Annotated in this window: 48 protein-coding genes and 1 tRNA gene; 23 read left to right on the top strand and 26 right to left on the bottom strand. The window is 73.0% G+C overall.

The annotated features are described in order from the left end of the window. Nucleotides 1-218: 218 nt before the first annotated feature. Both AB0G32_RS21485 and AB0G32_RS21480 read right to left on the bottom strand, forming a co-directional pair. A complete protein-coding gene (locus tag AB0G32_RS21485) occupies nucleotides 219-998 on the bottom strand; it encodes a PepSY domain-containing protein (protein ID WP_361165348.1) in 780 nt (259 codons plus the stop codon). 90 nt (nucleotides 999-1088) lie between these two features. Further along, entirely contained in the window at nucleotides 1089-1463 is a 375-nt protein-coding gene (locus AB0G32_RS21480; RefSeq protein WP_361165345.1) for a transglycosylase family protein, read from the bottom strand. A 102-nt stretch (nucleotides 1464-1565) separates the two neighbouring features. On the opposite strand from AB0G32_RS21480, the gene AB0G32_RS21475 reads away from it, so the two are divergent. Both AB0G32_RS21475 and AB0G32_RS21470 read left to right on the top strand, forming a co-directional pair. Next, nucleotides 1566-2102 (top strand): isochorismatase family cysteine hydrolase, encoded by a 537-nt coding sequence (locus AB0G32_RS21475; RefSeq protein ID WP_361165342.1) that lies wholly within the window; start codon nucleotides 1566-1568, stop codon nucleotides 2100-2102. 110 nt (nucleotides 2103-2212) lie between these two features. Next, a complete protein-coding gene (locus tag AB0G32_RS21470) occupies nucleotides 2213-2965 on the top strand; it encodes a sulfite exporter TauE/SafE family protein (RefSeq protein WP_361165339.1) in 753 nt (250 codons plus the stop codon). Between the two features lie 9 nt (nucleotides 2966-2974). On the opposite strand, the gene AB0G32_RS21465 is transcribed toward AB0G32_RS21470, so the two are convergent. Beyond that, entirely contained in the window at nucleotides 2975-3280 is a 306-nt protein-coding gene (locus tag AB0G32_RS21465; RefSeq protein ID WP_361165557.1) for an alkyl sulfatase C-terminal domain-containing protein, read from the bottom strand. Nucleotides 3281-3328: 48 nt separating this feature from the next. Between AB0G32_RS21465 and AB0G32_RS21460 the strand changes: the two genes are divergently transcribed. Further along, on the top strand, nucleotides 3329-4534 hold the full coding sequence (locus tag AB0G32_RS21460) for a cytochrome P450 (RefSeq protein ID WP_361165336.1): 1206 nt from the start codon (nucleotides 3329-3331) through the stop codon (nucleotides 4532-4534). A gap of 12 nt (nucleotides 4535-4546) precedes the next feature. On the opposite strand, the gene AB0G32_RS21455 is transcribed toward AB0G32_RS21460, so the two are convergent. After that, a tRNA-Gly gene (locus AB0G32_RS21455) sits at nucleotides 4547-4620 on the bottom strand. Between the two features lie 108 nt (nucleotides 4621-4728). Between AB0G32_RS21455 and AB0G32_RS21450 the strand changes: the two genes are divergently transcribed. Further along, entirely contained in the window at nucleotides 4729-6129 is a 1401-nt protein-coding gene (locus tag AB0G32_RS21450) for an FAD-linked oxidase C-terminal domain-containing protein (protein WP_361165332.1), read from the top strand. Nucleotides 6130-6254: 125 nt separating this feature from the next. On the opposite strand, the gene AB0G32_RS21445 is transcribed toward AB0G32_RS21450, so the two are convergent. The 4 genes from AB0G32_RS21445 to pgm all read right to left on the bottom strand — a co-directional run bounded on the left by AB0G32_RS21445 (nucleotide 6255) and on the right by pgm (nucleotide 17325). Next, nucleotides 6255-9482 (bottom strand): family 78 glycoside hydrolase catalytic domain, encoded by a 3228-nt coding sequence (locus AB0G32_RS21445; RefSeq protein WP_361165328.1) that lies wholly within the window; start codon nucleotides 9480-9482, stop codon nucleotides 6255-6257. A 28-nt stretch (nucleotides 9483-9510) separates the two neighbouring features. Next, complete coding sequence (locus AB0G32_RS21440) at nucleotides 9511-12861, bottom strand: glycosylhydrolase-like jelly roll fold domain-containing protein (RefSeq protein ID WP_361165325.1); 3351 nt, start codon at nucleotides 12859-12861, stop codon at nucleotides 9511-9513. Between the two features lie 29 nt (nucleotides 12862-12890). Then, nucleotides 12891-15467 carry a beta-L-arabinofuranosidase domain-containing protein gene (locus AB0G32_RS21435; RefSeq protein WP_361165322.1) on the bottom strand — a complete coding sequence of 859 codons (2577 nt, stop codon included), beginning with the start codon at nucleotides 15465-15467 and terminating at the stop codon, nucleotides 12891-12893. A 217-nt stretch (nucleotides 15468-15684) separates the two neighbouring features. Further along, nucleotides 15685-17325, bottom strand: coding sequence for a phosphoglucomutase (alpha-D-glucose-1,6-bisphosphate-dependent) (pgm, locus tag AB0G32_RS21430; RefSeq protein WP_361165319.1), 1641 nt, complete (start codon nucleotides 17323-17325; stop codon nucleotides 15685-15687). 166 nt (nucleotides 17326-17491) lie between these two features. Between pgm and AB0G32_RS21425 the strand changes: the two genes are divergently transcribed. After that, a complete protein-coding gene (locus tag AB0G32_RS21425) occupies nucleotides 17492-17818 on the top strand; it encodes a hypothetical protein (protein WP_361165316.1) in 327 nt (108 codons plus the stop codon). Nucleotides 17819-17988: 170 nt separating this feature from the next. Here AB0G32_RS21425 and AB0G32_RS21420 read toward each other — a convergent pair whose 3' ends face one another. Further along, the gene (locus AB0G32_RS21420; protein ID WP_361165313.1) at nucleotides 17989-18471 is read right to left on the bottom strand and encodes a hypothetical protein; all 483 of its coding nucleotides are present in this window, start codon (nucleotides 18469-18471) and stop codon (nucleotides 17989-17991) included. A 159-nt stretch (nucleotides 18472-18630) separates the two neighbouring features. Between AB0G32_RS21420 and AB0G32_RS21415 the strand changes: the two genes are divergently transcribed. After that, nucleotides 18631-19305: a hypothetical protein gene (locus AB0G32_RS21415; RefSeq protein ID WP_361165310.1), complete on the top strand. Its 675-nt coding sequence runs from the start codon at nucleotides 18631-18633 to the stop codon at nucleotides 19303-19305. On the opposite strand, the gene AB0G32_RS21410 is transcribed toward AB0G32_RS21415, so the two are convergent. From AB0G32_RS21410 to AB0G32_RS21385, 6 genes are all read right to left on the bottom strand, one after another. After that, complete coding sequence (locus tag AB0G32_RS21410) at nucleotides 19235-20167, bottom strand: STM4011 family radical SAM protein (protein WP_361165307.1); 933 nt, start codon at nucleotides 20165-20167, stop codon at nucleotides 19235-19237. The genes AB0G32_RS21415 and AB0G32_RS21410 overlap by 71 nt on opposite strands. A gap of 9 nt (nucleotides 20168-20176) precedes the next feature. Then, the gene (locus tag AB0G32_RS21405; protein ID WP_361165304.1) at nucleotides 20177-21583 is read right to left on the bottom strand and encodes an STM4012 family radical SAM protein; all 1407 of its coding nucleotides are present in this window, start codon (nucleotides 21581-21583) and stop codon (nucleotides 20177-20179) included. Further along, complete coding sequence (locus AB0G32_RS21400) at nucleotides 21580-22428, bottom strand: STM4013/SEN3800 family hydrolase (RefSeq protein WP_361165554.1); 849 nt, start codon at nucleotides 22426-22428, stop codon at nucleotides 21580-21582. Before AB0G32_RS21400 ends, AB0G32_RS21405 begins: the two co-directional genes overlap by 4 nt. Before the next feature lie 52 nt (nucleotides 22429-22480). Further along, a complete protein-coding gene (locus tag AB0G32_RS21395) occupies nucleotides 22481-23848 on the bottom strand; it encodes an STM4014 family protein (RefSeq protein WP_361165301.1) in 1368 nt (455 codons plus the stop codon). Between the two features lie 87 nt (nucleotides 23849-23935). Further along, nucleotides 23936-24652 carry an adenosylcobinamide amidohydrolase gene (locus tag AB0G32_RS21390; RefSeq protein ID WP_361165298.1) on the bottom strand — a complete coding sequence of 239 codons (717 nt, stop codon included), beginning with the start codon at nucleotides 24650-24652 and terminating at the stop codon, nucleotides 23936-23938. Nucleotides 24653-24812: 160 nt separating this feature from the next. Beyond that, on the bottom strand, nucleotides 24813-25871 hold the full coding sequence (locus tag AB0G32_RS21385) for a hypothetical protein (protein ID WP_361165295.1): 1059 nt from the start codon (nucleotides 25869-25871) through the stop codon (nucleotides 24813-24815). A gap of 162 nt (nucleotides 25872-26033) precedes the next feature. Between AB0G32_RS21385 and AB0G32_RS21380 the strand changes: the two genes are divergently transcribed. Continuing rightward, nucleotides 26034-26876, top strand: coding sequence for an ATP-binding cassette domain-containing protein (locus tag AB0G32_RS21380; protein ID WP_361165292.1), 843 nt, complete (start codon nucleotides 26034-26036; stop codon nucleotides 26874-26876). Between the two features lie 36 nt (nucleotides 26877-26912). Here AB0G32_RS21380 and AB0G32_RS21375 read toward each other — a convergent pair whose 3' ends face one another. Together AB0G32_RS21375 and nsrR are read right to left on the bottom strand one after the other, a co-directional pair. Then, on the bottom strand, nucleotides 26913-28130 hold the full coding sequence (locus tag AB0G32_RS21375) for a globin domain-containing protein (RefSeq protein WP_361165289.1): 1218 nt from the start codon (nucleotides 28128-28130) through the stop codon (nucleotides 26913-26915). An 83-nt stretch (nucleotides 28131-28213) separates the two neighbouring features. Next, on the bottom strand, nucleotides 28214-28660 hold the full coding sequence (nsrR, locus tag AB0G32_RS21370) for a nitric oxide-sensing transcriptional repressor NsrR (RefSeq protein ID WP_361165286.1): 447 nt from the start codon (nucleotides 28658-28660) through the stop codon (nucleotides 28214-28216). Between the two features lie 122 nt (nucleotides 28661-28782). Between nsrR and AB0G32_RS21365 the strand changes: the two genes are divergently transcribed. The 9 genes from AB0G32_RS21365 (at nucleotide 28783) to AB0G32_RS21325 (ending at nucleotide 39347) form a co-directional block, all read left to right on the top strand. Next, the gene (locus AB0G32_RS21365) at nucleotides 28783-29256 is read left to right on the top strand and encodes a hypothetical protein (protein WP_361165283.1); all 474 of its coding nucleotides are present in this window, start codon (nucleotides 28783-28785) and stop codon (nucleotides 29254-29256) included. 201 nt (nucleotides 29257-29457) lie between these two features. After that, nucleotides 29458-30297 carry a formylglycine-generating enzyme family protein gene (locus AB0G32_RS21360; protein ID WP_361165280.1) on the top strand — a complete coding sequence of 280 codons (840 nt, stop codon included), beginning with the start codon at nucleotides 29458-29460 and terminating at the stop codon, nucleotides 30295-30297. Between the two features lie 154 nt (nucleotides 30298-30451). Further along, a complete protein-coding gene (locus tag AB0G32_RS21355) occupies nucleotides 30452-31654 on the top strand; it encodes an ROK family protein (protein ID WP_361165277.1) in 1203 nt (400 codons plus the stop codon). A gap of 40 nt (nucleotides 31655-31694) precedes the next feature. Continuing rightward, the gene (locus AB0G32_RS21350; RefSeq protein WP_361165274.1) at nucleotides 31695-32501 is read left to right on the top strand and encodes an ABC transporter permease; all 807 of its coding nucleotides are present in this window, start codon (nucleotides 31695-31697) and stop codon (nucleotides 32499-32501) included. Next, nucleotides 32498-33313 (top strand): ABC transporter ATP-binding protein, encoded by an 816-nt coding sequence (locus AB0G32_RS21345; protein ID WP_361165271.1) that lies wholly within the window; start codon nucleotides 32498-32500, stop codon nucleotides 33311-33313. The genes AB0G32_RS21350 and AB0G32_RS21345 overlap by 4 nt, the downstream gene beginning before the upstream one ends. 51 nt (nucleotides 33314-33364) lie before the next feature. Then, nucleotides 33365-34345, top strand: a complete 981-nt coding sequence (locus AB0G32_RS21340; RefSeq protein WP_361165268.1) for an aliphatic sulfonate ABC transporter substrate-binding protein — start codon at nucleotides 33365-33367, stop codon at nucleotides 34343-34345. Continuing rightward, nucleotides 34342-35793, top strand: coding sequence for a sulfatase-like hydrolase/transferase (locus AB0G32_RS21335; RefSeq protein ID WP_361165265.1), 1452 nt, complete (start codon nucleotides 34342-34344; stop codon nucleotides 35791-35793). Before AB0G32_RS21340 ends, AB0G32_RS21335 begins: the two co-directional genes overlap by 4 nt. 18 nt (nucleotides 35794-35811) lie before the next feature. Next, the gene (locus AB0G32_RS21330; protein WP_361165262.1) at nucleotides 35812-38115 is read left to right on the top strand and encodes a family 43 glycosylhydrolase; all 2304 of its coding nucleotides are present in this window, start codon (nucleotides 35812-35814) and stop codon (nucleotides 38113-38115) included. Between the two features lie 161 nt (nucleotides 38116-38276). Further along, nucleotides 38277-39347 (top strand): acyltransferase family protein, encoded by a 1071-nt coding sequence (locus AB0G32_RS21325; protein ID WP_361165552.1) that lies wholly within the window; start codon nucleotides 38277-38279, stop codon nucleotides 39345-39347. Nucleotides 39348-39407: 60 nt separating this feature from the next. Here AB0G32_RS21325 and AB0G32_RS21320 read toward each other — a convergent pair whose 3' ends face one another. The 6 genes from AB0G32_RS21320 to AB0G32_RS21295 are packed head-to-tail and all read right to left on the bottom strand — an operon-like array spanning nucleotide 39408 to nucleotide 45441. Further along, on the bottom strand, nucleotides 39408-40277 hold the full coding sequence (locus AB0G32_RS21320; RefSeq protein ID WP_361165259.1) for a phosphogluconate dehydrogenase C-terminal domain-containing protein: 870 nt from the start codon (nucleotides 40275-40277) through the stop codon (nucleotides 39408-39410). Next, nucleotides 40277-41083 (bottom strand): TIM barrel protein, encoded by an 807-nt coding sequence (locus tag AB0G32_RS21315; RefSeq protein WP_361165256.1) that lies wholly within the window; start codon nucleotides 41081-41083, stop codon nucleotides 40277-40279. Before AB0G32_RS21315 ends, AB0G32_RS21320 begins: the two co-directional genes overlap by 1 nt. After that, nucleotides 41083-41856 carry a triose-phosphate isomerase family protein gene (locus AB0G32_RS21310; RefSeq protein WP_361165253.1) on the bottom strand — a complete coding sequence of 258 codons (774 nt, stop codon included), beginning with the start codon at nucleotides 41854-41856 and terminating at the stop codon, nucleotides 41083-41085. Before AB0G32_RS21310 ends, AB0G32_RS21315 begins: the two co-directional genes overlap by 1 nt. Beyond that, nucleotides 41856-42332, bottom strand: coding sequence for a ribose-5-phosphate isomerase (locus tag AB0G32_RS21305; protein WP_361165250.1), 477 nt, complete (start codon nucleotides 42330-42332; stop codon nucleotides 41856-41858). The genes AB0G32_RS21310 and AB0G32_RS21305 overlap by 1 nt, the downstream gene beginning before the upstream one ends. Nucleotides 42333-42343: 11 nt before the next feature. Then, the gene (locus AB0G32_RS21300; protein WP_361165247.1) at nucleotides 42344-44077 is read right to left on the bottom strand and encodes a dihydroxyacetone kinase family protein; all 1734 of its coding nucleotides are present in this window, start codon (nucleotides 44075-44077) and stop codon (nucleotides 42344-42346) included. Continuing rightward, nucleotides 44074-45441, bottom strand: a complete 1368-nt coding sequence (locus tag AB0G32_RS21295) for an MFS transporter (protein ID WP_361165244.1) — start codon at nucleotides 45439-45441, stop codon at nucleotides 44074-44076. The genes AB0G32_RS21300 and AB0G32_RS21295 overlap by 4 nt, the downstream gene beginning before the upstream one ends. Nucleotides 45442-45674: 233 nt before the next feature. Between AB0G32_RS21295 and AB0G32_RS21290 the strand changes: the two genes are divergently transcribed. Beyond that, nucleotides 45675-46436, top strand: a complete 762-nt coding sequence (locus AB0G32_RS21290) for a FadR/GntR family transcriptional regulator (protein ID WP_361165241.1) — start codon at nucleotides 45675-45677, stop codon at nucleotides 46434-46436. Nucleotides 46437-46531: 95 nt separating this feature from the next. Beyond that, the gene (locus AB0G32_RS21285; protein WP_361165238.1) at nucleotides 46532-47221 is read left to right on the top strand and encodes a GAF and ANTAR domain-containing protein; all 690 of its coding nucleotides are present in this window, start codon (nucleotides 46532-46534) and stop codon (nucleotides 47219-47221) included. Between the two features lie 10 nt (nucleotides 47222-47231). Here AB0G32_RS21285 and AB0G32_RS21280 read toward each other — a convergent pair whose 3' ends face one another. Further along, nucleotides 47232-48395: an enolase C-terminal domain-like protein gene (locus tag AB0G32_RS21280; RefSeq protein ID WP_361165235.1), complete on the bottom strand. Its 1164-nt coding sequence runs from the start codon at nucleotides 48393-48395 to the stop codon at nucleotides 47232-47234. A gap of 144 nt (nucleotides 48396-48539) precedes the next feature. Between AB0G32_RS21280 and AB0G32_RS21275 the strand changes: the two genes are divergently transcribed. Next, on the top strand, nucleotides 48540-49349 hold the full coding sequence (locus tag AB0G32_RS21275; RefSeq protein ID WP_361165549.1) for a ribonuclease BN: 810 nt from the start codon (nucleotides 48540-48542) through the stop codon (nucleotides 49347-49349). A 15-nt stretch (nucleotides 49350-49364) separates the two neighbouring features. On the opposite strand, the gene AB0G32_RS21270 is transcribed toward AB0G32_RS21275, so the two are convergent. Both AB0G32_RS21270 and AB0G32_RS21265 read right to left on the bottom strand, forming a co-directional pair. Continuing rightward, nucleotides 49365-50411, bottom strand: a complete 1047-nt coding sequence (locus AB0G32_RS21270) for an SDR family oxidoreductase (RefSeq protein WP_361165232.1) — start codon at nucleotides 50409-50411, stop codon at nucleotides 49365-49367. Between the two features lie 73 nt (nucleotides 50412-50484). Then, nucleotides 50485-51474: a LacI family DNA-binding transcriptional regulator gene (locus AB0G32_RS21265; RefSeq protein WP_361165229.1), complete on the bottom strand. Its 990-nt coding sequence runs from the start codon at nucleotides 51472-51474 to the stop codon at nucleotides 50485-50487. Between the two features lie 305 nt (nucleotides 51475-51779). Between AB0G32_RS21265 and AB0G32_RS21260 the strand changes: the two genes are divergently transcribed. The 4 genes from AB0G32_RS21260 to AB0G32_RS21245 form a co-directional block, all read left to right on the top strand. Continuing rightward, a complete protein-coding gene (locus AB0G32_RS21260) occupies nucleotides 51780-52706 on the top strand; it encodes a sugar ABC transporter permease (RefSeq protein WP_361165226.1) in 927 nt (308 codons plus the stop codon). Nucleotides 52707-52713: 7 nt separating this feature from the next. Then, nucleotides 52714-53670, top strand: a complete 957-nt coding sequence (locus AB0G32_RS21255; RefSeq protein ID WP_361165223.1) for a carbohydrate ABC transporter permease — start codon at nucleotides 52714-52716, stop codon at nucleotides 53668-53670. A gap of 99 nt (nucleotides 53671-53769) precedes the next feature. After that, entirely contained in the window at nucleotides 53770-55113 is a 1344-nt protein-coding gene (locus AB0G32_RS21250; RefSeq protein WP_361165220.1) for a sugar ABC transporter substrate-binding protein, read from the top strand. Between the two features lie 73 nt (nucleotides 55114-55186). Next, a partial coding sequence (locus AB0G32_RS21245; protein WP_361165216.1) for a beta-galactosidase occupies nucleotides 55187-57017 on the top strand: 1831 nt, incomplete at its 3' end.

The following is a 57017-nucleotide window of genomic DNA, read 5'->3' as shown; positions in this document are numbered from 1 at the left end:
GGAGTCGGGTGCCGAGTACAAGCGTGCCGGGTGCCGGGTACCGGGTGCCCCGGGAGGATCTCGCCGGCGGAAGCATCGGTGTCGGCGGCGCGGTGGCCGATCGCCGCGATGAGCGAGGAGCGGGAAGCGGGGAGCGGGAAGCGGGGAGCGGGGCTCGCACGTCAGAGGCCCGTCCGGCCCGCTGGAGCGCGGGGGGACGGGCCTGGCGGTGCCGGTGTTCAGTCCTCGTCGACGTGCTCGCGCAGGATCTCCCCGTTGCTCGCGTCGACGTCGTAGGTCGTCTTGTTCCAGTTGTCGGTGGTGACGACGTCGACGGACCAGATGAGCTTCTGGTCGTCGTTCTCGTCCAGTTTCACGGCGGTGACGGTGCCGTCGGTCTTGTCGGTGGCCACCTTCGCCGCCTGCTCCGCACTCTGGTCGGCCTGGCTCAGCCAGTCGGCGATCTCGCTCTTGTCGTCCGCGTCCTGGTCGGCGTCGGCCTGGGAGTGGAACACCTTGCCGGTGACGGCGTCGATGTCGACCTCGCGCACGGTGCCGTCGGACGCGGCCACCTTGGCCGCCCAGACCGGGGAGCCGGCCGAAGGCATGGCCGCGGGGCTGCTCGCACCGGGCGAGGCGGAGCCGGAAGGGCTCGCGCTCTCGTCCGATGCCTTGGTCAGTTCGATCTCGGTGAGCTTGCCGCCGGAGACCTCCTTGACCGCGGTGTCGGCCGCCTTGTCCCAGGTCACCTTGGCCTTGGGCACCAGCGCCCGGCGCTCGGCCTGGTCGTCGGTGAGGGACGAGGAGGTGGATGACGGGCTGGTCGCGGAACCCGACGGCGAGGTGGTGGCACCGGAGGGACTGCCGGTGCCGGCGGACGGGCTGGTCGGGGCCGCGGCGGCCACGTCGGCACGCGTCGTTTCCGCGCCGGCGCAGGCGGTCAGCAACAGGGCGGACGTTCCCAGGGCACAGAACGCGGCCGCCGTACGGGGGGAGAGAAGACGTCGCACAGAACTCATGTGATTTTCGGTATCACCGGCGGCCTCCCGTCACGCCGAGCGACACCGGAAACCACCTCAACGGCCGATGACGTCACCCTCGGTGCGCGTCTACCCGGCCCAGGAGCAGGCCCAGGCGGACATGCCCTGGATCGCGGCCAGCCGCTCGGCGACGGCGATCTGCTCGGCCCGGCTGGCGAGGTCGGCCCGCGGCGCGTACTTGAGCCCGCCGGCCGCCGCCCAGCTGGACTGCTTGAACTGGAGCCCGCCGTAGTGGCCGTTTCCGGTGTTGGCCTTCCAGTCGCCGCTGGACTCGCACCGCGCGATGCCGTCCCAGTCGGTGCCGTAGGAGCCGAGGGAGCCGGCCGCGGCGGCGGTCGGGGCGGCCAGCGCGGCGGCGGTCGTCAGCGTGACCAGAACGCACCGGACACCGCGAAGGGCGGCGGGACCGCGCTGTGTCTTCTCATCGTTTCGTGACCACATCATGGACGGACTGTTACACGATGTGACGGAGAGTGCCGGGCGACGCTCGGTCGCCGTACGCCGGCCGGGTCGCTGGAACGCCGACTCGGGGGAACCCTGGTGCGCATGAGCAAGACAGCACTGGTCGTCATCGACATGATCAACACCTATGACCACAAGGACGCCGAGCAACTGATCCCCTCGGCCGCCTCCGTGGTGCCGGTCCTGACCGGTCTGCTGCGGCGGGCCCGGGCCGCCGGGGCGCCCGTGATCTACGTCAACGACAACTTCGGCGAGTGGCGCTCGCACCACGGCGAGCTGCTCGACAAGGCCCTCGCCGGACCGCACGCCGACCTCGTCGAACCACTGCGCCCCGACGACGCCTCGCTCTTCGTGATCAAGGCCCGGCACTCGATCTTCTTCGAGACCCCGCTGACCTACCTGACGCACCAGCTGGGCATCGGGGAGCTGGTGCTGTGCGGGCAGGTCACCGAGCAGTGCGTCCTGTACTCCGCCCTCGACGCGCACATCCGCCACCTGGACGTCGTCGTCCCCCGGGACGCCGTGGCGCACATCCACCGGGACCTGGCGGACGCCGCCCTGCGGATGATGGAACGCAACATGGGGGCCCGGGTGTGCGACAGCCGGGAGCTGTGGTCCTGAACGGCCGCGCGGGACAGGACCGTTCGGCCGGCACCGAAACGTCCGCCGGTTAATGTACATGCCATGTACGTCACCTCGGGCGATGCCTCGGCCGACCGCGCGGCCGCCGCGTGACGCCGGTCGAGATGGCCGCCGTGCTCCTCTCCGGCATGCTGGCCGGCGCGCTGAACGCCGTCGTCGGCTCGGGCACGCTGGTCACCTTCCCGGTGCTGCTCGCCGTCGGCCTGCCGCCGGTCACCGCCACGGTGTCCAACGCGCTCGGACTGGTCCCCGGGTCGGTCGGCGCCTCGGTCGGCTACCGGCGCGAGCTGGCCGGGCAGCGCCGACGGGTCCTGCGGCTGCTGGCCGCCGCGCTGCCGGGCGGGCTGGTCGGCGCCACGCTGCTGCTGGTCCTGCCGTCGGCGGCGTTCGACGCGATCGTGCCCGTCCTGGTGGGCCTGGCCCTGCTGCTGGTCGCGCTCCAGCCGCTGACCAGCAGGTGGGTGCGGGGACAGGCGGGGAGCCGCCGCGCCGCCGGACCCGCGCTGCACACCGGCCTGGCCCTGAGCAGCGTCTACGGCGGCTACTTCTCCGCCGCGCAGGGCACCCTCTACCTGTCGCTGATGGGGCTGTGTCTGGACGAGCGGCTGCAACGCCTCAACGCGTTCAAGAACGTGCTGGTGGCCGGCGTCAACACGGTCGCCGCGCTGTTCTTCCTGTTCGCCGCGGACTTCGACTGGACGGCGGTCGGGCTGGTCGCGGTAGGCTCGGCGGTCGGCGGGCGGTTCGGCGCCGGGGTGGGGCACCGGCTGCGTCCCGGGGTGCTGCGTGCCGTCATCCTGGTCTGGGGTGCCGTCGCCCTGGCCCACCTGCTGCTGCGCTGACCCGGGCGGTCACGGTGTGCCGATCGCGAACCGGGGGCCGGGCCGCTCCATGAGCCCGCCGAACGTGATCAGTGCCGCCACCTCGCCCGTCACGGCGATCCGCCCCGCCCCGATCGCGTCGGCGAAGGTGGTCCGGTGACCGACCACCTCGTCCAGGACGGGCCGCGCCGGCCGCAGGGTGACGTCCGGGGCCTCGCCCCGGGATGACGTTCTCGCCGGCCGCGTGCTCCAGGAACCCGGCGGGCGCGAGGACCGGCAGACGGCCGGGTCAACGGTCGGGACGGGGTCTGGTGGTTCCGCCCGGCCGTACCGGATGCTGTTTCCGGATGCCGGTGGGCACGCGACGAGGCACGGGAGGTGCCGGTGAGCGAGGGCCAGCAGAGCGCGCGGGAGTCAGCGCGAAAGGTCGACCGGGGGCGGGAGCGGCCGGGGTGCCCGGTCAGCCGGGCGGCCGACGGGACCTGGCAGGTGCACGATTACCAGGTGGCCCGGGAGGTGCTGCGCGGGCCGGGCACCGTGCAGGCCGGGCTCGGCATCGAGACGGTGGAGAAGCTGCCGCCCCGCGTCCGCCGGCCGGTGCTCTACCGGGACGGTCCCGAGCACCGCGAGCACCGCCGGCAGACCGCGCGCTTCTTCACCCCGCGCCGGGTGGACGAGCACTACCGGGAGCTCATGGTGCGGATCGCCGAGCAGCAGGTGGCCAAGGTGCGCGCGGCGGCTCCCGGCGAGGTCCCGCTCAGCGATCTGGCGTTCGAGCTGGCCATCGGGGTGGTCAGCGAGGTGATCGGGCTGCGCTACGGCCGGCCCGGGGTCCGCCGGCGGCTGGAGCGCTTCTTCCCCGCGGAGTTCGGCGAGCCCGGCCTGACCAGTGTCCGGGGCCTGTACTGGCTGGTGCGGCAGAACGTCAACTGGCTGCGCGTGCACCTCGCCGACGTGCGCCCGGCGATCCGCGCGCACCGCCGGCGCCGGCACGACGACCTGATCTCCCACCTGCTGGACGAGGGCTGCTCGGACGCGGAGATCCTCGGCGAGTGCCTGACCTTCGCGGCGGCCGGGATGGTCACCACCCGGGAGTTCATCTGCCTGGCCGCCTGGCACCTGTTCACCGACGACGCGCTGCTGGCCCGCTACCGGGCGGCGGACGAGGCCGGACGGCTGACCGTCCTGGAGGAACTGCTGCGGCTGGAACCGGTGGTGGCGCGGCTGCGCCGGCGGGCCACCACCGCCCTGGAACTGCGCACCCCGCGCGGACCGGCCGCCGTACGGGCCGGGGAGTACGTGGAACTGTTCCTGGACGACGCCAACACCGACCCGGGCGCGGTGGGCGCCGACCCGCTGCTGGTGCGGCCGGAGCGGGAGCCGGTCTTCGGGCCGGGCCGGTCCGGCCTGACCTTCGGCGACGGGCCGCACCGGTGTCCGGGCGCGCACATCGCCGTGCTGGAGAGCGACGTCTTCCTGAGCCGGCTGACCGCCCTGGACGGCGTCCGGATGGCCACCGCGCCGCGCGTCGCCTTCCGGGACGCCATCGGCGGTTACGAGATCCGGGGGCTGACCGTCGCGGTGCGCTGAGCGGACGGCCGGTGGAGCGTCGGGCAGGGCTCGCACCTGCATCTCCCCGCGGGAAGCGGGGCGTCTTGGCCTTGGACCACCAACGCGCGGAGCGGACACCCGGTGCTGCGGCGCCCTGTTCCGGGAACGACACTAACCCGGCGCCGGCCACCCCGCACTTCCGTGCCCGCCGGCGGCTCTTTAGCGTGAACCCCATGCACAACGAAACGAACCCCGGCGGCCCGGCCGGCCGGCTGCTGGGCGAGCTGCCGCCCGGCCGGGTGCTGACCGACCCGGACGCCACCGCCCGCTACGCCCACGACGAGGCCGAATGGGCGCCGCACGGCACACCGCTGGCCGTGGTCCGTCCGCACACCGCCGAGGAGGTCCAGCGGGCGGTCCGGATCTGCCGGGACCACCGGGTGCCGGTGGTGACCCGCGGCGCGGGCACCGGTCTGTCGGGCGGCGCCAACGCGGTGGACGGCTGTGTGGTGCTGACCACCGAGGCGATGACCGCCATCAAGGAACTCGACCCGGTCGAGCGGCTCGCCGTGGTCGAACCCGGCGTGGTCAACGAGACGCTGCGCACCGCCTGTGCCGAACAGGGCCTGTGGTACCCGCCGGACCCGGCCAGCGCGCCCTGGTCGACGATCGGCGGCAACGTCGCCACCAACGCGGGCGGCCTGTGCTGTGTGAAGTACGGGGTGACCCGCGACTACGTGCTGGGGCTCCAGTTCGTCACGGCCGCCGGCGACCTGGTCCGGGTCGGCCGGCGCACCGCCAAGGGCGTCGCCGGGTACGACCTGACCGGCCTGCTGGTGGGCTCGGAGGGCACCCTCGGGGTGATCACGGAGGTGACGGTACGGCTGCGCCCACTGCGGCAGCCCGAGCACACCGTCGCCGGGTACTTCTCCTCGATCGTGGACGCCGGCCGGGCGGTCGCCGCCGTGGCCGCCGCCGGGCTGACCCCGTCCGCCCTGGAACTGGTCGACCGGCACTGCCTCGAAGCCGTCGACGCCTGGAAGCACATGGGCCTGTCCACCGAGGCGGAGGTGGTGCTGCTGGGCCGGACCGACGCGCCGGGCGCGGCCGGTGAGCAGGAGGCCGAGGAGATGCGGCGCTGCTTCGAGGCGGGCGGGGCCACCTACGCCGTCCGCTCCACCGACCAGACCGAGGCGGACGCCCTGTTCGACGCGCGGCGGCTGGCCTACCCGGCGCTGGAGCGGCTCGGCCCGGTGCTCACCGAGGACATCTGCGTGCCCAAGGCGGCGGTGCCCGAGATGCTGGGCCGCATCCACGCGATCGCCGAGCGGCACGACACCCTGATCGCCAACATCGCGCACGCCGGCGACGGCAATCTGCACCCGCTGCTGATCACCCCGCCCGGCGACGAGGCGGCCCGCGCCCGGGCCCAGGCCGCCTTCCACGAGATCATCGCCGAGGCCCTGGAGCTGGGCGGCACGGTCACCGGCGAACACGGGGTGGGGCTGCTGAAGCGGGAGGGGCTGAGCGCCGAGCTGGGCCCGGAGGTGCTGGCCCTGAACCGGGCCGTCAAGGACGCGCTGGACCCGCTCCACCTGTTCAACCCGGGGAAGGTCGTCGCGTACACCGCGTGAGGCGCAGGTGGCGGCGCGGCCGTCCCTTGCCGCGCCGCCACGCCCCTGCACCTTCCCGCGGGATGCGGGTGCCCGCCGGGTGCGGCCGCACACCACCCTTTCTCAGAGCGCGGAGCACCTTTTCTTCAGAGCGCGGAGCGGAAGGTCCAGTGTCCTGAGCCCACCTCGTAGACCGCCGCCCCGTCCGCGATCCGCGGCGGCTTCGCCCCCGGGGTCGCGGTGGGCCGGGTGCCGTCCGTCGGGACGTGCACCTCGGCCGTGCTGCCCGCCGGGACGTCGACGGTCAGCCGGAAGTGTCCGTCCACCCGCTCCCAGGAGGTGCGGGCGGTGCCGTACGGGGTGCGGTAGGAGCCGGACGCCGAGGTCAGGGCGCCCGCCACCGCCGGGTCGATGAGCAGCCGCGAGTAGCCGACGGAGTCCGCGGTCTGGTCGATGCCCGCGACCCGGGTGGTGAACCAGGAGTCGATGGCGCCGAGCATGAAGTGGTTCTGCGACTGGCCCGGACCGCCGTCCCAGGACTCGCCGAGCGTGGTGTTGCCGGCCAGCACCTGGTAGCCGTAGCTGGGGCTGGTGGTCTGGGTGGCGATCTTGTGCACGAGGTCGTCGCGTCCGGCGCCGGACAGCACCCGGAAGGCGCTGGGCAGGGAGATCTCGCCGAGCAGCAGGTGGTAGCCGGCCGCCTCGACGGAGGAGGTGAGGTGGCCGAGCAGCCGCGCCCGCTCCCCCGCCGGGTAGGCGCCCATGTCCAGCGCGAGGGCCTCCGCGCCCTGGCCGCCGCCGCCGAAGGTGCCGGTGGCGGTGTCGTAGTACTTGGCGGCCAGCGCCTCGGCCGAGGCGTCGGCCTTCGCCCGGTAGGCGGTGGCGGCGTCCTGGTCGCCGAGGACGGCCGAGATCCGGCTCAGCGCGTCGACGACCCGCCAGTAGCCGTAGGTGCCGGCCACCGCGCGCGGGAAGGTGCGGTCCGGGGTGAACCAGTCACCGAGCCCGTAGTCCAGGATGCCGCCGCTGACCTGGGTCTCCAGGAACGCCGCGTACTCCCGCATCTTCGGGTAGTAGGTCTCCAGCGTCTGCTTGTCGCCGTAGGTGGTGTACAGCTGCCAGGGGACCAGGACGAAGGCGCCGCCCCAGTTGGCGTCGTTGCGGTAGGCCCCGGGGAGGCTGGTGTACTCCGGGACGGTGCTCGGGATCAGGCCCTCGGCGGTCTGCGCGTCGGCCATGTCACGGACGATCTTGCGCAGGTAGGACCGCATGTCGTAGTTGCCGGCCAGCGCCGGGAAGACCAGCTGGTTCTGTTCCAGCCAGCCCAGTTTCTCGCGGCTGGGGCAGTCGGTCAGGACGCTCATCATGTTGCCCTGGATCGCGCCGCGGATCAGCGAGTGGATGCCGTCGATGAGGGGGTCGGAGCTGTCGAAGGTGCCGGCGGAGGCGTTGTCGGTGCGCAGCACCTTGCCGCGTACGGTGATCCGCGCGCCGTCCGGCACTCCCTTCAGTTCCAGGTAGCGGAAGCCGTGGTAGCTGAAGTCCGGGTGCCAGGTCTCGTCCCGGCCGCCGCCGGCGGTGTAGCTGTCCCACAGCGGGGCGCCGACGTTGGAGATGGACTGGAAGGCGTGGCCGTCCTTCAGGGACTCCGCCGGGTAGGCGCGGATCGTGGTGCCCGCGGGGGCGGTGACGGTGATCTCGGGCCAGCCGGCGATGTTGCGGCCGAGGTCGAAGACGCGGCTGCCGTCGGCGCCGTCGACCTCCTTGCCGGTGAGGGTCTCGACGACCCGGACCGGTTCGGTCTCGCGGGCGCTCAGCTCGGCCGGCTGCGCGGCGGAGCCGGGGGCGCCGACGGAGACGGCGTGCCGCCACTCGCGCCGGTCACCGCTCGGCTCGTCCCAGTGCGGGATCTCGCGGCGGGCGTCGTAGTCCTCGCCGCCGTACCAGTTGGAGGAGGTGGTGGGGCCGAGCGCGGTGCGCCAGTCCGTGCCGCTGGTGACGGTGCGGATGGAACCGTCGGCCAGCGTCACCTCCAGACGGGCGATCAGCTTGGGGTCGCTGAGGTTGCCGTACAGCTTGCGGTAGCGGTCGGCCGTGCTGACCACGTTGGACATGCCGTTGCCGAGGGCGACACCGACGGTGTTGGCGCCCTTCTTCAGCCGGTCGGTGACGTCGTAGGTGGCGTACTGGACGCGCTCGCCGTAGGTGGTGTTGGCGGGTTCGAGCACGGCGTCGCCGACCGGCTGGCCGTTGACGGTCGCGTCGTAGACGCCGAGCCCGGCGATGTAGAGGCGGGCGCTGCGGACCTTCTTCGGGAGGGCGAAGTCGTCGGTGAGGAGGGGCAGTCCGGACGGCAGGTAGGGCTCGGGCGGCCGCTGGCCGGTGACGCGGGTGAGTTCGGTGAACGGTCCGGTCGCGGCGTCGGCGCTGGACAGGGCGTAGTCGACCGGGAAGTGCGGGACGCGGCCGTCGTCGGTGAGGACGTCGGCGCGGGGGTAGAGCGCCACCTCGTCGAAGGTCTTCGCGGACTTCAGGTCGAGGGTGAGGGTGACGGGCGCGGCGGAGACGTCGGGACCGGTGTGGGCGGCGCTGGAGAAGCCGGCCGCCGTCTGCAGGGCGCTGTTGGGCAGGCCGTCCACGGCGAGGGCGGGCTCCCACGTCTTGCGGATCGTGTTGGTCTCGGAGGCGGTGACGGTGGCGCCCTCGGCGAGGCCGGTGGCGGCACTCGCGGTGTCCCGGACGTCGATCTCGCCGAGCTGCACCCGCCAGGTCCGGTCCGGGAAGTTCTCGGCGAGGGGCAGGCCGAGCCTGGTGACGTCCAGGCGGACGTAACGGGCGGTGGTGCGCGGCACCTTGACGACGACCGGGGTGATGGCGCGCTTGCTGAGCCGCCAGTCGGGGTTGGTGATCCAGTCGGCGTCCCAGTCGGACTGTTCCGTCAGGCCGGTCTCGAAGACGGCGGTGTCGCTCCAGCCGGAGGCGGCGTCGCCGCGCTGCGACCACAGCATGACCCGCCAGTAGACCCGGGTGCGGGAGCCGATCCTCTGGCCCGCGTAGGTGGTGCCGGGCACCGCCGAGCGCACCTTGCCGGAGTCCCACAGGTCGGGCCTGCCGGCGCGCAGCCGCTCGGGTGAGGTGGCGGCCTGGACCCGGTAGGCGGACTGGAGGACGCCGGTGGCGCGGGCGGTGGTCTCCCAGCTGAGGTCGGGGGTGGTGTCGTCGATGCCCAGGGCCTGCTGGAGGTACTGGGTGCGCGGGTGGACGGGGGTGATGGCGGCGGAGGTGGCGGCGCCGGCGCCGGTCGCGCCGGCCAGCACGGTGACCAGGGCGGTCGCGGCGGCGGTCACGGTGAGCGCGGGGCGGGGTCTGGGCATGGGGCTCCTGTCGGTGTGCGGCGCGGGGTCAGACGCGGGTGAGTTCGGCGGTGGCGCGGCGGTGGAAGCGGAGAGTCACTGGGCCGAGCAGGCCGGACGGCAGTGGTTTGTTGCGCTCGTTGGAGAGGGTGTTGGCGACCCGGACCGCCAGCCGGTTGGCGCCGGGCACGAGCAGCCGGGTGACGTCGGTGACGAACGGCGCCCAGAGCAGCGGCGCCAGTTCGGTGCCGTTGACGGTGACGGCGGCGATGTCGCGCACGTCGCCGAGGTCGAGCAGGACACGGCGGCCGTCGAGCCGGGCGCGGTCGAGGTCGACGGTGGTGGTGTAGGTGGCGCTGCCGGAGAAGAGGGGGGCGGTGTCGGTCCAGCTGCCGAGCGGGCCGGTGACCTGGGTGGCGCCGTCCTGTTCCAGGGTGCGGGTCCAGTCGCCGGTGACGGGCAGCGGATCGAGGGGGTCGGTGACGCGGACGGTGCCCTGGTAGGTGTGGCCGCCGTCGGTGCCGGTGAGCCGGTGGGTGCCGGGGGCGGCGGCCTCGACGGTGGCGCGCAGGGTGCGTCCGGACCGCGCCACGCCGACCACCGGCAGCGGGGCGGAGGTGAGGTGCGGCTGGGTGCGTCCGTCGTGGCGGACGACGACGATCCGGGTCTGGTACGGCTCGAAGGTCAGCGGGAGGTGCAGGCCGCGCTTGGAGGTGCGGTAGACGGGGGCCGGTGCGGTGTCGCCGGTGGCCGGGTCCCACAGCTGAGGGGCGCCGGTGGCGGGGAGGGCGGCGGTGGTGCTGACGTCGGCGCCGCTCTCGTTGTTCAGCAGGAACGCGGTGTCCGCGCCCCGGGTGACCCGCAGCACCCGGATCGCGTCCCGCGGCGGGTCGAGTACGGCGGCGGCCGCGCCGGCGTCCTGGGCGGCACCGCCCAGCGCGGAGACGTCGGCGACACGCACCGCCCGCCCGGCGCCCAGCTCGCGGCTGCCCGGTACGGCGTCCCCGAACAGGTCGGAAAGGGCGCGGGTCAGCGAGCGGTCGTTGCCGTCGGCGTCGTCGGCGGGCAGGGCGCCGACCGCGACGACGGTGCCGCCGGCCCGGACGAAGGCGCCGAGGGCGCGGACGCCGGCCGCGTCCAGGGTGGGGGTGGCGGGCAGGACGACCAGGTCGTAGCGGGCCGCGCCGACGACGAGCCGGCCGCCGCGCGGCTCGGCGTGGGCGAGCAGGTCCGGGTCGCCGGTGAGGGCGCCCTCGTGCAGCAGGTCGAAGTCGACCTGGGCGCGTTCCAGGGCGTAGGCGGCGTCGGTGATCGCGCCGTCCACCTCGCCCTGCCGGTCGGTGCCGGTGAACTGCTCGGCGGCCCGCTGCGGCTGGAGCAGCGCGGTGCGCGCGGCGGAGGTGCCGCGCCCGGCCTCCATCACCCGGCCGATCCACTCGGCGAGGGGTTTCATGCCCCACCACCAGGGGGCGCGGGGCCCGAACGGCGGCGGGAAGTAGACGACCTTCTCGTCGGTCCACAGGGCGTGCAGCACCGTCAGGTTGACGCCGCGGGCGGCCTGCGCGCCGACCGTGGCGTGCACGAAGCCGGGGGTCACCTGCCAGCCCATGTTGCCGAACATCTCCATCAACGCCCGGTCCCGGCCCATCTGGTGGGCGACGGAGACCGGGTTGCGGGGCAGCATGGTCTGCTCGCCCGCGACGTACTCGGCGGTGATGATGTCGCCGCCGGGCACCTGCGCCCACTGGTTGACCTTGTGCAGGTCGCCGGTGGTGGGGATGCGTTTGGCCGGGGAGGTCTCGTCGTAGAGCGGGTTGGTGATGAGGGCGACGTGGCGCTTCTCGTACCAGCGGGCCTGCTTCTCGAAGTACTGGGCGAAGCGGCCCGAGACGGCCTGCCAGTAGCGGCCCCGCGCGATCCGGCCGGGGCGGCCGAGGTCGTCGAAGGCGGCGGCGTAGGCCACACCGGGTGCCACGTCCACGGCGCGCAGTGCCCGGTCCAGCGTGGGTGACCAGGGCAGGCGCTTGAAGTGCGCCTCGGCGGAGGCGAAGAACGGCTCGTCGTCCCAGAAGCCGGGGATGACGTTGCCGAAGTAGCGCTTGAAGCGGCGGTGGTACTCGCCGGGGACGATGTCGAGGAACAGCTCCACCGGTTCGTCGTCCAGGAGGTCGACGTAGCTGCGGCTGTAGCCCTGGGTGTCGTCGATGAGCGGGGTGCCGCCGAACAGGTCGATCCCCCAGCGTCCGGCGGGGACCTGCCAGGTGCCGCCCACCTGCTCGGTGAGGTCCGTGACGTCGGTGCTGCCGACGGGCCGGGCCGCGGCGGCGACGGCCGTCACCGGGAGGGCGTCGCGGTCGGGGAAGTCCCCGGCGGCGGCGGGGTCGTCGAAGGCGGCGGTGTACAGCGCCGTGCCGTCCGCGGCGGTGACGGTGAGGCTGTCCCACAGGCCGCGTTCGTCGCCGACCGCGCGTACGCCCGCGCCGCCGGTGGCGTACCGGTCGTCGGTGACGGTGCCCTTGTCCTTGCCGTCCAGGGTGACGGTCAGCCGGCCGCCGGTGACCGTGACGGCCACCGTGTGGAACTTGGTCTTGTTGAAGCCGTCGGTGCGGGTGCTGCGCAGCAGTTCCACCGGGTCGGCGTCCCGGCTGAGGCGGAGCACGGTGGTGACGCCGGTCTGGTCGAAGGTGACCGCGTAGCCGTCCAGGCCGTCGGCCGAGGCGCGGACCACGAGGCCGGCGGCGGTGTGGTCGGCCTTGGCGCTGCCGGTGACGGTGTAGTCGGTCCAGCCGGCGCTGCCGCGCAGGGCGGTGGCACCGCCGAGCACCGCCGCGTCGGCGATCAGGGCGCCCGCCTGCACGCCCAGGCCGGTGGAGCGGCGCAGGTCGACGCGGGCCGGGCCCTCGACGACGGTGGTGGAGCGCCACAGCGCCTTCAGCCGGAGGTCGGGGCGCGGCTCGTAGGTCAGGGTCCCGACCGTGCCGCCCTTGACGATGTACTCGCCGGCCCGGCCGCTGGGGAAGTGGTCGTCGTTGAACAGCCACACCCGCATGCCGGTCCGCTCGGCGGTGGCCAGCACGTGCCCGACGATGTCGAACCAGCCCTCGGTGAAGAAGGCGGGCTGCATCGCGTCGTTGTCGAAGGAGAAGAGGATGACCTCGTACATGCCCTTGGCGCGCAGGTCGGCCAGTTGCCGGTCGGCGAGTTCCGGGGTGACGGGGCCGTTCCAGTACCAGTAGACGGTGGGGCGGCTGTCCTTCGGCGGGTCGGTGAAACTCCGCTCGGCGAAGCCGGCTGTGCGGGTGGGGGCGGTGGCGAACGCGGGCAGGCCGGTGGCGAGGACGGTGCCGGCGGCGCCGGCCGCGGCCACGAAGTGGCGTCTGGACAGGGGGAATTCGGGCATGGGTGTTCCCTGGGAAGGTGCGGCGGGTTTCAGCCGGCGGCCAGGCGGGCCACGTCGGCGGCGGACAGTGCGCGGTTGTGCAGACGGAAGTCGCGTACCGCGCCGTGCAGATAGGGGTGGGTGGTGTTCTGGGAGCGGCCGAGGTAGTTGCGGGCGGTCGCGCCGAGCAGCAGCGGGCCGGAGACCATCGCGGGGTTGCGGCCGGCCTCGGCGCCGTCGACGTACAGCACGCCGGTGCCACCGCCGAGGGTGAGCGCCACGTGGGTCCAGCGGCCCACCGGCAGCGGTCCGGCGGCGTCGATGAAGTCCTCCCCCTCCATACCGGCGATGCGCAGCGCGGCGCGGGCCCGCTGGGCGCCGGTGGTGGCGGTGAGGAAGAGGTACGTCTCCTTGTGGTAGCCGAGGTCGAAGACCCGGGCCGAGGCGGCGAGTGCGTCGACGCGCACCCGTACGCTGATGGTCAGCTCGGTCAGACCGCTCAGCAGGCCGGCCGGGAGGGCGACATGGCCGTCCGTGCCGTCCAGTTCGACGGCCGGTCCGGCGGCGTCCCGCGTCCAGGTGGCCCCGCCGGTCAGGACGGCGGCACCGAACGCGCCGGTGGCGTCGCCGGCCGTGGTGCCGGTGCCCTCGTCCAGCGGGTAGCGGACGACGTCCCGTGCGCGGCCCTGGCGCGGGGTCACCGCCCAGTAGACGTTGTAGCGCTGGTGCTGCACCTCGTGGAACGGCCGCAGCGTCACCGTGCGGCCGTCGGCGACTGCGGTGAATCCGGTGGGCCGGTCCCCGGCCGCCCGCAGGGTGCGCGGGCGGATGGTGGGCAGGGTGGCCGGAGCGTCGTCGCCGTACTCCCCCGCCAGCACCAACGGACCGTAGGACAACGATGTCACCTGCGGGTTGTCCGGCGCCGGGGTCCAGACCGGCTCGCGCGGCAGGATCAGGTCGACGGTGTCGCCGGCGCGCCAGTGCCGGTCCAGCGAGACATACGTGCCCGGACGCGGCCGGGTGCCGACTTGACGCCCGTTGACCTTCAGCACGGGTGCGGTGCCGGCGTCGGCGACCCACCCGGGTATCCGCAGCCGCAGCGCGAAACGGGCCCGCCCGGCGGTGACGGTCAGCCGGGTCCGCCCGGTGGTGGGATGATCCGTCTCCTGACGGACCGTCACATTCTGCTCCACCCAGTGCACTTCGGACGGGATGAACAGGTTGACGTAGAGCGCGGCGGGGCGTCCGGCGCGGGAGCGGAAGTAGACGGTGTCGGCGAACTTGGTGTGCGTCTCCAGGCCGGTGCCGTGGTCACAGGAGAAGTTGTCGTAGTCCCCGCTGTAGCTGCCCGGGGCCGCGCCGAGGCCGTCCTTGGGCTCGCGCCGCGAACCGGCCCACAGCCCGGTGTAGTACGTGACGAAACCGTGCGCGGAGTCGGGATCCTGCTCGCCGAGCATCTGGTTGTACAGCGTCCACTCGTAGTGGTCCAGGTACTCGGCGCGCTCCGGGCGGTGCAGGAACAGCTCCCGGCCCAGCTTCAGCATGTTGTAGCTGTTGCAGTTCTCGCAGGTGACCTCGGAGAGCCGGCTGACGATCTCGCCGGGCGGACCGAAGAGCTCCTTGTCCGAGTTGCCGCCGATGGCGTACGAGTGGTGGCGCACGACGGTGGTCCAGAAGGTGTCGGCGATGGTCAGGTAGCGCTGCTCCCCCGTCGCCTCGTAACTGGGCACCGCGCCGACGATCTTGGCGATCTCGGTGTTGGCGTGCCGGCCGGCGAGTTCGTCACGGCCGGCGGCCAGCGGCGTGTACAACTCCTCGTGGTCGAAGCGGCGCGCGGTGCGCAGATGGGCGGGGTCGCCGGTCTCCAGGTACAGCCGGGCGAGCACGTCGTTCATGCCGCCGAACTCGACCTTCAGCACGCTCTGCATCCGCTCGTACGACAGCGGCGCGGTGCGGGCGTCGGCCCAGCCGGCCATCTCCAGCAGGACGGTCAGCGCCTGCTTGTTGCCGCTCAGCCGGTACTGGTCGAGCAGCCCCGCCATGATCTTGTGCAGGGTGTAGTACGGCGCCCAGGGCTTGCCGCCGGCCTCCAGCTGGTCGAAGACCGACTCCGGGAAGGCGGAGAGGTACCCCCGGTGGAAACCGGCGGCCGGCGCGGCCCGCTGGCAGTCCGCCAGCGCCGCCACCAGGGCGCGGCCCTTGTCGCCGTAGGCGGTGTCACCGGTGGCCGCGTGCGCCTGGGCGAGGCCGCTGAGCAGGTGGCCGGTGGTGTGGCCGCGCAGTTGGACATCGGGGGCCTCCCAGCCGCCGCAGGGCTCCGCCGTGGACGGCAGGCCGACGTTGCGGCGGAAGGTGTGCAGCAGCCGGTCGAGGTCGACGAAGAGCAGGTACGCGCAGGTGCGGCGCATGTTGGCGAGGAACGGGCTGTCGAGGAGCCGTACTTCGGACAGCGCGAAGGGGGCGAGCGCGGGCCCTTGGGCGGGGTCCTGGGCGGGGGATCGCGAGGGCGCCTCGGAGGCCGGCGCCGCCATGGCGGGGACCGGGAGGGCGGTGCCGGCCGCGGCGGCCGAGGCGGCGGCGATCACGCCACGGCGGGACGGTCTGGGAAACGCGCGGTGTGCGGACAATGTGCCGTGCTCCTTCGAACGGACAGCGCAACCTTTGAAACGTTTAAGTTCGTCGCCCGAGACGGTAAGTGGGAGCACAACGAGCGTCAAGACTTCACACAGGAAGAGATCAAGGGGCCCAGACGGCACGGGAATTGAATCGTTCAATGAACGGGAATGAAAAGCGCCGCCGACGGCGTCCTGGCTGCCGTCGGCGGCGCTCCCCGGCCGCGCGGGGTCAGCCGCTCAGTGCGGCGAGGACGACCTCCTTGGCCTCGTCCTGGACCTGCTTCAGGTGATCCGGGCCGCGGAAGGACTCCCCGTAGATCTTGTAGACGTCCTCGGTGCCCGAGGGACGGGCCGCGAACCAGGCGTTCTCGGTGGACACCTTGATGCCGCCGATGGCCGCGCCGTTGCCGGGCGCCTCGGTGAGCACCGAGGTCACCGGCTCGCCGGCCAGCATGTCGGCGGTGACCTGCGCCGGGGACAGCTTGGCCAGGCGGGCCTTCTCCTCGCGGGTGGCCGGGGCGTCGATCCGGGCGTAGGCGGGCTCGCCGAACCGCTCGGTGAGCGCGGCGTAGTGCTGGGACGGCGTCTTGCCGGTGACCGCGGTGATCTCGGAGGCGAGCAGCGCCAGGATGATGCCGTCCTTGTCGGTGGTCCACACCGAGCCGTCCCGGCGCAGGAACGACGCCCCCGCCGACTCCTCGCCGCCGAACCCGAGCGAACCGTCGACCAGCCCGTCCACGAACCACTTGAAACCGACCGGTACTTCGACCAGCCGCCGGCCGAGATCGGCGGCGACCCGGTCGATCATGCCGGAGGAGACCAGCGTCTTGCCGACGCCCGCGGCGGCGGGCCACCGGTCGCGGTGGGCGTAGAGGTAGGAGATGGCGGTGGCGAGATAGTGGTTGGGGTTCATCAGGCCGGCGTCCGGGGTGACGATGCCGTGCCGGTCGGCGTCGGCGTCGTTGCCGGTGGCGATGTCGAACCGGTCGCGCCGCTCGATCAGCGAGGCCATCGCGTGCGGCGACGAGCAGTCCATGCGGATCTTGCCGTCCCAGTCCAGCGTCATGAACCGCCAGGTCGGATCGGCCAGCGGATTGACCACGGTCAGGTCCAGGCGGTGCTGCTCGGCGATCCGGCCCCAGTACGCGACGGACGCCCCGCCCAGCGGGTCGGCGCCGATCCGCACCCCGGCGGACCGGATCGCGTCCAGGTCGAGGACGGAGGGCAGGTCGGCGACGTACGTGCCGAGGAAGTCGTAGCGGCCGGTGCCGGGCGCGGCGAGCGCCTTGGCGTACGGCACCCGGCGTACGTCCTTCAGGCCGGCCGCGATGATGTCGTTGGCCCGGTCCTGGATCCAGGAGGTCGCGTCCGAACCGGCGGGGCCGCCACTGGGCGGGTTGTACTTGAAGCCGCCGTCGGCCGGCGGGTTGTGCGACGGGGTCACCACCACGCCGTCGGCCAGGGCCGAGGTGCGGCCCCGGTTGTGGGTGAGGATCGCGTGCGAGACGGCCGGGGTGGGGGTGTAGCCGTCCGCCTCGTCGATCAGCACGGTGACGCCGGCGGCGGCGAACACCTCCAGGGCGGTCACCCGGGCCGGCTCGGACAGGGCGTGGGTGTCGGCGCCGAGGAAGAGCGGCCCGGTGGTGCCCTGCGCCTTGCGGTACTCGCAGATGGCCTGGCTGGTCGCGGCGATGTGGTCCTCGTTGAACGCCGCGTTCAGCGACGATCCGCGGTGTCCGGACGTGCCGAACGCCACCCGCTGGCCCGGCTCGGCCGGGTCCGGGTGCAGCGCGTAGTACGCCGTCACCAGCCGGGCGACGTCGATCAGGTCCTCGGGTCCGGCCGGCTGACCGGCTCGGTCATGTGGCATGCGCCCACTCCTCCGCATCGAATCGGGCGACCGAATCGGGCATTCGCTCGCCGCCCCATCTTCCCCCGCCGTCCTCCCGGACCGGCCCCGACCTGCCCTTCACGGCCTGTGCTTCGAGCCGTGCTCCGACTCCTCGGACTCTCAAGCTCGGGATTAGGGTGAGGGTGTGATCGAGGTGGAGGTGCGGCAACCGCTGGTGTCACCCGCGCACCGGTTCGCCGGGCGCCCCGCGGACGGGCCGGCGCCCGGCCCGTCCGACGAACGCGTGCGGCGGATCGGCTCCCTCGTCGGTGCCGCCGTCGCCCTGGACCGCGGTACCGGATCCGTGCCGTTCGCCGGGCGCCGTCCGGCCCGGCCCTGCGCCTGGCTGGACGTCACCGTCGCACCCGGCGCCCAGCGCGCGCGGCGCGGCGGGGGCGGGGTGCGGTGCGCGCCGCTGGGCGACGGGACGCTCACGGTGGGGCCGGCCAGGTTGTGGATGGGCGACGGGTGAGCGGCGGTGACCGGTGGAACGGTTGACGGAACGGCCGGTCGAGCGGCCGAGCGGCCGGTGGGACGACCGGTCGAACGGTCGGTGGGACGACCGGTCGAACGGTCGGTGGGGTGACCGGTGGGGTCGGCGACGTCGCTCCGTCGGGAGTGGCGGTGCCGCCGGCCCGGGGGTCAGATCCGCCCGCCGGTGAGCCGGGTGACGGGACCGTGGGCGTGGTGCGCCGAGCGGCGGCCGACCGCGTAGGAAGCGGCGGTCAGCGCCGTCAGGCCCGCACCCACGCCGGCGGCGATCACCTTGCGGTGGGCGATGACCGTCCAGGCCGTCTTGGCGACCCCGGCGACCTGGCCGGTGGTCGCTATGACCGCCTGCCGGCCCGCCTCGACGCCCTTGGCCGCGCTCTGGGCGGCGGCCGTGGCCGCACCGGCCGCGCGCTCCGCACCGGAACTCGCGGCTGACGCTGCGTCACCGGCCTTGCCGGCGGTCTTGTCGGCGGCGTCCTTCGCGGTCCGTGCGGCGGGCGCGGTCGCCTTGTCCGCGCCATGCCGCGCCTTGGCCGCGGCGGCGGTCGCCTTCGCGCTGTCCGGCTTGTTGCCGGACCGGGCGTCGGATGTGGTGTCGGGCTTCTGATTCGTGTCGTTGTTCGGTTCAGTCATGGACTCCGGTTTGCCCCTCGCTCCGCGCGCAAACGCCCGCCCCCGCGACTGTTTCGGCCGAAACCTGACCGAAACCGGGCCCAGCCGAGGACCATCCGTCCCGGACGGGTATGCCTGGCTCGTATGTCCGCGCGGGCGGGGAGCAAGGGGGCGGCTCCGATGGCGATGTGGCGCAGCACGACCGGCCGGCGCGACTCCCGCCGGGCCCGACGGCGGGAAACGGTACGGGTGTTGCGGGCCCAGGGGCGGCACGGGCCGGAGTTGCGGGAGGTGCTGCCGGCGCTGACCGGACTGGTCCTGGTGCTGTGCGCCGGGGTCGCGGGGATCGCGGCGGGCTACCGTTCCCTCGGCCTGGTGGTGCCATTGGCGGCCCTGGCGCTCCTGGCGGTCGCCGTACCGGTCGTCGTCGGACGGCTGCGCCCGCCGGCCCGGCGCCGGCGCGGCCGCTACACGGCGGAGGAGATCGCCGCCCTGGACGCGGAGGGCCTGGCGCTGGCGGTGTCCCGCATGCTGCGCCGGGACGGCTGGTCGGTCCGGCCGCCGTCCGGTGAGCGGGTCCGGCCCCGGGTGCGGGCCCGCCATCCCCGGGGCCACCGGCTGGAGGTGGCGTTCCGTCCGGTCGCCGAGCCGCTGCCCGACGAGGACCCGCCGCTCGCCCGGTCCCGCCGCGCGGACGCCGAGCCGCCGGTCCTGCTGATCGTGCACCGCGGCAGCTTCAGCGGCCGGGACGTGCGCTGGGCCCGGCAGCGGACCGGCGTCCGGCTCATGGACGGGGCGCTGCTGCGCCGTTGGGCGGACGACACGTCCCTGGACCGGCTGATCGACCTGTGGTGAGGGCGAGGGTGTGCGGGCGGGGCACGGCCGGTACGCGTTCCAGCACGCCGCCCGCGAAGACGTCGTAGAGGGGCAGCGTCTCCAGGTGGACGTAGCCGATGTGGCAGTCGCAGACGGCGAGCGGGCAGGGCCGGGGACGCAGGGCCGTCCGGTAGGAACCGTCGTACAGGTTGCCCAGTTCGGCGCGGACGAAGTGGCAGCGGCGGACCGTGCCGTCGCCGTCGGCCGAGATCACCGACTCCCCCGTGCGGCAGGGCAGCCCGGCGCTGGTGTGGGGGTGCCGGCTGTAGGGGAAGAGCGGGTCCAGCGCGGTCCAGGTCGCCGCCTGGGCGTCGTCGTAGCCGTGGCCCTCGGCGGCGTTGATCCACAGGTAGACGTGGTCGGGCAGCTCGGCGCGCAGCCGGCGGGCCGCGTCGAGGTGCTCGGGAAGACCGACCACTCCGACGCTGTACCGCACCCCGCGGGCGGCCAGCTCCCGGCACTTGGCGAGGAACCGGTCGTACGGCGTCTGGCCGGGATGGTACGTGCACCACAGGGCGAGGGTGGCGGGGTCGGCGTCGGCGAGCCAGTCGGTGCGGCAGCTGAGGTTGGTCTGGATCGCCACCCGGCGGATGTGCGGCAGGTGCGACAGCTCGGTCAGCGCCCGGCGGTACCAGGAGCGGACCAGTCCCTCGCCCCAGGGGGTGAACAGGAGGGAGAGCCGGTCGTCGGTGGCGGCCGCCGCCCATCCGGCGAACCGCGCCAGGGCGGCCCGGTCGGCGCGGAGCTGCTCGCGGCTGTCGCGCCGCTTGGCGAACGGGCAGTACGGGCAGTCGTAGTCGCAGGAGGCGAGCGGCCCGCGGTAGAGCACGGTCAGGTCCATGGGGTGCGGTCACTTCCGCGCGTAGGCGGCCATGGCGGCCCGTACCGCCGGGGAGAACAGCTCGGGCCCGATCGCGTCGGAGTGCGCGAGGCCCTCCGGGGTCAGCCGCAGGACGGTGCCGGGGGCGGCGTCGTCCGTCAGCCAGCCGCGGTCCGCGAACCGCTCCAGCTCGGCGGCGAAGTCGTCCTCGGGCCGGCGGCCGAAGCGGGCCCGGTAGTCGGTGACGTCGAGGCCGTCGGCCTGGAGCAGCGACTGGAGCAGGTGCCGGCGACGGGACTCGGCGGCGTCGATCCGGCGGCCGTACTCGGCGTGCCCGAAGTCGGCGGCGGGGCGGGAGACGTAGTCGTCGATGATCGCGCGGATCTCGTGCATACCGACCGCGTAGTCGAAGGAGTAGTGCAGCCCGGCGGTGTAGGAGCGGGCGCCGCAGCCGAGGCCGATCATGCCGTCGGTCTGGCAGGCGTAGTCGTCGGCGCCCTGCGGCGGGGCGTCCGCGCGGCGGAACATCCGCATGGACTGCTGGACGTAGCCGTGCGCGAGGAGGTGGTCGCGGCCGGCCCGGTACAGCCGCAGGCGCTGCGTGTCCCAGGCCGGGTCGGTGCCGTCGGCGCGGCGGCCGAGGCCGGTCAGGGGGCGGATGTAGAGGGGGTAGAGGTACAGCTCCTCGGGCCGCCAGGCCAGCGCCGCGGCCAGCGAGCGCAGCCAGGTCGTCTCGGTCTGGCCGTCGATGCCGTAGATCAGGTCGATGTTGAGGACCGGTGTGCGGACGTCCCGGACCCGGCCGAGGGCCGCCTCGACGTCCGCGCGGCGCTGGGGGCGTACGGCGGCCCGGGCCTCGGTGTCGTCGAAGCTCTGCACGCCGAGGCTGAGCCGGGTGGTGCCGCGCGCGACGAGGACTTCGAGCCGGTCGGCGGTGGCGGTGGCGGGCGACGCCTCGACCGACAGCGGGACGGCGGTGAGGTCGGCGCCCATGCGGTGTTCGGCGATGTCGCAGAGGCGCTCGAGCTCGGTGGCGGTGAGGAAGGTGGGGGTGCCGCCGCCGAAGGCCGCGGTGGCGAAGCGGACGCCGGTCGCGCCGAGGGCGTCCCGTACGGCGCCGGCCTGGCGCTCCAGCGCGTCCAGGTAGGCGGTCGTCAGACCGTCCGAGGCGCCGATGCGGGTGAAGAGGTTGCAGAAGCCGCAGCGTATCTCGCAGAACGGGATGTGCAGGTAGAGGGAGAGGGCGTCCTTGGGTTCGGCCGCCCACAGGGAGCGCAGCTCCGGGCGGTCGGCCAGGCGCCGGTAGGCGGTTTTGTGGGGGTAGGCGTAGACGTAGTGCTGGTAGGGGCTCTGGTCGGGGCTCGCGCCTTGGCCGGTGGCGGGGGCGGATGCGGGCGCGGGGGTGGGCGTGGGCGTGGGCGTGGGGGCGATGGTCATCGGGCGGCTCCGGCGGGGGCGGGGGTCTCGGGGGTCTGTCGGGCCTGGGAGTCGAGGACGAACTGGGCGTAGGGGACGGTCCATACGGACTCGTGGCCGAGGCGGTGGCCGGTGTAGCCGTCGTCGCCGTACGCCGTGCCGTGGTCGGAGCAGACGATGGCGAAGCACCGGCGTCTGCTGCTCGCGGCGGCGAACAGGCGGCCGATGTGCCGGTCCACGTACTCCAGGGCGGCGGCGTGCGTCTCGCGGGTGTCACCGCTCTCGCGGCCGGCGCCCGGCAGGTGGAACCAGTTGGGCTGGTGCAGGGCGGAGACGTTGACGAAGAGGAACAGCCGTCGCTCGCGCGGCAGTGCGCGCACCACCTGCTCGGCGCACGCGATCTGGTGCTCGAAGGAGGTGGGGGAGGTGACGCCGAACTCCGGTTCCCAGTGCGACTCGTGGAACATGCCCGGCAGCACCGAGCCCAGCGGGCCGCGCTTGTTGAAGAAGCCCACTCCCCCGACGCACACCGTGTGGTAACCGGCCGCGGCCAGGCCGGAGACGAGGTCGGGGGTGTCGTAGACCCAGGTGCGGTCGGCGGTGGTCTCGCTGCCGGCGAAGCTCGCCGCGAAGAGACGCGGGTGCGGGCCGGGGGCGGCCGGGGTGGGCAGGAAGCCGGCGAAGATCGCCTGGTGGGAGGCGTAGGTGAAGCTGCCGGGGGCGTGCCGCCTCTCCCAGCGTCCGCCGGGCAGATGGCGGGCGAGGTGCGGGATGCGGCCCGCCGCGGCGAGTTCGGCGGCGACGTCGTGGCGCAGGGTGTCGAGGGTGACGAGGAGCAGGTCGTGGCTGCCGACGATGTCGCGCATGTCGGGTTCGGCCGGGGCGGGGTGGGGCCGGCGGGGTGACTGGGGCATCGGGTCAGGCGCTGGCATGGTGCTGGTCCGTTCCGTGCGGGTGCCGCGGGGCGGTCGCCCGCGTGGGAGGAGGCGCGAGACGTCCCGCGGGGTGGGCGGCGATCCGCGGTGCGGCGCCGGGACCGCCGTACCGGACGGCGGCCACCTGGGCCGCGTAGGTGTCCAGGCCCTCGGCGCCGCTGCCGGGCAGGCCGGTCAGGCGGGGCAGCAGATCACCGAAGGCGTTGACCTCGCAGACCACGAACCGCCGCCAGCCGCTGACCGGCAGCAGGTCGACGCCGACGCAGAGGGTGCCGGGGAAGCAGGCCGCGGCCCGTTCGCACACGTCGAGTGCCTCGGCCCAGGACCCGCCCGCCGCCTCGATCGCCGCGCGGGCCGCGTCGAGGTCGCCGCGGGCGCCGCCGAGGTGCAGGTTCGTCATGGGCGAGGTGCTGGTGCGGACCACCGCGTGGGTGGCCCGCCCGGCGATCACGACGACCCGCAGGTCGGCCGCCCGGCCGCCCTGCGACGCCTTCGGCACCCACTGCTCCAGGTGCAGTCCGTCGGGGGCCAGGGTGTCGACGACGGCGGCGATGTCGGCCTCCCGTTCGTACCGTCGCACCTTGAGGGAGTTGAACAGCCTGCCGTCCGGGGCGAGTTCGACCGAGGTGGTGGCGCGGACCCGGCCCCGCGCCGATGCCTCCACGGCCAGGACGCCGGACGCGGACGAGCCGTGCGCGAGCTTCACGAACAGCCGCGGCATCCGGTGCGCACGCATCAGCCGCCGTACGTCGTCCCAGCCGTGCACGGCGGGGGGCTCCGGTGCGGGTGTCGCGGAGGCGGGTGTCGCGGAAGCGGGTGTCGCGGAAGCGGGTGTCGCTGGTGCGGGTGTTGCCGAGGTGGGTGTTGCCGAGGTGGGTGTTGCCGAGGTGGGTGTTGCCGAGGTGGGTGTTGCCGAGGTGGGTGAGAACGGCACCGGTACGCCGGCCGCGTCGAGGACGGCGTGGCAGCGGCGTTTGTCGAACAGGACGGCCAGTTCGTCCGGGTCGTCGAGGCGCTGTCCCCCCGCCAGGCCGCGCACGGCGGCCAGGAAGCGCGGGTACCAGCGGGCGGTGCCCTCGACCCGGGTGGGATCGTCGACGCCGCGCAACTCGCGGTCCACGCCGGGATGTTCGCCGGGCGAGTCGAGCCGGACGATCTCGTCCTGCGCGAACTGGGCCCCGCCCGCGCGCAGCACCTCCGTCCAGGACACGACGCGCGGGGCGGGCAGCTCGGCCTCGGCCACCGCCGCGGCGAACAGCGTCACCCGCCGGTTCTCCGGATTGCCGACGACCGCGAGCCGGGGGAGATGGTCGGGTGGCAGACGGTCGGGTGGAAGACGCCAGGAGAACATGTCCGCAGTTCTACCAACAGGCACTGACAATGAACTGGCCGGCCGCTCCGAGCGGGTGGCGTGGTCCGCGGCGCGGCGGCGCGGGACTCAGGGCAGGCGGGACGACGTGGGGCGGGACGTCTCCGGGCCGGCGCGCAGAGCGGCCCGGACCGCGTAGTGGGCGGCCCGGGCCAGCCGGGCGCCCCATTCGGAGCGGGGGCCGGCGAAGGCGTGCGCCGGGGCACCGGAGTGCGGCGTGCGCGCCGCGACGCAGACGGCGTCGGTCGGGGTGCCGGAACAGTCGAGTCCCGCGTCCAGCAGTGCCTGGACCTTGGCCTCGGTGACCGTCATCACCGCGTTGACCAGCGCCGCGTCGGTCAACGGGACCGGCACGGCGGCGACGATGTTGATCGTCCCCGGCGGGGCGGCTCCGGCACTCCCCCGCGCGGGGGACGCCGCCCAGCCGCGCACCGAGACACCCGCCGTCGCCACGGCCTCCGCTCCCTCGTCGTGGGCGTGCCCCGGGTCGCCGACCTCGGCGGCCGTCATCAGGCCGACGCCCGGTCCGGTGACCCCGGCCTCGCGGGCCAGGCCGGCCAGGTGCCGGGCGGGGTCGGTACGGCGGTAGCCGTGCGCCACCTGGGCGTTGAGCACCCAGGTCCGCTCGGCGATCCCGCCGCCCAGGACGGCACTGGAGACCATCCGCCAGCCCGGACCGGCCCGCCAAAGCAGCGCGTGCAGGCGTTCACCGTCCTCCGCGCGGACCAGGTGCTCCCAGTCCAGCAGGCGGGAGCCGGTTCGGGGCGGCGGCAGGACGGCGGGCACCGGGGTGACTCCTTGGCGGTCAGAGGCGTACGGGGCTTGCGGGACTTGAGGGGTTTGTGGGACTTGAGGGAACCGAACGATCCTACGCGGCCCGCCGGACGGGCCCAGGCGCTGCTCCTGGAGCCGGTACTCCTGGACCCGGCGCTCTTGGTCCGCCGGCCTAACCGCCGCGTGGGTCGAGTCGGCGCAGGGCCCGGTCGGTCTCGCGGGCCGCACGTTCGGCCGTGGTCAGCGCGTGTGCCGCCGTGCGGTGCCGTTTCTCGGCCTGGCGCTGTTCCCGGTCGGCCCGCCGGGATTCCGCGCGGGCCTCGGTCAGCCGCTGTTCCGCCGCGGACACCTGCTCCCGGGCCTCCTCGCGCCGCTCGCGGGCCCGGTCCAGACCGGCGTCCGCCTCCGTCGCCTCGGTGCGCGCGGCGGACAGCTGCCGCGCCGCCGCCTCGGCCGCCGCCCGGGCCCGGGTGAGCCGCTCCTGCCGAACCCGTCGCCGTTCGGCCAGTTCATCCAGTTCGTTCAGTTCGTTTAGTTCGTTCAGTTCGTTCAGTTCGCCCTTGCTCGCGGCTCCGGCCTTGCCTCGGACCGCGGTTCCCGCCTTGCCTCGCCGGTCAGCCGTGCGGTCCCCGCCCCGCCGCCGCCCCTCGGTTCCCTCGCCCCGGCCGCTCCGTTTCGGTTCGGCCGGGGGCCGGTCCGGTGCCGGTGCGGCCGCTTCGCCGGAGGGGAACGCCGACGGCGGGGTGAGGGCGGTGTGCAGCCGGCCGGTGGCCCAGCGGTCGGCGGCCCCCTGGTCGGCCAGTACCGCGCCGAGGGTCGACTCGACCTCCCGCCGGACCGCGCCGGAGAGCGGGTACCCGGCGGCGTCCGCCAGGTCGGCGGCCTGCCGGGTCAGCGCGGCGACCAGGCGCCGCCGCGCGGCCAACGACTTCAGTTCGGCGGCGTCCAGGGTGCGGTACGCCTCGCGCAGGGCGCGGCCCAGTTCGAGCAGTTTCGCGGACTCCTGCGGCCGGGAGCGCAGCAGGAGGTTGGCCGCCCAGGCCGCCAGCGTGGGGCGGCGGGCGGCCCTGATCAGGCGGACGGCGTCGCCGCGACCGGCCCTCCCGGCCTCGGCGGCCAGTTCCGTGCGGCGGGTGACGAAGTGCGGCGGCGGCGTGGTGTACAGCTCGTCGAGCGCCGCGGCCGTCTCCTGGTCCGCGCCGTCGGTGCGGCGCGTGCTCCTGCGTTGCACGGTCACCAGGCTCCACCGGACCGCACACCGGCGCACGCCGTACTACACCCTTCCGCGCCTGCCGAGACCCGTCCAGGACTCGGACGCCCCGGCAACAGCATGGCGTTTGCACCTACCGTGTGCCGACGGACGGCGCAGTCCGTGGTGGAGAGGAGTGCACACATGACCGGGGAGACAGCGGAGCACACGGTGGACGGTCAGGACACGGCCGTCGTCCTTCTCCAGGACGTCGATGTCCGCCGTTTCACGACCGACCAGGTGATCCTGGACGGCATCGACTGGTCCGTGCGGGCCGGGGAGCACTGGGCCCTGCTCGGTGCCAACGGCGCCGGCAAGACCACCCTGCTGCGCCTGCTCGGCGCGCTGATGCACCCCACGGCCGGCCGCGTCGAGGTGCTCGGCGCCCGGCTCGGCCGGGTGGACGTCCGCGAGCTGCGCGCCCGGATCGGCCACGTCTCCTCCGCGCAGCGGGTGCCGGAGAACCTCGGCGCGCACGCCGTCGTGCTGACCGGCCACACCGGCACCGTGCAGCCGCTGTGGCGGATGTACGACGACGAGGTCCGGCAGCGGGCCCGGGAACTGCTGGCCGAGATGGGCATCAAGGAGCTGGCCGACCGCCCCTACGGGGTGCTGTCGGGCGGTCAGCGGGCCCGGGTACTGATCGCCCGGGCGCTGATGGCCGACCCGGCCCTGCTGCTCCTGGACGAGCCGTTCAACGCCCTGGACCTGCCCTCCCGTGAGGACCTCATCGAGGCTCTGCACCAGTTGGCGGAGGGTCGGCCGCGGCTGGCCACCGTGACGGTGACGCACCACCTGGAGGAGCTGTCCCCGGTCGTCGGACACGCCCTCCTGCTGCGGGAGGGCCGCGTCCTGGCCCGCGGGCCCGTGACGGAGGTGCTGACCGACGACCGGCTCACCGCCTGCTTCGGACGGGACATCACGGTGGCCCGGCGCGAGGGCCGCTGGGCGGCGTGGTCCGGCCGGTCCGGGTACGGGCGCCCGTAACCGACGGCCGCCGCGGCCGGTACCCGCCGCCGACCACTACGCCGCCGCCGGTTCCCCCGGCCGGCCCAGCCACAGGTCGGGGCCGAAGACCTCGTAGTGGATCGCCTCGGCGGGCACCCCGCGGCGCAGCAGGTCGCCGCGGACGGCCCGCATGAACGGCACCGGTCCGCACAGGTAGGCGGTGAGCCCCGGGGGCAGTTCGACGGCGCCGAGGTCGGCGCGGCCGGCCGCCGCGGACTCCGGCGCCGGGTCGCCCAGCTCCTCGTAGAACAGGTGCAGCCGGGCGTCCGGCAGGGCCCGCACGAGGGCCAGCTGTTCGGCGCGGTGGGCGTGGCCGGCCGCGGTGCGGTCGGCGTGCAGCACGGTGACCGGGCGGGTCGAGCCGGTGGTGACGAGGTGGTCCAGCATGCTCACCATCGGCGTGACGCCGATGCCGGCGGAGACCAGCAGCAGCGGCCGGTCGCCCTGCTCCAGCGCCAGGTCGCCGAAGGGCGCGGACACCGTCAGGACGTCGCCGGTACGGGCGTGCGCGTGCAGCCAGGAGGAGACCTCGCCGTCCGGTCCCCCGGCGCCCCGCACCCGCTTGACGGTGATGCGCCACTCGGGCCGGCCGGGGGCGGTGGAGAGGCTGTACTGGCGTATCTGCCGGGCGCCGTCCGGGAGTTCGGTGCGCACGCTGACGTACTGGCCCGGGCGGAACGGCCGCGGCGGGCTGCCGTCGGCGGGGCGCAGCAGGAAGGAGACGGCGTCGGGGGTCTCCTCGTGGCGGGCCACGATCTCCATGGGCCGCCGGACGTCGCCCGCGGCCACCTCGGCCTCCTGGTAGAGCCGGGTCTCGACGGCGATCAGGGCGTTGGCCATCAGCCAGTAGACCTCGTCCCACGCCGCGCCGACCTCGGGGGTGACGGCGTCGCCGAGCACCTCCGCGATCGCCGCGAACAGATGACGGTGCACGATCTTGTACTGGTCGGCGGTGATGCCGAGGGAGGCGTGTTTGTGCGCGATCCTGGACAGGAGGGCGTCCGGCCGGTCGTCGGGGCGTTCCACCAGCAGGCCGGCGAACGCGGCGATGGATCCGGCCAGGGCCCGCTGCTGCTCGCCGTTGGCCTGGTTGCCCCGGTTGAAGAGGTCCGTCAGCAGTTCCGGGTGGGCGGCGAACAGCTTGCGGTAGAAGAGCCGGGTGATGTCGTCGATGGCGGCGCCGACCGCGGGGAGGGTGGCCCTGATCACCGGGACGGACTGTTCGGAGAGCACAGCGACTCCTGCTGATTGTTGTTATAACTGGTAGATGATCTTCGTATTTTGTTGGGTGCGGGGCGGGCCTCCGCCGAGGCGGTTCAGAGCGAGGGCCGGTCCGTCAGGCCGATCAGGACCGGACCGGTCGGCGAGGCCACCAGGTCGGCGACGGTCAGCGGGTCGAGGGCGGCGTAGAACGCCTCCTGCGCGGCGCGCAGCGCACCTCGCAGCCGGCACGCGGCCCGCAGCGGGCACGGCACGTCACCCTCGCACTCGACCACCTCGCCCTCCCCCTCCAGTTCCCTGACCAGCCAGCCCACGGAGGACCGCCGCCCGAGGTCGGTCAGCGCCAGTCCGCCGCCACGGCCTCGCCGGGCCTGGACGACACCGAGGTGCTGGAGTCGCGTGACGGCCTTGGCCGCGTGGGTGTAGGGCACACCCATGGCGTCCGCCACCTCGCGCGTGGTCAGCGGGTCGTCCCCGTCTCGTACCACCGCCAGGCGCATCACGGAGCGCAGGGCCAGGTCGGTGAATTTGGTCAGCCGCACGTTTCGGAGGCTATCAAATACGCATGTAGCATTCGCCTTTAGAGAGCGGTTCTGGTGTTGTGCGGTGCGTCACGGTGGCCAGAGCGGAGACCACGGTGGCCGGAGAGGAGACGGTGAGGAACATGACGACGGAGGACGGCGAGGGCGAGGGCGCGCCCCTCCCCCGGTTCCTGTGCGACACCTCCGCGCTCGCGGCACTGGCCGACGCCCCGGCCGGGGCGCTGTGGAAGCTCGCCGAGACCGGCCGGCAGCTCGACGCAAACGTGGTGCGTCTTCCGCCGGGCGCCCGCGTCGCCCCGCACACCGAACCGGACCTCGATGTGCTGCTGCTGGTCCTGGGCGGCGACGGCACCCTGCTGGGCGCGGACGGCCCGGCACCGTTGCGGGCGGGCGGCCTGACCTGGCTGCCGCACGGCGCGGTGCGCGGCCTTGAGGCGGGCGGGAACGGGTTGACGTATCTGACCGTGCACCGCCGCAGGCCGGGCTTGCGGATCCAGCCCGCGCACGCGGCGGAACGGCTGCGGCCCGCCCCGGACCGCCCCACCGGCCCCGCAGAGCCCGAAGCCCCCACCGGAGCCTCACCTTCCGTGTCGTAGCCTCGGGGCATGCATCGGTCCGAGGCGGGAGGTCATGTGGCAGGGTCCGAGACGGAGCCGGGAGGCTGCTGCGCACCGTCGGCGGGTCCGCGCGCCCTGAGCCTCTCCTCCCGGCCGGCGGCCGAGGCCGGCACGGCCCCCGAGCGGCCCGGGCGCTCCAGGCACCCCGAGCGCCCCGGACCGCCGCAGCACCCCGAAGGCATGGTCCGTCTCGACGGCGGCCCGTTCCTGATGGGGACCGACGACGAGGACGGGTTCCCGGCGGACGGGGAGGGCCCCGTGCGCGAGGTGACCGTCTCGCCGTTCTGGATCGACGTCCACGCGGTGACCAACGAGCGCTTCGCCCGCTTCGTCGACGCCACCGGCCATGTCACCGAGGCCGAACGGTTCGGCTGGTCCTACGTGTTCGCCGGGTTCCTCCCCGCTGCCCTGCGGCGCGGCGCGGCCCGGCCGCCGGCCACCCCGTGGTGGTGCGGGGTCGAGGGGGCCCACTGGCGCGCCCCCGAAGGACCGGGCAGCGACGTCGCCGACCGCGCCGGCCACCCCGTGGTGCACGTCTCCTGGAACGACGCGGCCGCCTTCGCCCGCTGGTCGGGACTGCGGCTGCCCACCGAGGCGGAGTGGGAGTACGCCGCCCGGGGCGGCCTCGAGCAAGCCCGCTACCCGTGGGGCGACGAACTGACCCCGGGCGGGGAGCACCGCTGCAACATCTGGCAGGGCCGCTTCCCCACCAAGAACACGGCGGAGGACGGCTACCGGGGCACCGCGCCGGCCGCCGCCTATCCGCCCAACGGCTACGGGCTGCACAACATGGCCGGGAACGTCTGGGAGTGGTGCGCGGACCGCTGGGGCACCGAGCACGGCACCCGCCCGCGCACCGACCCCAGGGGCCCGGCGCGGGGCACCTCGCGGGTGATGCGGGGCGGTTCGTACCTGTGCCACCACTCGTACTGCAACCGCTACCGGGTCGCGGCGCGCACCGCCAACACCCCGGACAGCAGCACGGGCAACCTCGGCTTCCGCTGCGTACGGGACGCCTGAACACTTCTTGCGGTTCGCTGCGGTTCCTTGCCGTTCCTTGCGGTTCGTTGCGGAACATTGCGGCGTATTGCGGCCCGTTGCGGCCGCATGAAGGATCACCACGGATTTTTTCCGGGCTGTTGACGTTAAAGCCTGGCGTCCCCATCCTGACGGCATGGCATCCGACCACCAGGGCCCCCTCGCACGGCTGCGGCGCGGGCACGAGGAGCTCGTCCTCAGACTGCTGCGCACCCACGGCCCGCTCAGCCGTGCCGAGCTGGGCAGGCTCAGCGGCCTGTCCCGCACCACGCTGTACGACATCGTCGTCGCCCTGATGGACGGGGGCGCCGTGGTCGCCACGGCGCCCGCGCCCGCCGAGCGCCGGCGGGGCCGCCCGGTCGAGACGCTGAGCCTGCACCCCGAGGCCGGTCAGGTGATCGGGGTCGACTTCGCCCGGCGCGCGGTGCACGTGGCCGCGGTCAACGTGGCGCACGAGGTGATCGGTTCGGCCAGTGAGGCGCACTCCGCCGGCCTCGGCTGGGAGGCACGGGCCGATCTGGCCGAGCGGCTGGTCGCCCGGCTGGCCGGCGGATCGCTGCGGCTCGGCGTGCTCAGCGGGGTGGGCGTCGGTGTGGTCGGCCCGGTGGACGACCTGTCGGCCGCCGCCGAGCGCACCGAGGGCGCCACGCACCCGAAGCCCTCCCCCGCCCCCACCCGCGCCGACCTCCCGGTCCTGCTGCGCAAACGCTTCGGCGCCCCCGTGCTCGTCGACAACAACACCCGGCTGGCCGCGCTGGCCGAGGCGACCTGGGGCGCGGCGGCCGGGGTGCGGGACGTGCTGTACCTGCGGCTGTCGTACGGGGTCGGCGGCGGGCTGGTGACCGGCGGGACCCTGCACCGCGGAGCGCACGGGCTGTCCGGCGAGTTCGGCCACATCACGGCCGAGCCGGGCGGGCGCCGATGTTCGTGCGGCAAGGACGGGTGCCTGGAGACGGTCGCGTCGATCGGCGCGGTCCTGGAGGCCCACGGCGGCGCGGCGGATCTGGCCGCCTTCCTGGCCGCGCTGCCCGACGACCCGGCCGCCGTCCGCGTACTGGAGTCGGTCGGCACCCGGGTCGGCACGGTACTCGCCTCGGTGTACAACGCGGTCGGTCCGGAGGTGACGGTGCTCGGCGGGGAACTCGCCGAGGCCGGTCCGGTGCTCTTCCGTTCCGTCGAGAAGGCGCTGCGCGCCCACCTCATGCCGATCTCGCGGGCCAGAGCCGACCTGCGGTCCGCGACCCTCGGCGAGGCGGCCGGCGCACTCGGCGCCATCGCGCTCGTCCTGCATGAATCGCCCCTGCTCACCCACTATCCCGCGCCGGACTCCCTGGAGTGAACGTGAAGACCCAGCACCCTAGGCACCCGCAGAGGCCGCCATGGCTGTGATCACCGCACCCGACAAGACACCCGCCGCGTCCGTGCCCCGCCGGGGCCGGCGCACCCCGCCCGTGCTGCTGCTCAACCTCGTCGCGCTGCTGGCCGGCGTCGCCGTGTGGGCGATCGCCGCCGCGACCCAGCTGGTGGACGTCCCCGGACCGCTCTCGGTGGGCTCCCGGGCCGTGGAACTCGTCCAGGACGGCACCCTGCTGACGGACGCGCTGGCCAGTCTGCGCCGGGTGTTCCTCGGGTTCGCGCTCGGCACCGCGCTCGCCGTGCCGGTCGGGTTCGTGATGGGCTGGTACCCGGTGGCGCGCGGTCTGCTGGAACCGTACGTGCAGTTCTTCCGGACCGTGCCGCCGCTGGCCATCATCCCGCTGGCCATCGTGCTGATGGGCATCGGTGAGACGCCGAAGGTCTTCGTCATCTTCCTGGCGGCCTTCCTGTCCAGCGTGGTGGCCGCCTTCCAGGGCGTGGTCGGGGTGGACCGCACGCTCATCAACGCCGCCCGGGTGCTCGGCGCCCCGGACCGGGTGGTGTTCCTCAAAGTGGTGATCCCGGCCGCGACGCCGTTTCTGCTGGTCGGTATGCGGATCGGGCTCGGCGCCGCCTGGGGGACCGTGGTGGCGGCCGAACTCATCGCGGCGGACAAGGGGTTGGGCTACGAGATGATGCACGCCCAGACCTACTACGACATTCCCACCATCTTCGTGGGGCTGATCACCATCGGGGTGATCGGACTGCTGATGGACCGGCTGCTGCTGCTCGCCGAACGACGTCTGACCGGATGGCAGGAGCGACGATGAACACCCCCGTGCACACCCCCCTGGACACCCCCGGGACGAAGACCGCCGCGAAGATCTCCTTCCGCGACGTGGTGAGCAGGTTCCCCGTGAAGGGCGGCGACTTCACCGCGCTGAACGGGGTGTCGCTGGACATCGGTGACCAGGAGTTCGTGACCGTCGTCGGCCCCTCCGGCTGCGGCAAGTCGACACTGCTCAACCTGGCCGCGGGGCTGCTGGAGCCGACGGCGGGCAAGGTGCTGGTGGACGGCGCGCACGTCACCGGGCCCGGTCCCGAGCGCGGTGTCATCTTCCAGCAGTACGCGCTGTTCCCCTGGCTGACCGTGCGCGGCAACGTCGAGTTCGGGCTGAAGCTCACCGCACTGCCGGCCGGCGAGCGCCGGCGGCGGGCCGAGCGGGCCATCGACCTGGTCGGGCTCTCCGACTTCGCCGACGCGCTGCCCAAGACCCTGTCCGGCGGCATGAAGCAGCGCTGCGCGATCGCCCGGGCCTATGCCGTGGACCCCGAAGTGCTGCTGATGGACGAGCCGTTCGGGGCGCTCGACGCGCTGACCCGGGTGCAGCTCCAGGACCAGTTGCTCGAGACCTGGACCCGGGACAAGCGCACGGTCATGTTCATCACCCACGATGTCGACGAGGCCGTCTACCTGGCCCGCCGGGTGGTCGTGATGGCCGCCCGGCCGGGCCGCGTCCATCGGATCATCGACGTGGACCTGCCGTATCCGCGGACCGAGGAGCTGCGGCTGTCGCCGGAGTTCGCCCGCATCCGCAACGACGTCTGGCACTCGGTCTACCACCAGGCCCCGGCCGCCTGACCCGCCCGCACCTCGCAACCACGACCCGCACCCCTTAAGGACCACCCTGTCATGAGCATGTCCCGACGCGGTTTCATCTCGGCACTCTCCGTCACCGGCCTGTCCCTCTCCGTCGCGTCCTGCGGCTCCTCGGACGGCGACGGCGGTGACGGCTCCAGCGTCCGGTTCGGTTACATCGCCGACTACAACGGCGCGAGCCTGCTGGCCATCGCCGACGACCAGGGCCTGTGGAAGAAGCACGGCATCTCCGCCTCGTACAAGGTCTTCGTCAACGGCCCGATCCAGATCCAGGCGCTCGGCACCGGCAACCTGGACTACGGCTACATCGGCCCCGGCGCCATGTGGCTGCCCGCGTCCGGCAAGTCGAAGATCGTCGCGATCAACACCCTCACCTACGCCGACCGGGTCATCGCCCAGCCCGGCATCACCTCCGTCAAGGGCCTGAAGGGCAAGAAGGTCGGCGTCCCCGAGGGCACCTCCGGCGAGATGGTGCTCAACCTGGCGCTGCAGCAGGCCGGCATGACGATGGACGACATCAACAAGGTGGTGATGGACGCGACGACGATCGTCACCGCGTTCGCGTCCGGACAGATCGACGGGGCCGGCATCTGGTACCCGCTGATCCCCACCATCAAGGAGAAGGTGCCCGACCTGGTCGAGGTGGCCAGCACCAAGGAGATCGGCGGCAGCTTCCCGACCGCGTTCGTCGCGGGCAACAAGGTGAAGGACGCCACCAACGAGAAGGTCATCAAGGTGCTCCAGGAGGCCAACGACTGGCGGGCCGCGCACAAGGACGAGTCGATCGCGCTGGCCGCGAAGCTGCTCAAGGTCTCCGAGGACAAGGTGAAGGCGGACGCCGCCAACGTGGAGACCATGACCACCGCCGACCTGGTCGCCAAGACCAAGGACGGCACGGTCGCCACCTGGCTGGACAGCATGAGCGACTTCTTCGTCAAGACCGGCCAGCTGAAGAAGGCCCCGGCCGCGGACTCGTTCTACACCGCCGACCTCTACACGAAGGCGGGCGCGTGAACCTCCTGTTCCTGATGACCGACCAGCACCGGGTCGACACCCTGGGCTGTTACGGCAACCCGCACGTCGCCACCCCGAACCTGGACCGGCTGGCGGCCACCGGCACCCGCTTCGACCGCTTCTACACCCCGACCGCCATCTGCACCCCGGCCCGCGCCAGCCTGCTCACCGGCCAGGCCCCGTTCCGGCACCGGCTGCTCGCCAACTACGAACGCAACGTCGGCTACCTGGAGGACCTGCGCGAGGACGCCTTCACCTTCCCGGCCGCGCTCGCCGAACGCGACTACCAGCTGGGCCTGGTCGGCAAGTGGCACGGCGGCACCCACCGCAACGCCGCCTCCTACGGCTTCGACGGCCCCGACCTGCCGGGCTGGCACAACCCGGTCGACCACCCCGACTACCTCGCCTACCTGGCCGAACGCGGGCTGCCGCCGTACCGCATCACCGATCTGGTGCGCGGCACCACCCCGAACGGCAATCCGGGCAACCTGCTCGCCGCCCGCCTCCAGCAGCCGGTGGAGGCCACCTTCGAGCACTACCTCGCCACCCGCGCCATCGAGCAACTGGACAAGTACGCCGCCGACGGCCGCCCGTTCTACCTGGCCACCCACTTCTTCGGCCCGCACCTGCCCTACCTGCTCCCGGACGCGTACTACGACATGTACGACCCGGAACTGGTGGAGCTGCCGCCGTCCATCGCGGAGACCTTCGAGGGCAAACCGCCCGTGCAGCGCAACTACAGCGCGCACTGGACCTTCGACACCATGCCGATCGAGGTGACCCGCAAACTGATCGCCGTCTACTGGGGTTACGTCACCCTCATCGACGAACAGATCGGCCGCATCCTCACCCGCCTCGACGAACTCGGCCACACCGACGACACCGCCGTCTTCTTCACCGCCGACCACGGCGAGTTCACCGGCGCCCACCGGCTGCACGACAAGGGCCCGGCGATGTACGAGGACATCTACCGGATCCCCGGCATCATCCGGGTACCCGGCCAGCAGCCGCAGGTCAGGGATGAGTTCGTGTCCCTCACCGACTGCACCGCCACCATCCTGGAGCTGGCCGGCGCGGACCCCTCCCCCGCCACCGACAGCCGCAGCCTGCTGCCACTGGTGCGCGGCGAACACCCGGACTGGCCGGGCGAGCTGCTGGCCGAGTTCCACGGCCACCACTTCCCCTACCCGCAGCGGATGCTGCGCGAGTTCCGCTACAAGCTGGTCGTCAACCCGGAGTCGGTCAACGAGCTGTACGACCTGCACGCCGACCCGCACGAGCTGGCCAACCGGTACGAACACCCCGAGCTGGCCGGTGTGCGGCGCCGCATGATGCGCCGCCTGTACGACCTGCTGCGGGACCGCGGCGACAACTTCTACCACTGGATGACCCCGATGTACGACATCGGCGCCTCGGACTACGACCCGACGCTGAGTTCCTTCGAGTAGGAAGGCCCGGCAGACACCATGACCCGAAGAACCGGCCGCACGGCCGCGGTCCTCGCGGCCCTGCTCCTCGCCGCCCTGCCGTCCACCGGCCACGCGGCGACCAGCGCGCCCCCGGCGACGTACACCAACCCGGTGACCGCCGGCACCGTCGACACCTTCCCCGACCCGGCCGTGATCCGCGGCAAGGACGGCTACTGGTACGCCTACGGCACCCAGAACCCGGTCTTCCAGACCCGGGGCGAGACCGGCGAGCGGATGCTGCCGATCCTGAAGTCCGCCGACCTGACGCACTGGGAGTACGCCGGGGAGGTGTTCACCCCGGCCACCCAGCCCGCCTGGCACGGCGGTTCACGCCTGTGGGCGCCCGACATCCGCTACACCGACGGGCACTACAGCCTCTACTACTCGGTGCCCGACAAGGACACCGTCGGAGTGGCGACCGCCCCGACGCCGACCGGGCCGTGGACCGACCGGGGCGCGGTGCTGGCCAGTGACAGCGGCTGCGCGACCGGCGACATCGACCAGGCCCGGTTCACCGACGAGGGCGGGCAGACGTACCTGTACTGGGGCAGTTACGACACCATCTGCGTGGCGCGGATGAACGCGGAGCGCACCCGGACCGTGGGCACGGTCACCGAGGTCGCCCAGGGCCGCCGCGTGGAGGGCGGCTTCGTGGTCCGCCGCGACGGCTACTACTACCTCTTCTACTCCGACGCGGGCTGCTGCGACGGCGCCTACAGCGGCTACCAGGTCAAGGTGGGCCGCGCCACCAGCCCGACCGGTCCCTTCACCGACGACCGGGGCGTCGACCTGATGGCGGCCACCAGCAAGGGCGGTGTGGTGGTCGGCGCGAACGGCGACCGGTGGATTGGCACCGGCCACAACTCCCTCCAGACCGACCTGTCCGGGCAGGACTGGCTCGTCTACCACGCCGTCCCCGCCGACGACCCCGACCTGGACCTGGTCCCCGGCATCGACCGCACCCTCAGCCGCCGCCCGATGCTGATCGACCGGCTGGACTGGATCGACGGCTGGCCGGTGGTGCGGGCCGGCGCCGGTCCCTCGACCGGCGCCGAAGAGGCCCCGGTCAGCACCTGGGACGCCGGCGGTGACTTCAACGACGGCTCGCTGACCGGCTGGCGGGCCCGGGGCGCCGGTGCGGGCGGCTGGGCCACGGCGAGCGAACCGGACGCGGGCGGGTACGCGACCCACTCCGGGGCCGCCCCGGCCCAGCTGGTGTCGTCGGACACCGCGCCCGCGAAGGTGCGCGCCGAGGCCGATCTGCGGGTGACCTCGGCGGACGGCGGCGCGGGCCTGCTCCTCGCCTATCAGGATGCCCGTGACCACGTGGTCGCCTGGCTCGACCGGGACCGGGGCGCGCTGGTCACCGACGTCCGGGTGGCCGGGGTGAGCCGCGGCGAGCAGGTCACACCACTGCCCGCGGACTTCGCGTGGGACACCTGGCACAACGTGACCGCCGAACTGCGCGGCCGGCAGCTCACCGTGGAGGTCGGCGCGGACCGGCTGCGCGACGCGCTGGCCACCCAGCGGCGTACCGTGCCCGCCGCCGCCGTCCGGGCCGGGAAGGTCGGGGTCGCGGCGCGCGGTGCCGGGGCGCAGGCGGACAACGTGGGTGCCGTGCGGCTGTACACACCGGTCACCCGGCGGGTCGCCGAGCCGCGGCCGGGACGGCTGCTGACCGGCTACAGCGACGAGTTCGACGGCACCGCCCTCGCCGCCGGCTGGAGCTGGGTGCGGGGCCCGGCCACCGGGGCGGGCACCGGCGACGGCGCACTGTCCTGGCCGACGCAGGCCGCCGAACTGCACCTCGCCACCAACAGCGCCTCGGTGCTCACCCGGGACGCCCCCGAGGGCGACTTCATCGTCGAGACCAGGCTGCGGCTGGCCTCGGGGCCGGGCAACCAGCAGGCGGGCCTGGTGCTGTACGGCGACGACGACCACTACTTCAAGCTGGCGCACGCGGTGCTGCCGGTCAGCCACACCGACGGCAAGGTGACCCATGTCACCGAGTTCGCCAAGGAGGGCGCGCGGCCCACCACCACACCGCCGACGCCGGTGGCGTACGGGCCGATGTTCGGCGGTGCGGCGGCCCCGACGCTCTGGCTGCGGCTCGCACACCACGCCGACGACGCGGGGGACGAACACGAGGTCCGGGCCGCCACCAGCACCGACGGTGCGCACTGGACCTGGACCGGGACCTGGACGCTCCCCGCCGAACCGGCGCTGCGGATCGGCCTGGTCGCCCTGAACACCGCCGGCGCCACCGCACACTTCGACTACGTCCGCACCTACCGGAGCTGAACCCCCGGCGAAGGAAACATCACAAGGAGGTTTGGATTCACAGGAAGTGGAAAGGCGCGCGGAATGTCTATCGCCTTCGCCACTCCCCCAACTCCAGTAAGACGCGTCATCACCGGTTCGCGTTGCTCACGTGACGCGGTGGGGGCGGTGTGACGGAGGCCATATCCCCCGCGCAGGTCACCGGAACCGCACCGCGCCCCGCCGCGCGCACCGGAGCGAAGCCCGCCGGACAACGGGACGCGTTCTTCGACAACGCCAAGTACCTGGCGATCGTGCTGGTGGCGGTGGGGCACGCCTGGGAGCCGCTGCGCGACGGCAGCCGGGCCGTCACCGCCCTCTACACGGTGGTCTACGCCTTCCACATGCCGGCGTTCATCGTCGTCTCCGGGTACTTCTCCCGGAACTTCGACGCGAGCCCGGGGCGGATCCAGCGGCTGTTCACCGGGGTGGTCGTGCCGTACGTCGTCTTCGAGACGGCGTACAGCCTCTTCACCCGGTGGAGCGACGGCGAACCGGACCGGGCGATCAGTCTGCTGGACCCGCTGTACCTGACCTGGTTCCTGGCGGCGCTGTTCATCTGGCGGCTGACCACACCGCTGTGGCGCGCCGTGCGGTGGCCGCTGCCGCTCGCGCTGGCCGTCGCGATGCTGGCGACGCTCTCGCCGGACATCGGCGACGACCTCGATCTGCAACGGGCGCTTCAGTTCCTGCCGTACTTCGTGCTCGGTCTGTGTCTCAAGCCCGAGCACTTCCGGCTGGTGCGCCGCCGCGCGGCGCGGATCGCGGCCGTACCGGTCCTCGGCTGCGCCGTCGCGCTGTCGTACTGGCTGGTGCCCCGGTTCGACTACGGGTGGTTCTTCCACCGGGCGAGCGCCGAGCAGATGGACGTGGCCGCCTGGTACGGGCCGCTGATGACCCTCGCGATCTTCGGCTGCTCGCTCACCCTGGTCGCCTGCTTCCTGGCCTGGGTGCCGGGCCGCCGGACCTGGTTCACGGCGCTGGGCTCGGGCACGCTGTACGGCTATCTGCTGCACGGCTTCGTCATCCAGGCCGCCAACCACTGGCACTGGAGCCACGCCGCGTGGACGGGTGAGCCGGTCGGCGAGATCGTCGTCAGCCTGGTGGCCGCGGTGGTGGTCACGCTGCTGTGCACCGCGCCGGTGCGGCGGGTCTTCAGGTGTGTGATGGAACCCAGGATGGACTGGGCGTTCCGCAAGCGGCACACCTCTTGAGTCCGGTCGTGAACGCGGTCATCCGCTGCGGCGACCGCGTTCACGACCGGCCACGGCCCGTCAGCGCTTGATCTCCTTGATCTTCAGCATGCGCGTGATCACCTTGTCCAGCTCCGCGTCGTCGAAGACCTTCTTCCAGTCCTCGCGCACGATGGACTCACGGCCGTAGTCCATGGCGATCAGGCAGGCGTCGGAGAACGGGTTGGAGCCCTTGAGGGTGTTGGCCAGGGCCACCTGGGTGTGGCCGAGCAGCATGGCGCGGGCGGCCTTCTCCGGGACGCCGACGGTGTGCACGGTCTCGTGCAGGGCCTCGGTCAGCAGGGCGCCCACCATGCAGGCGATGGTCTCCACCAGGGTGGGCTCCAGGACGGCCAGCTGCTTGACGGTGACCCAGTGCACGTCCACGACCGGCGCGTACATCACGCGGATGACGGAGTCGGCCAGCTTCTGCTTGGCCTCGTCGCCGCCCTCGTACGCGGCGACGACCTCCTGCGGGGCGGCGATGCCGCCGAAGGTGTCCTGCCACTCCTCCTTGGTGGTGCGCTCCAGGAACACCGACGGGTGGCAGGGGTGGGCGCAGGCGTAGTGGATCCCGTCGCGCTCGAAGAGCAGGCCGGCGTAGGCGGCGGCCGGGTCCAGGGTGAGGACGACGGTGCCCGGCCGCATCAGCGGGACCAGTTCCGCGGAGACCTTGCCGAGGACGACGTCCGGCACGGCGAGGATGACGACGTCGGCCTGCGCGGCGGCGTCGGCGGACTCGGTCAGCTCGCGGCCGAGGCCCCGGATCAGCTCCTGTCCGGTCGGCGACGCCTCGCTGAAGAGCACCCGGAAGTCGCTCTCGACCAGGTTGTTGGAGACGCGCTGGCCCATCTTGCCGGCGGCCCCGATGACGGCGACGGTGGTCACATCGGTCTGGATCTCGGTGGCCATTACTTGCTCCTCAGAAGGGTGTTGATGCTGTGCTGCGTCCACTGGTGTTCGAGCCGGGCGGTGGCGTCGAAGCCGTCGTCCTGCCACGGGAGCCAGTGCTCCACGATCTGGTTGACACGGCGCTCCCCGCGCGCCTCGCGGACGGCGGTGATCATGCCGTCGTAGTCGAGCAGGCCCTCGCCGAGCGGGCAGCCGGCGTAGGTGAAACCGACCCAGCCGTCCCGGCGGCTGAAGGCGAAGTCCTTGACGTGGATGTTGACCGTGTACGGCGCGGCGGCGGTCACCACGTCGACGGGGCGCTCCAGGCGGGCGACGCTGTTGCCCGGGTCCAGGACGATGCCGAGGTGTTCGTCGGCCACCTCGCGCACCACGGTCACCAGGTCGTCGGTGGCGACCTGTTCGTAGGTCTCCAGGCCCAGGGTCACGCCGGCGGCGGCGTAGGCGGGCACGGTCTCCTTGAGCAGGGCGACGGCCTCGTCCGGGGCGGGCCGGTGGTCGGCGGTGTTGAGCATGGAGCGGACGAAGGTGACGCCCAGCTCGCCGGCCAGGCGGAGGTACTTCGCCAGGTGTCCGGGGCGCACGCCCCGGGTGCCGAGTTCCAGCTCGATGCCCAGGTCACGGGCGGTGGCGCGGACGTCGGCGAGCTGCGCGGCGTCGAGGGACTCGACGGGTGCGTAGTCGCAGATCTGGAAGACCTTGCCGCCGAGCCGGGCGGTGTCCGCCAGCATCTCGGTGAGGGTCATCGGGTGCGGGGCGCGGGCGGAGATCCGCCAGAAGTAGGCGTAGGTGCTGATGCCGTAGGCCATCACGCCACCTCCGCGGGGGTGCGGATCTCGTCGAGGATCGCCTCGACGTTCGCCGGGTCGTGCGCGAAGCGGCCGAGGAAGAGGCCCTCCGCGCTGCCGGCCAGCCGGCTGAGCAGGCCGGGACCCGCGCTGCCGCCGTAGATGACGGTCGAACCGGTGTGTCCGGGGCGGCCGTTCAGCCACTCGCGCAGGGCGGTGCAGACGGTGCCGATGTGCTCGGCGGAGGCCGGCTCGGGGGCGCCGATGGCCCACTGCGGCTCGTAGGCGAGGACCACGCCGCCGTCGAGGCCGTGCAGCAGGCGCTCGGCCTCGGCGACCGTGCGGGCCGCCGCCTCCCGCGGCGCGACCCGGTCGCGTTCGCCGACGCACAGCACCGGGGTGAGTCCGTTGCGCAGCGCGGCGGCGGTCTTGGCGGCGACCACCGTGTCGCCCTCGCCGTACAGCCGGCGCCGCTCGGCGTGGCCGACCTCGGCGTACCGGCAGCCGATCTCCTTCAGGAACGGGCCGCCGACCTCGCCGGTGTACGGTCCCGAGTCCTCGGTGGCCAGGTCCTGGGCGCCGACCTCGATGCCGTACGGCGTGAGGATGCCGGCCGCCGGGACGATGGCCGGGAAGGCGGGGAGGACGAACAGGCGGGCGGCGCCGGAGGCGACCGCCGGGTGCCGCTGGGCCAGAGCGGCCACCTTGCGCGCCCAGTTGAGGGTCTGGTGGTGGCCGAAGTACATCTTCAGGCTCACCCCCAGCAGGACGGGGGGCTGTGCGGGGCCGGACATCAGGCCGCGGCCTCCGCAGCGTCTTCGTAGTCGCACATCAGCTGGACCTTGGCGGCGGAGGCCGAGGTCTCGTCGAAGCGGTAGGTGAGCCACTCCCTGGCCAGCCGGCGGGCCAGCTCCAGGCCGATGACGCGCTGGCCGAAGGTGAGCACCTGGGCGTTGTTGGACAGGACGGCCCGCTCGACGGAGAAGGAGTCGTGCGCGGTGACGGCGCGGATGCCCTTGACCTTGTTGGCGGCGATCGCGACACCGAGCCCGGTGCCGCACACCAGCAGCGCGCGGTCGGCCTCGCCCCGGGCCACCAGTTCGGCGGCGGCTATGGCGACCTTGGGGTAGGCGGTGTGCCCGTCGGCGTCGACCCCGACGTCGGTGACCGACGCGACCAGGCCGCTGTTCTCCAGGTCCTGCTTGAGGGCTTCCTTGTACTGGTGACCGGCGTCGTCGCAGCCGACGACGATACGGAGCTTGTCAGTCATGACCGTCTTCCTCAGTGGTGGTTGAGCAGTACGCCGTGGACGGCGCGGGTGATGAGGGCGAGCGAGTGGGCGCCGGCGTCCGGGGTGCCGAGGGACTTCTCGGCGTGCGGGCGGGCCCGGCCCTTGCGGGGCAGCAGGCCGGCGGTGGCCGCCGCGGCCTCGGCGGCGGCGGTCGCGGCCCGGTCCCAGGAGGCGGTGAGCCCGCTGCCCGCGCGCACGGCCTCGGTGAGGGTGCCGGCGAACGGGACCAGGACGTCGACCATGGTCTTGTCACCGACCTCGGCGCCGCCGAGCCGCTGTACGGCGGCGGAGGCGGCCGCCACGCCCGCCGCGACCGTGGCCGCGCTCGGGGCCTCCTGGTCGCCGAGGGCGGTGCCGACGGCGCGCAGGATGGTGCCCCACAGGGCGCCGGAGGTGCCGCCCGCCTTGTCGGCCCAGGCGTCGCCGGCGTGGGTGAGGACGGTGCCCGCACCGGCGCCCAGGCCATGGGCGGCGCGGGCGGCCTCGCGGGCGGCGGTGGAGCCGCGCCGCATGCCGATGCCGTGGTCGCCGTCGCCGGCCACGGCGTCGATGCGGCCGAGTTCGTCGACGTGGGTGTCGACGGTGGCGGCCACCGCCGCCAGGGCGGCCAGCACGGTCGCGGCGGCCTGCCGGGAGGCGTCGGAGGCGGCCGGTACGGTCTCGTCCTCGGGGTCGGCGGCCGACGCGGCGGGGGCGGTGGGCGCCTCGGGTTCGCCGAGGGCGCCCTTGCGGTGGGCCGGGGTGTCGGCCGGGGCCCGCCAGAGGTCTTCCAGCAGGTCGTCCAGCCAGGTCAGGGTGAGCGAGACACCGGCCATGTCGAAGCTGGTGACGAGCTCACCGACCTCGGGCTCGACTATCCGCACGCCCGCCTCTTCCAGCAGGGCGGCGACCTCGCGGTAGACGACGAACAGTTCCTCGTACTTGACGGAGCCGAGGCCGTTGAGGATGACGGCGGCGCGCTGTCCGGCGGGTGCGGCGACGTCCTCGGGGAGTTCCTTGAGGAGGGTGGCGACCAGCAGGTGGGCGGCCTCGTCGGCGGTGGGCAGGTCCTGCTCGCCGATGCCGGGCTCGCCGTGGATGCCGAGGCCGACGGCCATCCGGGCCGCGGGGACGGTGAACAGGGGCTGGTCGGCGCCGGGCAGGGTGCAGCCGGAGAAGGCGATGCCGAAGGAGCGGGTGCGGGCGCCGGCGTGCGCGGCGACGTTCAGCACCTCCTGGAGCGGCAGGCCCCGCTCGGCCGCGACCGCCGCCGCCTTGAAGACGGGCAGGTCGCCGGCGATGCCCCGGCGCTGGCCGGCCTCTTCGGGGCTCGCGCTGGCCACGTCGTCGGTGACGGCGTAGGTGCGGGCCTCGATGCCGTCGGCGGCGAGCCGTTCGGCGGCCTGTCCGAAGTGCAGGACGTCACCGGCGTAGTTGCCGTACATCAGGAGCACCCCGGCGCCGCCGCTCGCGGCCCGGGCCACCGAGCGGATCTGGGCGGCGGAGGGCGAGGCGAAGACGTTGCCGACCGCCGCGCCGTGCGCCAGGCCCCGGCCGACCAGGCCGGAGAAGGCCGGGTAGTGGCCCGAGCCGCCGCCGATCACCACGGCGACCTGTCCCTCGGGGGTGCCGCCGGCCCGGACCACGCCGCCGGTGACGGGCCGCACCCAGCGCCGGTGGGCGGCGGCGAAGCCTTCCAGGGCCTCGTCGGCGAAGGCGGCGGGGTCGTTGAACAGGCGGGTCATCGAAGGGCCTCCATGGTCTGGTGCGCGGGGTCGGGGGCCGGTTCGTCGGTGCGGTGGCGGGCGGCGAGCCAGATCATCAGGGCGGCGGACAGCAGCATGAAGAAGCCGACCAGGAAGAGCGGTACGTAGTAGTCGCCGCTCCAGTCCTTGAGCCAACCGGTGATGTAGCTGGAGGCGAATCCGGCGATGTTGCCGGCCGTGTTGATCAGGGCGATGCCGGCCGCGGCGGCGGCTCCGGTCAGGAACCGGGAGGGCACCGACCAGAAGACGGGCAGGGCGGCGAAGATCGAACAGGCGGTCACGGTGATCACGGCGACCGTGGCGGTGGGCGAGCCCATGTAGAGGGCGACCGGGATGGTGACACCGCCGACGATCGCCGGGCCGGCGATGTGCCAGGTGCGGGTGCCGTGCCTGGTGGCGTGCCGGGTCCAGAAGAACAGCACGATGGCGGCGGGCAGGTACGGGATCGCGGTGATCCACGCCTTGTCCATCACGCTGAACGTGGTGTCGTACTGCTCCTGGAAGCCGTTGATGATCGTCGGCAGGAAGAAGGCGAGGGCGTACAGGCCGTAGACGAAGCCGAAGTAGACGACGGCGAGGGTCCAGACCCGGCCGCTGCTGAAGGCCCGCTTCAGGTCGCCCTTGGCGTGTCCGCCGTCGTGGCCGGTCTTCTGGGCGTTCTCGGCGGCGAGTTCCCCGGTCAGCCAGTCGCGCTCGGCGGGCGTCAGCCACTTGGCGTCGGCCGGCTTGTCGATCAGGTAGAACCAGGCGATGACACCGAGCAGGATCGCGGGGATGGACACGAAGAGGAACATCACCCGCCAGCCCTCCAGGCCGAACAGGCCGTGGTGGCCGATCAGCCAGCCCGCCAGCGGGGCGCCGAAGACCGTGGTCAGCGGCTGGGCCAGGTAGAACAGGCCGAGGATCTTGGTGCGGTGGCGGGAGGGCACCCACTGGCTGAGGAAGAGGATCGCGCCGGGGAAGAACCCGGCCTCGGCGACGCCCAGCAGGAACCGCAGCGTGTAGAGGCCGCCGCTGCTGTTCACCCAGGTGAAGAGCAGCGAGACGATGCCCCAGGTCACCATGATCCGGGCCAGCCAGCGGCGGGCGCCGAAGCGGTGCAGGGCCATGTTGCTGGGGACTTCCAGGACGATGTAGCCGAGGAAGAAGATTCCCGAGGCGAATCCGAACTGGGCGGCGGTCAGGGCCAGGTCCTGGCCCATCCCGTTCGGCTCCGCGAACGAGACTGCGGTCCGGTCCAGGTAGTTCACGAAGAACATCAGGGCCACGAACGGAACGAGGCGGACTGAGACCTTCTTGATGGCAGTTCTCTCGACTGCCGGGGCTGGCGCGTCGGCACCCATGGCGACTCCTCGGCTCGCCCGGACAGCTCCGTCCGGGATGGCTCACGCCGGTGGCGCCGGGCAGGCGGCCGACCGGATCGCTCCACACGCTATGCCGCCGATCGAAATTGGTCACCAATTTACCAGTGTGGCGACCGTCATAGATTTCCGAACGGCCCAACTCTTGACAAACCTCACCCATCCGGTCGATGAACCGGCTGGTCAGCCGGGGTGCGGGAGCATCTGGTTCACTGGTGACCGTGACCAGTCAGCCTGATCAGCAGTCCCCGGACGCCGCTCCCGACCTGGCGCGGCTGCTGCGCCCCGTGGTGCGCGAGTCGTCCGTCAGCGAGGTCGCCAAACGGCTCCTCGACCACCTCTCGGCCGGACACATCAGGCCCGGCACCCGGCTGCCCGCCGAGCGGCAGCTGGCCGAGGCGCTCGGGGTGGCGCGCTCCAGCGTGCGCGGCGCGCTGTCCGCGCTGGACGTCCTCGGCATCATCGAGATCCGGCCCGGGTCCGGCTCGTACGTGCGCGAGGGGACCTCCGAGTTCCTGCCCCGGGCGATCAACTGGGGACTGATGCTGGGCCAGCGGCGCACCCAGGACCTGGTCGAGGTGCGCACCTACATGGAAGGGGTCTCCGCCCGGCTGGCCGCCGAGCGGGCCGGCGACGAGGACGTGGCCCGGCTGGAGGCGCACCTCGGACACATGCGGGAGGCCCGCGGCGACGTCACGGCGTTCATCGACGCGGACATCGCCTTCCACCTGGAGTGCGCGCGGATCGCCCGCAACAGTGTGCTGAGCGACATCCTGCACAGCATCCGGGCGCTGCTCCAGGTGTGGATGGAACGGGTCAGCGACATCGAGGGCACGGTCAGTGGCACGCTGTGCGAGCACGACGCGGTGCTGGAGGCGATCCGGGCCCGCGACCCGGAGGCCGCCGACCGGGCCATGGCGGAGCACATGCGGATGGCCAGCGCCCGGCTGCGCGCCTCGGTGGACGGCGAGGTCTGAGCCTGCCTGGCCGGATTGCGGGCAGGCGTGCCGGACCGGGGCCGGGCATGCTGGGTTCCGGCACGACGCACCGATGCGGACGGAAGGCGGGCACTGTGGACTGGCGCGAGTTCGCGGAGCGCATGGCGTTGCTGGCGCGGGACCTGCTGGCGCAGGACACGGTGGACGGCACCCTGGAACGGATCACCCACGCCGCCACCGAGCTGGTCGAGGGCTGCGACGCGGCCGGCATCCTCCTCGTGCAGGGCGGCCGGGCCCGTTCCCTGGCGGAGACCGACCCGATGGTCGTCGAGAGCGACCGGCTCCAGGAGCGGCTCGGCGAGGGCCCGTGCTACGACGTGGCCAGCACCGCGAGCGACGAGCGCGGGTTCCGGATCACCGACTTCAACGAGGACGTGCCGCAGTGGCCCGCCTACGTCCCCGAGGCGCGCAAGCTGGGCATCGGCAGCATGATGGGCATCCTGCTCTACACGGAGGAGGAGGACCTGGGCGCGCTGGACTTCTACTCGCGCCGGCCCGGTGCCTTCACCGCCGCCAGCGAGACGGCCGGCTGGCTGCTGGCCTCGCACGCGGCGGTGGCGTTCGCCACCGCCCGCGGCAACGCCCAGTTGCAGCAGGCCATCGACACCCGGCACACCATCGGCGAGGCCATGGGCATCCTGATGGGCGGTCACCGGCTCACCGAGAAGCAGGCGTTCGACGTGCTGCGCCGCTACTCGCAGGAGCGCAACGTGAAGCTGCGGGACGTCGCCCGGCGGGTCTGCGAGCAGGGCCGGCTGCCCTGACGGCCCGCGCTCACCGCGGCCGGCGGCCGTCGACCCGGTAGGGCTCGGCGTCCGCCCATTTGACGTCGAGGCCCAGTCCGGGCCGGTCCGGGTCGGGCCGCAGGGCACCGCCGTCCGGCTGGGGCACACCGTCGAACAGCAGGTTCTCGACCCGGACGTGGTCGTGGAAGTACTCCAGATGGCGCAGCCGGCGCACCGCGGCGAAGGCGTGCGCGGAGACGGCCGGGGCGCAGTGCGCGGACAGGTCGAGGTGGTGTCCGGCCGCCAGCCCGGCGACCTCCAGCAGCCCGGTGACGCCGCCGCAGCGGGTGACGTCGGCCTGGAGGCAGTCCACCGAGGGGCCGGCGACCAGGGCGGCGAAGTCCTGGAGCACGTAGGCGTACTCCCCCGCGGCGATCTCCAGGCGGGCCGGTCCCCGCTCGCGCAGCAGCCGCAGCCCGTCCGGGTCCGCCGAGCTGACGGGTTCCTCGAACCAGCGCACGTCCCACTCCTCGTGGAAGCGCCGGGCCCAGTACAGGGCCTCCTTGCGGTCCAGTGCCCCGTTGGCGTCGGTGAGGAGCTGGGTGCCGTCGCCGACCGCGCGCCGCACCGCGGTCAGCCGCTCGGGGTCGCGGCCGGGCTCCCGGGACGTCTTCAGCTTGACCCGGCCGATGCCCTGCTCCGCCCAGCCGCTCAGCTGGCCGGTGAGCCGGTCCAGCGGGTAGTTGGTGAAGCCGCCGCTGCCGTAGACGGGCACCCGGTCGTGGTGCGCGGGCAGCAGCCGGACCAGCGGGAGTCCCAGCAGCCGCGCCTTCAGGTCCCACAGCGCGATGTCGACGGCGGAGCGTGCCATCGCCCCGGCGCCGGGCCGGCCCGCGTTGCGGATCCGGGCGCCCGTCCGCCGCCACAGCGCGGCCGGCGCGAAGGCGTCCGCGCCCAGGAGCACCGGGACCAGGAGCGAGCGGGTGAACGCCGCGACCGAGACGTCGCCGTAGGTGTACCCGATGCCGGTGCGGCCGCCCGCGTGCACCCGGACCAGCACCAGGGTGGTGGCGTCCCACTCCAGGGTGCCGTCCTGCTCCCGGCCGCCGGGGCCGTCGGTGGGCACCTCGAAGGCGTGGATGTCGACGCCGTCGATCACACATCCGGCCGCGGTCGGGCCGCCGCCGTTCCGGTTCTCCGTGTCACCGCTCATGGCCCCGGGGTACCGCGTCAGGCGCACCGGCACACCCCGCGGCGCGCGCCGCGCCGGGCTCCGGGCTACGTTGGTGCAGTCGCCCCAGCCCCGACGGCCGCGCCCACGAGCCGTCCCGAGGACCGCCTGGAGGAACGCCTCTTGGTGCACCGGTTCCTGCGCCCGTTCCACCGTCTGTGGGACCGGCTGGCCGCCACCGCCCTGGTCCGGCAGGCGCGGGAGCTGGAACTCATGCACCGGGCCATGGGGTTCGCCACCATCGCGCTGGTCACCCTGGCTCCGCTGCTGATCGTGGTGGCCGCCGCCGATCCGCTGGGGCGCGGCGGGTTCGCGGCGTGGCTGGCCGACGGCATGGGTCTGTCGGGGCGGTCGGCGCGGGTGCTGACCGAGATCATCAGCCCGCCGCGCGAGATCATCGGCACCACCAGCATCTGGGGCGGCCTGCTGCTCGCGGTGTTCGGGGTGTCCTTCGCGGCGAGCGTGCAGAACGGCTACGAACGGATCTGGCGGCTGCCCTCGGGGCCCTGGCACCGGGTGTGGCGGCAGCTGACCTGGGTGGCGGTGCTGACCGCGTACCTCTACCAGGAGGTGCAGACCCGGACCGGGCTGCACGGCACCGCCCGGATCGTGCTGTCCACGGTGACCGGCACGCTGTTCTTCTGGTGGGGCCAGCACTTCCTGCTGGGCAGTTCGGTGCGCTGGCGGGACCTGTTCCCGGGGGCGCTGGCCACCATGGTGGGACTGATCGGCCTGCGCGGCTTCTCCTACCTGGTGTTCACCCCGCTCATCCTGGACAACGCGATCAGCTACGGCACCGTCGGCACCGTGCTGGTGGTGGAGTCCTGGCTGATCGGGGTGGGGTTCGTGGTGTTCGGCGGCGCGCTGGTCGGGCGCTGGTTCCACGAGCACCACTGGACGCCGCGCCGCGCGCGCAAGGCGGCCGGCCCCGAGTGACCGGGCCGGGCGCCGTCACCCCCGGCGCCGCGCCCCGCCGGCCAGCGCCGCCACCGCCGTACCGGCCAGGCCCGCGCCGGCCGCGAGGGCGCCGCGGTGCCGGGAGAGCCACAGTTGGAGGCTGCGCGGGTGGGCCTCGTCGTCGAAGGCGCCGTGGGCGCCGAAGTCGCTGCCCGCGCGGTCGTCCGGGGGTGCGTACAGGTTGACCGGGCGGCGGGCCCGGTCGACCGGTTCGCCGGTCTGCTGGGAGTCGTAGCCGGTGCGGGCCAGGTAGCGGTCGAGCAGCGCCGGCGCGATCCGCTGCCCGATCAGGGTGGCGGCGGTCGAGCCGCCGATCCAGTGCTCCCGCCGCCCGGGGTGGTCCACCGCGTGCAGCACGCCCTCGGCGGCCACCTCGGGCTGGTACACCGGGGCAACCGGACGGGGATGCCGGGGCAGCCTGCTCAGGACCCAGCTGAACTGAGGTGTGTTCAGTCCGGGCAGCTGCACCATGGTCACCCGTACCCCGCTGCGGTCGTGCAGCAGTTCGCAGCGCAGCGAGTCGGTGTACCCCTGGATGGCGTGCTTGGCCCCGCAGTAGACCGACTGGAGGGGCACACTGCGCTGCGCCAGCGCCGAGCCGACCTGCACGATGGTGCCGCGGTCGCGGGGCTTCATCCTGCGCAGCGCGGCCTGGGTGCCGTACACGAAGCCGAAGTAGGTCACCTCGGTGGCCCGCTTCAGTTCCTCGGGCCGTACCTCGTCGGCGGGTGCGAAGACGGTGGTGAAGGCGGCGTTCACCCACACGTCGAGCGGCCCGAGTCCGTCCTCGGCCCGGCCGGCCGCGGCGTCCACGGCCGCCGCGTCGGCGACGTCCACACTGATCGGCAGCGCCCGGCCGCCCGCCGCCCGGACCTCCTCGGCGACCCGGTCCAGGCCGTCGCGGCCGCGGGCCAGCAGGGCGACCGAGGCGCCACGTGCCCCGAAGGCCCGGGCCGTTGCCCGCCCGACCCCCGCGCTGGCCCCGGTCACGACCACCACGGGGGCCTCGCCGCGGGTCGCTCGGTCGGCGGTGTGGGCCATGGGAACCTCCCGGTCACGGACGGAAAACGGTGGCCGTCCGGGTTGCCGTGACCGGTCCCGGTAAACCGGGCGGTCAGCGGGCCGGCGGCGGTGCCGTGCTGGCCCGCCGCACCAGCCGGGTCGGCACCAGGGTGGTCCCCCGCTCGGAGGTGTCCTGGCGCATCTGGCGCAGCGCCGCCTCGACACACAGCCGGCCCACCTCCGCGAAGTCCTGGTGCACGGTGGTCAGCGGCGGCAGGAAGGCGCCGGCCTCGGGGATGTCGTCGAAGCCGATGACACTGACGTCCGCGGGCACCCGCCGCCCGCTCTCGTGCAGGGCGCGCAGCAGCCCCAGGGCCATCTGGTCGTTGGCGACGAAGACGGCGGTGCACTCCGCGCGGGCCGCGAGATCGAGACCGGCCCGGTAGCCGGATTCCGCCGTCCAGTCGCCGCGGACCAGTGGCGGCGGGGTGCGGCCGGCCTCGGTGAGGGTGGTCCGCCAGGCGCCGGCCCGGCGCTCGGCGGCGTAGGAGTCCTCGGGGCCGGCCAGGTGCCACACCGTGCGGTGGCCGAGGTCCAGCAGGTGCCGTACGGCCGCCCGGGTGCCGCCCGCCTGGTCGGTGTCGACGACCGTGTAGTGGTCGCCGGCGTCGGAGTCCACGACCACCACCTGCACGTGCGGCGGCAGGGTGACGGTGGCCGCGTCCAGCAGGTGCACCTCCATGATGACGACGACCGCGTCGACGGCGAGTTCCTCGAGCCGGGAGAACGCGCCGCGCACCTCGTCCTGGGTGGGCACCGCGACCGGCAGCAGGGTCACCGCGTAGCCCTCGTGCGCCGCGGACTGCGCGATGGCCTCCAGGGTGCGGACGTTGCCGGTGGTGGACAGTGTGAAGGTGATCACTCCGATGGTGCGGAACTCACCGCTCTTCAGCGCCCGGGCGGCGCTGTTGGGCCGGTAGCCGAGCTCCCGCATCGCCTCCCGCACCACCCGCCGGGTCTCCTCGGTGACCCCCGCGTACCCGTTGGAGACCCGGGAGACGGTCTGCGAGGAAACCCCCGCGAGCCTTGCCACATCGGCCATCGAGGCGTTCTGCGTCCGCCTGCGCCGCGGAGCCGTTCCGGGTGCTCCGGCGGGTCCCGCCGGTGCGGGCGTGCTCGCCGTGGCTCGCTCAGCCGTGTCCACTCGCCGTCCGCCGCCTTTCCTTGTTCGTGCGGGGCTCGCACGGGCCGTTGCCCGAGAGGCCCTTGACCGTCTTGACCGGAGCACGGTAGACATGCCGCCTACCGGATGTTCACGTAAACCTAACAACCCCAGCCCGTCTCCGCGCTGTGCGATGTTTACGTAAACATTGCGAGTTCAGTATATGAACCCCAGCAAGGAACGAGATGACGACGCTGCACCCCCCAGCGGCCTCCCGACCGCGTCCCGCACCGCCCAAGGCGCGCCGGGACCGCCGGTCCTGGACGGGCTGGGGCTTCCTCGGCCCGTTCGTGGCCGTGTTCGCCCTGGTCTTCCTCGCGCCGATCGCCTACGCGATCTATCTGAGCCTGTTCCGCGAGCAGTTGATCGGCGGCAACACCTTCGTCGGCCTGGACAACTACCAGCAGGCGCTGCAGGACGACCGCTTCTGGGCCGCCCTCGGCCGTGTCTCGCTCTTCCTGGTCGTGCAGGTGCCGGTCATGCTGTGCCTCGCGCTGCTGGTCGCCCTGGCCCTGGACAGCGGCCGGCTGTACGGGCGGGACTTCTTCCGGGTCTCGATCTTCCTGCCGTACGCGGTGCCCGCCGTGGTCGCCACCCTGATGTGGTCGTTCATGTACGGCACCCGCTACGGCCTGGTCGGTGACATCAACGACGCGCTCGGCGTCTCACTGCCCGACCCGCTCTCCGCGGACCTGATGCTGGCCTCCATCGGCAACATCGTCACATGGGAGTTCATCGGCTACAACATGCTGATCTTCTACTCGGCGCTGCGGGTGATCCCGAACTCGCTGTACGAGGCGGCGCAGATCGACGGCGCCGGGCAGTTCCGGGTCATCACCGCCATCAAGCTGCCGGCCATCCGGGGCGCCCTGGTGATCGCCACCATCTTCTCCATCATCGGCAGCTTCCAGCTGTTCAACGAGCCGAGCATCATGCGGCCACTGGCCCGCAACGCCATCACCACCGACTACACGCCGAACTTCTACACGTACTCGCTGTCCTTCAACGGGCAGCAGCAGAACTACTCCGCGGCGGTCGCCATCATCATGGGGCTGATCACCATGGTCATCGCCTACGTCGTCCAGCTGCGCGGCACGCGCAAGGGAGTGTGAACCAGCGATGACCAGTCCCTACGCCACCGCGCCGAACCGCAACCGGGCGCCCGCACCGAGCCGTTCGCACGCCGCGCAGCCGCCGCGGCTGCGCTCGCACCGCCGCCGGCCGGCCTCCACCAAGCCCCGGCGCAGTGTGCTGCTGACCGTCCTCACCGGCCTGGTGCTGCTCTACAGCCTGGTGCCGCTGCTGTGGCTGCTCATCAGCGCCACCAAGACCCAGGAAGGGCTGTCCGGTTCGTTCGGTCTGTGGTTCGACGACGACTTCGCCCTGTGGAGCAACATCGCCGACACATTCACCTACGACGACGGTGTGTTCACCCGCTGGCTGCTGAACACACTGATGTACGTGGTGCTGGGCGCGGGCGGTGCCACCCTGCTGGCGGTGCTCGGCGGCTACGCGCTCGCCAAGTTCCAGTTCCCGGGCAAGAAGGCGGTGTTCGCCGTCGTCATCGGCGCGGTGGCGGTGCCGACCACGGCGCTGGCGGTGCCCACCTTCCTGATGTTCAGCAAGATGGGACTCACCAACACCCCCTGGGCGGTGATCATCCCGTCACTCATTTCGCCGTTCGGTCTGTACCTGATGTGGGTGTTCGCCACCGATGCCATACCGACCGAACTGATGGAAGCCGCCCGAATCGACGGCGCGAGCGAGGCCCGGACGTTCTTCCGAGTTGCACTGCCGCTGCTGGCTCCCGGTATTGTGACGGTCCTGCTGTTCACCATGGTCGCGACATGGAACAACTACTTCCTGCCGCTGATCATGATCAAGGATCCGGACTGGTACCCCCTGACCGTGGGTCTGAACGCCTGGAACGCCCAAGCTCAAACAGCCGGTGGCGAGGTGGTGTTCAACCTGGTCATCACCGGATCCCTGATCACCATCGTGCCCCTGGTCGGCGCTTTCCTGCTGCTCCAGAGGTACTGGCAGTCCGGGCTCGCCGCCGGGAGTGTCAAGGAGTGACAGCAGACTCCCCCCATCTCGTCCTCCCCCCACGCATGTTCCTCGTTCTGCACACCCCCGACAGGGCCGTCTCGGCCACAAGGAAGTGGAAGCTCGACCATGCACAAGCACTCGCGCCGTCTGCTGCGCAGTATCGGACTCGTCTGCGCCCTCGCGCTGGGGGCCACCGCCTGCGGTGACTCCGACGACGGGGGATCGAGCGGGAAGTCGGTCTCCGAGTCCGACATCAACGCGGCTCTGGAGAAGGGCGGCGAGATCACGGTGTGGGCGTGGGAGCCCACCCTGAAGAAGGTGGCCGCCGACTTCGAGGAGGCGCACCCGAAGGTCAAGGTCAACCTGGTCAACGCCGGTACCAACGCCGACCAGTACACCGCCCTGTCGAACGCGATATCGGCGAAGAAGGGCGTCCCGGACGTCGCGCAGATCGAGTACTACGCCATCGGCCAGTACGCGCTGTCCAAGGGCCTGACCGACCTCAGCGAGTTCGGCGCCAACAAGCTCGCCGCGCACTACTCGCCCGGCCCCTGGTCCGCGGTCCAGTCGGGCACCGAAGGCGTGTACGCGCTGCCGATGGACTCCGGTCCGATGGCGCTGTTCTACAACAAGAAGGTCTTCGACAAGTACGACATCGCGGTGCCCAGCACCTGGGACGAGTACGTCGCGGCCGCCAAGAAGCTGCACGCGGCCGACCCCAAGGCGTACATCACCGCCGACGCCGGTGACGCGGGCACCACCACCAGCCTGCTGTGGCAGGCCGGTTCGCGGCCGTACTCGGTCTCCGGCGGCACCAACGTGAAGGTCGACTTCTCCGACCAGGGCGCCACCACCTACAGCGACACCTGGCAGCAGCTCCTCGACGACGACCTGGTCGCTCCGGTCGCCGCCTGGAGCGACGACTGGTTCAAGGGTCTGGCCGACGGCACCATCGCGAGCCTGGCCACCGGCGCCTGGATGCCGGCCAACCTGGAGTCGGGTGCCAAGGACGCCTCCGGTGACTGGCGGGTCGCCCCGCTGCCGCAGTGGAAGGAAGGCGGCAAGTCGAGCGCGGAGAACGGCGGCAGCTCGCTGGCCCTGCCCGAGCTCGGCAAGAACGAGGAACTGGCCTACGCGTTCGTCGAGTACGCCAACTCCGGCGAGGGTGTGCAGAGCCGCCTCAAGGAGGGCGCCTTCCCGGCGACCACCGAGGACCTCCAGTCCTCGACCTTCCAGGAGACCAAGTTCGACTACTTCGGCGGCCAGCAGGCCAACAAGATCTTCGCCGAGTCGGCGGCCGAGGTCGCGGACGACTGGCAGTACCTGCCGTTCCAGGTGTACGCCAACTCGATCTTCAACGACACCGTCGGCAAGGCCTATGTCTCCGACACCAAGCTGAGCGACGCCCTGAAGTCCTGGCAGGACGCCTCGGTGAAGTACGGCAAGGAGCAGGGCTTCACCGTCGAGTGACCCTGCGGTAGCACAACTCCCGGGGCGGCGCGGCGAGTCCGCGCCGCCCCTTTGCACATCTGGAAGGACCGCCATGATCTCCACTCTCCTGTCGCGCCCCGGCGGCCCGGACGACGACGACCGGATGCCCCGTCTCCTCTTCGGTGCCGACTACAACCCCGAGCAGTGGCCCCGCGAGGTGTGGGAGGAGGACGTCCGGCTGATGCGCGCGGCCGGCGTCAACGTCGTCTCCGTGGGGATCTTCTCCTGGGCCCGGCTGCAACCGGGCCCGGACCAGTGGGACTTCGGCTGGCTGGACGAGGTCATGGACCTGCTGCACGCGGGCGGTGTCGGGGTCGACCTGGCCACCGCCACCGCCTCCCCGCCGCCCTGGCTGACCACCGCCCACCCGGAGATCCTGCCGGTCACCGACCGGGGCGAGACGGTGTGGCCTGGCGCCCGGCAGCACTGGCGGCCCACCTCCCCGGTGTTCCGGCGGCACGCGCTGCGCCTGGTGCGCGAGATGGCCACCCGGTACGCCACCCACCCGGCACTGGTCGCCTGGCACGTCTCCAACGAACTGGGCTGCCACAACGTGTACGACTACTCCGACGACGCGGCCCGCGCCTTCCGCGGCTGGCTGCGCGCCCGGTACACCTCCCTGGACGCGCTCAACCACGCCTGGGGCACCGCCTTCTGGTCCCAGCGCTACACCGACTGGGAGCAGCTCCTGCCGCCCCGGCTGGCCGGCTCGCACCCCAATCCGACCCAGCAGCTGGACTTCAAGCGGTTCTCGTCCGACGCGCTGAAGGAACACCTGCGGGCCGAGCGCGACATCCTGCGGGAGCTCACCCCGGACATCCCGGTCACCACCAACTTCATGGTGATGGGCGGCACCAAGGGCATGGACTACACCGACTGGGCGCCCGAGATCGACTTCGTCTCCAACGACCACTATGTGCACCCCGGCCCGCAGGACCGGGCCGAGCTGTCCTTCTCCGCCAACCTCACCAGCGGCATCGCGAGCGGGCGGCCGTGGTTCCTGATGGAGCACTCCACCAGCGCGGTGAACTGGCAGCCGGTGAACGTGGCCAAGCGCCCCGGCGAGCTGGCCCGGGACGCGCTGCTGCACGTGGCGCACGGCGCGGACGCGGTGTGCTTCTTCCAGTGGCGGCAGTCGGCGGCGGGCGCCGAGAAGTACCACTCGGCGATGGTCCCGCACGCCGGCCCCGACAGCGAACTGTTCCGCGCGGTGGTGTCCCTGGGGCAGACCCTCAAGGCGCTCGCGCCGGTCGCGGGCAGCGAGCGGGAGGCGGCCGAGGTCGGCATCCTCTTCGACTGGGAGTCGTGGTGGGCGAGCGAGCAGGACTCGCACCCCACCTCGCTGCTCGACTACCGCCAGGAGGCCCTGGACTGGTACACGGCACTGCTGGCCCTGGGCATCCGCGCCGACCTGGTCACCACCCGCGCCGAACTGAGCCGGCACAAGGTGCTGATCGCGCCGGTGCTGCACCTGGTCCCCGCCGAGCTGGCCAAGGAGCTGACCCGGTTCGCCGAGCAGGGCGGCCACCTGGTCACCACCTACTTCTCCGGTGTCGTGGACGAGAACGACCACGTCTGGCTGGGCGGCTACCCGGGCGCGCTGCGCGATCTGCTGGGCATCCGCATCGAGGAGTTCGGGCCGCTGCTGGACGGGGACGCGGTGGAACTCGACGACGCGGTGACCGGCACCCTGTGGACCGACCGGATCACCGTCACCGACGAGGAGACCGAGGTCCTCTCCCGCTACCGCACCGGCGACCAGGCCGGCCGCCCGGCCGTCACCCGGCGCCCGGCCGGCCGGGGTTCGGCGGCCTATGTCTCCACCCGGCTCGGGGTGCCGGGGCTCACCGCGCTGCTGCCCCGGCTGCTGGCGCCCGCCGGGG

Origin of the sequence: Streptomyces sp. NPDC023723, from assembly GCF_040639815.1 — a bacterium.
Classification (GTDB): Bacteria; Actinomycetota; Actinomycetes; order Streptomycetales; family Streptomycetaceae; genus Streptomyces.
This window is presented reverse-complemented; position numbering and strand designations above follow the sequence as displayed.

Excerpts from the sequence above, each read along its gene's own strand:
- AB0G32_RS21315 (WP_361165256.1), bottom strand. The coding sequence starts at position 41,083 with ATGGCCTACGGCATCAGCACCTACGCCTACTTCTGGCGGATCTCCGCC.
- AB0G32_RS21280 (WP_361165235.1), bottom strand. The coding sequence starts at position 48,395 with ATGAGCGGTGACACGGAGAACCGGAACGGCGGCGGCCCGACCGCGGCC.
- AB0G32_RS21440 (WP_361165325.1), bottom strand. The coding sequence starts at position 12,861 with ATGCCCGAATTCCCCCTGTCCAGACGCCACTTCGTGGCCGCGGCCGGC.
- AB0G32_RS21410 (WP_361165307.1), bottom strand. The coding sequence starts at position 20,167 with ATGGACCTGACCGTGCTCTACCGCGGGCCGCTCGCCTCCTGCGACTAC.
- AB0G32_RS21310 (WP_361165253.1), bottom strand. The coding sequence starts at position 41,856 with ATGTCCGGCCCCGCACAGCCCCCCGTCCTGCTGGGGGTGAGCCTGAAG.
- AB0G32_RS21305 (WP_361165250.1), bottom strand. The coding sequence starts at position 42,332 with ATGACTGACAAGCTCCGTATCGTCGTCGGCTGCGACGACGCCGGTCAC.
- AB0G32_RS21270 (WP_361165232.1), bottom strand. The coding sequence starts at position 50,411 with ATGGCCCACACCGCCGACCGAGCGACCCGCGGCGAGGCCCCCGTGGTG.
- AB0G32_RS21355 (WP_361165277.1), top strand. The coding sequence starts at position 30,452 with ATGGCATCCGACCACCAGGGCCCCCTCGCACGGCTGCGGCGCGGGCAC.
- AB0G32_RS21360 (WP_361165280.1), top strand. The coding sequence starts at position 29,458 with ATGGTCCGTCTCGACGGCGGCCCGTTCCTGATGGGGACCGACGACGAG.
- AB0G32_RS21405 (WP_361165304.1), bottom strand. The coding sequence starts at position 21,583 with ATGACCATCGCCCCCACGCCCACGCCCACGCCCACCCCCGCGCCCGCA.
- AB0G32_RS21250 (WP_361165220.1), top strand. The coding sequence starts at position 53,770 with ATGCACAAGCACTCGCGCCGTCTGCTGCGCAGTATCGGACTCGTCTGC.
- AB0G32_RS21295 (WP_361165244.1), bottom strand. The coding sequence starts at position 45,441 with ATGGGTGCCGACGCGCCAGCCCCGGCAGTCGAGAGAACTGCCATCAAG.
- AB0G32_RS21320 (WP_361165259.1), bottom strand. The coding sequence starts at position 40,277 with ATGGCCACCGAGATCCAGACCGATGTGACCACCGTCGCCGTCATCGGG.
- AB0G32_RS21450 (WP_361165332.1), top strand. The coding sequence starts at position 4,729 with ATGCACAACGAAACGAACCCCGGCGGCCCGGCCGGCCGGCTGCTGGGC.
- AB0G32_RS21340 (WP_361165268.1), top strand. The coding sequence starts at position 33,365 with ATGAGCATGTCCCGACGCGGTTTCATCTCGGCACTCTCCGTCACCGGC.
- AB0G32_RS21255 (WP_361165223.1), top strand. The coding sequence starts at position 52,714 with ATGACCAGTCCCTACGCCACCGCGCCGAACCGCAACCGGGCGCCCGCA.
- AB0G32_RS21260 (WP_361165226.1), top strand. The coding sequence starts at position 51,780 with ATGACGACGCTGCACCCCCCAGCGGCCTCCCGACCGCGTCCCGCACCG.
- AB0G32_RS21395 (WP_361165301.1), bottom strand. The coding sequence starts at position 23,848 with ATGTTCTCCTGGCGTCTTCCACCCGACCGTCTGCCACCCGACCATCTC.
- AB0G32_RS21480 (WP_361165345.1), bottom strand. The coding sequence starts at position 1,463 with ATGATGTGGTCACGAAACGATGAGAAGACACAGCGCGGTCCCGCCGCC.
- AB0G32_RS21415 (WP_361165310.1), top strand. The coding sequence starts at position 18,631 with ATGGCGATGTGGCGCAGCACGACCGGCCGGCGCGACTCCCGCCGGGCC.
- AB0G32_RS21400 (WP_361165554.1), bottom strand. The coding sequence starts at position 22,428 with ATGCGCGACATCGTCGGCAGCCACGACCTGCTCCTCGTCACCCTCGAC.
- AB0G32_RS21420 (WP_361165313.1), bottom strand. The coding sequence starts at position 18,471 with ATGACTGAACCGAACAACGACACGAATCAGAAGCCCGACACCACATCC.
- AB0G32_RS21345 (WP_361165271.1), top strand. The coding sequence starts at position 32,498 with ATGAACACCCCCGTGCACACCCCCCTGGACACCCCCGGGACGAAGACC.
- AB0G32_RS21300 (WP_361165247.1), bottom strand. The coding sequence starts at position 44,077 with ATGACCCGCCTGTTCAACGACCCCGCCGCCTTCGCCGACGAGGCCCTG.
- AB0G32_RS21380 (WP_361165292.1), top strand. The coding sequence starts at position 26,034 with ATGACCGGGGAGACAGCGGAGCACACGGTGGACGGTCAGGACACGGCC.
- pgm (WP_361165319.1), bottom strand. The coding sequence starts at position 17,325 with ATGCCACATGACCGAGCCGGTCAGCCGGCCGGACCCGAGGACCTGATC.
- AB0G32_RS21330 (WP_361165262.1), top strand. The coding sequence starts at position 35,812 with ATGACCCGAAGAACCGGCCGCACGGCCGCGGTCCTCGCGGCCCTGCTC.
- AB0G32_RS21365 (WP_361165283.1), top strand. The coding sequence starts at position 28,783 with ATGACGACGGAGGACGGCGAGGGCGAGGGCGCGCCCCTCCCCCGGTTC.
- AB0G32_RS21485 (WP_361165348.1), bottom strand. The coding sequence starts at position 998 with ATGAGTTCTGTGCGACGTCTTCTCTCCCCCCGTACGGCGGCCGCGTTC.
- AB0G32_RS21350 (WP_361165274.1), top strand. The coding sequence starts at position 31,695 with ATGGCTGTGATCACCGCACCCGACAAGACACCCGCCGCGTCCGTGCCC.
- AB0G32_RS21475 (WP_361165342.1), top strand. The coding sequence starts at position 1,566 with ATGAGCAAGACAGCACTGGTCGTCATCGACATGATCAACACCTATGAC.
- AB0G32_RS21265 (WP_361165229.1), bottom strand. The coding sequence starts at position 51,474 with ATGGCCGATGTGGCAAGGCTCGCGGGGGTTTCCTCGCAGACCGTCTCC.
- AB0G32_RS21445 (WP_361165328.1), bottom strand. The coding sequence starts at position 9,482 with ATGCCCAGACCCCGCCCCGCGCTCACCGTGACCGCCGCCGCGACCGCC.